Origin of the sequence: endosymbiont of unidentified scaly snail isolate Monju (assembly GCF_000801295.1) — a bacterium.
Lineage (GTDB): Bacteria > Pseudomonadota > Gammaproteobacteria > Chromatiales > Chromatiaceae > MONJU.
On sequence record NZ_AP012978.1, the window covers coordinates 2,269,192 to 2,325,430 of the forward strand.

Genomic DNA, 56,239 nt, shown 5'->3' on the forward strand with positions numbered 1-56,239 from the left:
GATGGGGATGGGGATGGGGATGGGGATGGGGATGGGGATGGGGATGGGGATGGGGATTTATTTTTTACGCGAATAGAAGAAACTACTATGGAGCCACCTATAAATACAATTGACAGTGACATCAAGACAACTCTTGGCATTCATTATCGGCCGCAGTATTTAAGTGTAGCAACCATATCAAGGTATTCGCCCGGCCATAGACTTCTCTGGGATTCGCTCTTTTTGCGCAGCTAAATATTACGCACAATCAGCCTAGAGGGTGTCGTTTTGATAATTTCTCACAAATATAAATTTATATCCATAAAAACCGTAAAGACCGCCGGAACAAGCATCGAAGTCTTTTTGTCTCAATATTGCGGCGAGCAAGACTCGGTGACCCCAATTTGGCCGCATGTTAATCCGCACCACGCTAGAAATTATAGGGGGTTTTGGAACCCACGTCCAGAGATTATACAAAAACAAGGGCGCACCATTGGAGCTACAGCTCGCGACTTGTTGCGAAGGAACAAATTCTCCAATCACATTCCCGCAACCTTAGTAAAGAGTGTCAAGAAACACATGGAATTCCTACTACAAGTTTTGTGTTGAAAGAAACCCTTGGGACAAAACCCTATCTCATTACCATATGGTGAATGACCGCGCCGGCGGCATGCCTTTCGATGAGTAAATAGAAAAGAGGGAGTTTTGTGCAAACTGGCCGCTTTATTGTGATGCTAGCGAAACGGTATTGGTAGACAAGGTTATTAAATATGAATCACTCATAGACGAACTGAATTATGTTTTCAAACGATTGGGGATACCGTTTGATGGCTCACTTGGCGTAAGAGCAAAATCAGAACACCGAAAAGATGCAAAACCATATCAGGAAGTGTTCTCTATCGAGAAAAGAAAAGTTACCGAGGAAGCCTTTGCAAAAGAAATTGAAATGCATGGATATGTTTTCTGAAATACGATGCAAAACCCCATCTCCGCAAGATAATAATAGACCTGCCTGGCCGTCCAAAAACACTGGACGCATGTTTGGCTTTAGACAGAAAGCAATGGGAGGCATATAAGATACAAAAAGAAGCTGCCGAAACGTTAGTTAAGATAGGTGCGATAATAAGGTGATGGACACCCAAGCGATTTTTCTCGTAGGCTGGTTCAGGAGCGGCACCAGCATGTTGTGGAACCTCCTCAAAAGCACTGGGCTGTATCATTGCTATTACGAGCCCTTCCACGAACACCTGCCCCATCTTGCCTACACTCGATGCAAGCACCGGGTCGACCCCACTCATCTTGCAATTGGAAACTACTGGGACGAATACCAAATCGTCCCAAAAGAAGAATTCCTGAAGTACTGGAAGCCTTGGTTCGGGCAGGCGCGATGGCGCATGACGGAAAACGATCGCCCCCGGACATGGAAGCCTACATCAGACACCTCGCAGCACGATCGGAAAAACCGGCTGTCTTCAAGTTTGTCCGCGCCAGTTTTCGGCTGAGTTGGCTACGAAAAACCTTTCCCGAAGCCCGAATCATATGGATAAACAGGGACCCCCGAAAAGTATGGGACTCTATGCAGAAACGCGATACATCAATTGCCGCAGTTCCTGGCAATCCAGAAATTACGCAACAAGGGTTCTCGAACTACATCCTGCAGATGGCCATGGAAATGGGATTCTCGATAAGGGACGATCTCTATGGCACCTTCTATGACATGTGGGTTTCTTCGTTTATGGAAGCAAAAAACCAGGTTGATGACATATGGTGGTATGAGGACATACTAGCCGATTACCCCGGATGGGCCAAAACACACTTGGTGGACGCAGGGATCACCGAATCGATACCGCCTTACGAGGTGAAAAACCCAGGCACAATATACTATGCGAACACTGTTCCCCGGTACTTGGCATCGGAACTGAAACAGACCCTACCCAGCACATCGCCACCCAATCACGCCATACAGCGCATTCTCGACGAGGTTCCATCGAGAAACCGGGAAATTGTTCTGCTCCAGTCGAGAATACTCGACCTGGAGGCTGAATTGTGTCGAGAAAGAGAAAGACAATATTTGTCGACTAGAAACCCCCTTTACCTCCTTAAGGAAAAAGCAAAAAAGAGCTGGCTAAAGTTACAGAAGCGCTTCATAAAGCTATGAATATATACGTAGACTGCACCGACATCGCACTTCATGGTGGAAACACAGGTATCCAGCGTGTCGCACGTAATCTAGCTCAACATGCCGCTGCTGCGGAGGCAGCCTTGGAACTGCAGACTCAGCTTCTGGCCTATTTGCCAGCACTCGGTTTCGTCAAGCTAGAGGAACCATCACGTCAGTCGCTGCGAGCGAGCATCGGAACCCTGCGGCTGCTAGCCTACGAAAGTAGGACACCACGCCGTTTTCGTAGACTGTGCTCCACCCTCCTCGAACCGTTTGGGCTGGCTTCCTGGATCGAACGCAACTGGCAGGGGCCTAGTCGCCTGACACTCATCGCCCTGTTCCTGGTGCCGGTCTACCTGACCAGCGCCGTGTCTGCGGTAATCACACGCCTGCTTCCTATGCCAAAAGCAGCCATCCGAATGAAAAGCAGCGATATTCTGGTGATTCCTGGCACCTCGTGGTGGGGTCGGGAACTTGAGACACAGCTTCCTGAGCTTCACGCCCAAGGGATTCATCTCATCCCGTTGATCCATGATATGTTTCCGCTTACCCACGCCCACGTTGTTCGACATGACATCATCGATGATTTCAGACGCAACATTAATACCTTGCTGTCTATCAGCGCAATGGTTCTGACGAATTCCAATTTCACCGCTCGACAATTAGTCTCCTACATACAAAAAAAGGACTTCAATCCACGTCCGGAGGTGGAGTCTTTTCGTATGGGGATCGAGCTGGATCTGGTCGATACCCGACAATCTCCAAGGGCAGAACTGCATTCCGTCTTTTCCAGTGAGGCAGTTTTTCTCACCGTGGGCACGGTTGAACCGAGGAAGAACCTGCCCTTCCTACTCGACGCTTTCATGGAGCTTTGGAAATGGCATCCTGAAATCCCCTTGGTTGTGGTAGGAAAGTATGGCTGGAAATCCGAATCCACCCGCGCACGCATCAAATCGTTAATTGCCGCCGGCCGTCCTTTGTACTGGTTTCAGGATCTCAACGACAGCGAACTGGCATGGTGCTACCGGCATGCCAGGGCGCTGATCTACCCTTCACTAATCGAAGGATTTGGTTTGCCATTGCTGGAGGCCCTGCTGCACGGCTGCCCCGTGCTCGCCAGCGACATACCCGTGTTCCGCGAGATCGGTGGCGAGCACTGCCGTTACTTTCCGCTGGACGACCCCACCCCCTTGAGTGCCCTGATCGAGGAATACGCCGCTAACCCTCCATCGCGCCCCCGGGTGGAATGGCCGAACTGGCAGGAGAGTGCCGTCGAGTTCTTCGGCAAGATCCGTGATCATTTCCAAGCCCGGTAATACCTGCATGAGAATCGCGCTGGTCACCCACGCCTTTCCTCCGCAGGGGATTTCCGGGATCGGGAGGTACGTCGAAGACCTGGCCGAGGGGCTCGCAGGCATGGAACACGACGTCGTCGTGGCCGTCTCGAAAAGTGGCGACGACAGGACGGAGAGACGATCCGGCCACGTCGTTTCCTGGATACCCGACATCCCGGAGTCCGGAACTTTCCCTTTCCTGCGGTTGCTACGCCTCTCCTCCAGAATTCACGAGCGGTTGCGTGCATTCCACGGTGACCGGCCATTCGATGTCGTCGAGGCGCCCAACACCTGGGCAGGGGGCCTGCTCCCTTTCAGGCTTGGTCTTCCAGGCAAGCCCTTGCGTGTCACGCGGCTGTCCACCCCTCGCGCCTGGTTTCAACGCACCACGCCGTGGCTTCCACGCCTGACCGAGTGGCTCGAGTACTTCCAGGTGGCCTCTTCTGATCTGGTGATATCGAACACACGAGAGAACCTCGAATTATCGCGAGCCCTGTATCCACTGGAGGGGCGGCAGACAGATATCGTCTACCACGGCATTCCGGATCCAGGCCCCCCACCGCCCCCACGCACTTCGACCAACGAGCCCTCCGTGCTGTATGTCGGGAGAATGGAGCACAGAAAGGGCTTCGACGTGCTTGTCGGCGCATGGCCTTCGGTCTTCGAAGAATTCCCCCAAGCCAAACTGCATGTCGTCGGAGAAGACCTCCCCGGGCCGGGAGGCGCCCCTTCCTACTTCGAATGGTCTATCCGCTCCCTGACAGCAGCTCAGCGGGAACGCATCCACTTCCATGGAGAAACAGACGATATGACTAGAAATCGGCTGTTCACCGAAAGCGACATCGTCGTGGTACCTTCCCGTTACGAGTCCTTCGGCCTCGTGCTGCTCGAGGCCATGATCAGGGAGAAACCGGTTGTCGCCAGCGCAACAGGGGGGATGAAGGAAATCGTTGAGCATGCCAAGACGGGGCTGCTTGTCACACCGGAGTCGTCAGAGGAATTGGCCGCCGGCATTATCTCGCTGCTATCCGACGCACCACTCCGTTTACGCATGGGTGCACAGGCAAGATCCAGGGTCTTGGAGAGATATACGGTAGACCAGATGGCGACCGCGTCCGTCGAGGCCTACAGGCAAGCGATTGCGCTCGGCAAATGAAAGATAGGGGACAACTGCACTTTCTCGTCGTCGGCGCTGGCTTCGCCGGCACCGCCATCGCCCGCCGCCTGGCCGACACCGGCATGCGGGTGCGGGTCATCGACCGGCGCGAACATATCGGCGGCAATGCCTTCGACGAGTTCGACGAGCAGGGCTTGCTGGTCCATCGCTATGGCCCGCACATCTTCCACACCAATTCCGATGAGGTAGTGACCTTCCTCTCACGCTTTACCGATTGGCTGCCCTACGAGCACCAAGTGCTATCACAGGTCGACGGGCGCCTGCTGCCCTTCCCCATCAACCGGCACACCATCAATCAGCTCTACGGACTGGAACTCGACGAGGCCGGGGTGCGAGCTTTTCTCGAGCGGGTGAGAGAACCACAGGAACGGATCACCAATAGCGAGCAACTGGTGCTGGACGCCGTGGGCCAGGATCTTTACGAGAAGTTCTTCCGCGGCTACACCCGCAAGCAGTGGGGCATGGAACCCGCGGAACTGAAGGCCGGGGTGGCTGCACGCATTCCTGTGCGCACCGACACCGACGACCGCTACTTCACCGACCGTTTCCAGGCCATGCCGAAGGATGGCTACACGCGGATGTTCGAACGCATGCTGGACCACCCGAACATCACCTTGGAGCTCGGCACCGATTTCTTCTCGGTCCGCGACCGCCTGCATGCGCGACACACCGTCTACACCGGGCCGATCGACGCCTACTTCGGTCATTGTTTCGGGCGGCTACCCTACCGCTCGTTGCATTTCGAGCACACGCACATAGACGATCGCGAATGGCTACAGCCGGTGGCCACGATCAACTACCCTGACGAAGCGGTACCCTGGACCCGGATCACCGAATTCAAGCACATGACCGGGCAGCAACACCCTGGGACATCCATCGTGCGCGAGTACCCCCGAGCCGAGGGCGAACCCTATTATCCGGTGCCCAGCGAGACCAGCGAGACCCTGTACCGACGCTACCGGGATCTGGCCGAAAGGGAAACGGGAGTGACCTTTCTCGGTCGTCTGGCCCAGTACCGCTACTACAACATGGACCAGGTTGTCGCGAGTGCGCTCAAGACTGCGAGGATGCTGCTCGGTGAACCCTGAACCCCGACTCACGCGCCAACCCCGAGGACGGGTGATCGCGGTGATGGTCGCCTGGAACGGGCGCCCTTTTCTCGAGACGGCGATCCCCTCAGTGCTCGAGGCATTGGGTGAGCACGGGGAACTGCTGGTGGTAGAGAACGGATCGACCGACGGCAGCTTCGACTTCCTGCGCGCACGCTTCCCTGATGTTGCGGTGCTGCAGACCGGGGAAAATCTGGGTGGCGCCGGCGGTTTCTCTGCCGGCATGCGCGTGGCTCTGGAAGATCCCGAATGCCACCATGTCTGGCTGCTGGATAACGACATCCTCGTCGAACCCGGCGCCCTGGAACCCCTGCTGGATGCGTTGTCCTCCGCGCCCGACATCGCTGCGGCCGGTTCCCAGCTCTGCCTCTACGACCGCCCGGACACCGTGCAGGAACTGGGCAGCCGCTACACACCCTGGCTGGGCGCACTCGAACAACAGCACGCGGGCCGGTCCCGGTTGCCCGCCGATGCCTCACCACGGGAGGTCGATTATCTCGCTGCCTGCTCACTGCTGATCCGCAGCGACATCCTGCGCCAGCATGGCCTGTTTCACGAGGCGCTGTTCGTGTTCTACGACGACGTCGAATGGTCGCTGCGCGTGCGCCGCGCTGGTCATCGGCTGCTGGCAGTGCCTGCCTCGGTGGTACGCCACTGCTACGGCGGCGACAGGCCCACGGTGCCCTGGCGCGAGTACTACCGCAAGCGCAACCGCTGCATCTGCCTGCGCCTGGAACCACCACGACGCGGCCGCCTGCTGGCATTGTATTTCTACTTGGTCTATGTGAGCGCCCTGGCCCACTATCTCGCACGGCAGGGCGACCCGGTACTGGCGGGCATCTACCGCCAGGCACTGGACGACTTCGACAATGGCCGCCTGGGCCGGCGGGACATCGTGCGCCCGGCTACCGCCCCCCTCCCTTGCCCGAAGAGGCCTGCCGAACCTGGGCGGATCCTTCGCTGTCGTCGGGCGATGCCGAGGCCGCCTGGCAGGCACTGCAGCAAGCCGCAGCTCAACGCAAGCAGAGCCTCCATCGACTTGGCCCCGACCAGCCCGACGGTGCGGAGATTGCCCTGGTCGGCGAACGCTACAGTTGGGCAGCAACCCACAGTAACCAACTGCTCCGATATCGCTGCGGCGGACGTTGGACCCACATCACCCACCCCCGTCGCGAATGGCTGTTCTCTCGGCTGCGCCTGGCAGCGGCCCTGATGCAGGCCATTCCTGCCGTACTTCCGCGCTGGCTGCGCGCCCTGCACCGCGACCCTCCACCCATCCCTCTGCCCTGAATCCTCCCATGCGCATCCTGTTTCTCAGCAAGCGCCGTTACATGAGCAAGGACGTCATCGACGATCGCTACGGACGGCTGTACGAGCTGCCGGCAAACCTGGCACGGCAAGGCCACTCGGTGCTGGGCCTGTGCACCGCCTACCGACGCCTGGGCGACCGCCGCATCCATCACCACGGGGAACAGGGCGACCTGAACTGGCAGCCTTTCGACCTCCTGCCACACGGGGCGAGTTACGCCTGGCGCCTGCCCGCACTGGGCCGTACCTTTGCGCCCGACCTGGTGTTCAGCGCCTCGGATGCGCTGCAGGTGGTGCTGGGCAACCACCTGGCCCGGCGCCTCGACGTCCCCCACGCTGTGGATCTCTACGACAATTTCGAGAGCTTCGGCCTAACCCGCCTGCCCGGCCTGCGCCGGGCCTTTCGCCGCGCCCTGCAGCGCGCCTCTGCCATCTCTTGCGTGAGCGAACCCCTCCAAAAGAAACTGGCTTGCGAACTACCCGAGGTGCCCCTGCTCACCCTGGAAAGCACAATCGATCCCGACGCCCACCGGCCCTTCGACAGGGGCAAGGCCCGCGAGCATCTTGGACTGCCGGCGGACGCCTGGCTGATGGGCACTGCCGGGGCCCTGCACCACAACCGCGACATCGGGCTACTGTATGCGGCCTTCGAGCGGCTGGCCACACGCCACCCGGACCTGCACCTGGCGCTGGCCGGCCCGGTGGACCCCGCCTGCCCGCTGCCACAGCATCCGCGCGTCCACTATCTGAACCAGCTGCCCCACGCGCAGGTGCCCCTCTTCCACAGTGCTCTGGACCTGGCACTGATCTGCATGTGCGACAGCGAATTCGGCCGCTACGCCTTTCCCCAGAAGACTTACGAGATCCTCGCCTGCGGCACCCCCCTGCTGGCCGCAAGTGTCGACGCGCCGCGAAGCCTGCTGGCGGACTGGCCACGCTGCCTCTACCGACCCGGCGATCTGGACCAGCTGATCACCCGGATCGAGGAACAGCGACAACAGCCCTGCACACCCTCACTCGCCATCCCGAGCTGGGCCGATCAGGCGAAACGTCTGGAATCCTTCTGGAGAGAACACCTCGAACTGCCAGAGTGAAAGCGGGGACGGCTCAGCTCCCCTGCAGAGCACGTGCCAGCCGCTCGCCGAAGTTTGGCCGGGCAAACTGCTCCGCATGAGCGTGCATCGCCAAAAGGGACAGAGGTGCTTCAAGATTGTCGACCACCGCAGCGGCGAAGGCATCGGTATCGCCGGGCGGCACCAGCCACCCCGACACCCCATCAGCCACCGCATCCACCACCCCTCCCGTCGCATAAGCCACGGTCGGCAGACCATGCGCTGCCGCCTCTACCGCTACCATGCCGAAACCTTCGGGATCACCCGGAATGCTGCGCACCGGAAAGACATGCACATCCGCAGCCAGGTAGGCCTCGCGCAAGCGCTCCCATTCGGTGAATTCCCCGAGAAAACGGACCTTGCCCGCCACACCGGCCTTCTCGGCCACCGAGCGAATCTGCTCTACCGACTGCACGCCAGCATACAGGGCCTGGGCGGGTTCTCCACCGATGATCGCCAGTTGCGCCTCGGGTACCTGGCGGACGATCTCCGGAAACACATCGCGCACGAACTCGAGCATGCCCTTGCGGGTGGTCAGGCGCCCGACCGAGAGCAGCAAGGGGCCATCACCCAGGTCATGACATTGCCGGAAAGTGCGCCGGGCGGTTTCGCGTTCTTCGGCGGTGATCGCTTCCGGCAAGGTCACGCCCGGCGGGATGATCTCGATACGCATGGGAGCGACGCCTGCCGCCTCGGCCAGGGCCGCCGTGGCGCGACTGTTGGCGATGACCCGGTCCATCCGCCGCAGAAACGGGATCCACAGCAAGCGATAGAGCCAATGCCGTGCCACCACATCCAGACCATGCACATAGACGGCCGCACGCGCTCCGGACAATCGCGCGGTCATCCAGGCAAGGGGCGCGGTCAGGCCACTGCCGGCCAGGACCACGTCGGGGCGCAGGCCGCGTGCCTGCCGGATACCGGACACCAGGGCGCCGAGCAAGAAACGCCACAGGGGACGGCCCGGCACTTCGTGGACGACCACCCCGGTTGGCGCCCGCGCTGCCGATCCTTCCGGGGCCACCACGGTCACGGTACCGTGCCGAGCCAGCTCGTCAGCCACATGCCAGTTGAGACGCTCCATACCACCAAGCAGTGGCGGAAAATTGCGGGTGATCAGCAATCCCTTCAAATGCCTATCTCTCGTCGCACAGAAACCGTCCAGCCTCAGGCCGGCACGATCCTCACGTTCGGAAAGATACAACAAAACCGGCTCCCCTCCCCGACCTGGCTCTCGATTTCGATGACAGCGTCGTGTCGCAGCAATACATGGCGCACGATGGACAGACCCAGGCCGGTGCCACCGCGTTCGCGTGAGCGGCTCTTGTCCACGCGATAGAAGCGCTCCGTGAGACGATCCAGGTGCTCCGGCGGGATACCAGGCCCCTGGTCGAGCACGCAGAAGCGCGCGCCATCGTCATCAACTTCCCAGTACAGGTCGACCGGGGTGCCGGGCGGGGTGTGCAGAATGGCATTGAACAGCAGATTGCCGAAGGCCGAGGCCAGCTCGCTCTCGCTGCCCAGCAGGCCGGCGCGTGATTGCAGGTGCAGGGTGACAGGATGCTGGTCTCCGTTCAGTCGACGGGCATCCTCGACCAGGTGTTCGAGCAGCGCGGGCACATCCACCGGCTCGCGTGGCGGGCGGTCGTCTTCCAGTTCCAGACGCGAGAGCATCAGCAGGTCGGCGACCAATTGCTGCATGCGTTCGGCCTGGCGCAGCGAAGCAGCCAGGGCATCGTGCACCTCGCCGGGCAGGTCTTCCTCGGCGAGCATCTCCAGGTAGCCGACGACCACGGTGAGCGGGGTACGCAACTCGTGCGAGACATTGGCGATAAAGTCGCGGCGTACCGTCTGCACGCGCTTGAGCTCGGTCACGTCATGCGCGGTAAGCAACAGCTGATCCTTGGCGAAGGGAGCAACCCGCAACTCCAGTTCGCGTTCGCCCGCCGCCCCGATACGGCGCTCCAGTGGCGAAGCATCGGCCCCCTGGCGCAACCAGTCGGCCAGCGCCGGATCATCCAGCAGTTCGGGCAGAGGACGGCCGACAACCGGCTCGCCGGCATCCAGTCCCAGCAGTTCGCGCGCTGCCGAGTTGAACCACTGCACACGCAGGCGCTGGTCGAGGATGACCGCAGCATCCGGCATGGTCTCGAGAGTATCGTGAAAACGGTGCAACAGGCGGCTCAGACGTTTCTTGCGCTGACGCGCACGCAAACGCACTCGTTCGATGTGCTCGGCCACCGATCGCCAGACCCCGCGCAGGTCCTCGCCGCCACCACCGACAAGCCATTCCTCGAGCAGCCAGACCTGGTACAGCTGCCACAGCACCAGGCCGCCGAGGCCGACCAGCAGGGCCAGCGCCCAGGCCTGACTCGCCCAACCGAACAGGCCAACCAGGGCGGCAACCGCCAGCAGCCTCAGGAGCTCGGCGCGAAACTGCTCATGCACCGGCAGATACCAGCCGGTAGCCCGCACCGCGCACCGTTTCGATGCATCCGTCCAGGCCGAACGGGGCCAACGCCTTGCGTAGCCGGCGCACGCTCACGTCCACGGTGCGCTCCTCGAGCGCGACATCGTCGCCCCATACCCGGTCGAGCAACTGACCCCGGCTATACACCCGGTTCGGGTTTTGCAGCAGAAAACGCAACAGGCGAAACTCGGTCGGCCCCAGCGGCACTGGGCTTCCCTCACACTCTACCTGCCGGGTAGCGGGGTCGAGCACCAGCTCGCCCAGCCGCAACCGGCCGTCCAGGTCACGGCGCAGCACGGCGCGGATGCGCGCGATCAATTCGGGTGGGGAAAAGGGCTTGACCACGTAGTCGTCGGCGCCGGCCTCCAGCCCCTGTACCCGCTGAGCCTCCTCGGCCAGCGCGGTGAGCAGGATCACCGGGATGTCGCTCAACCCCTCGTGCTGCCGGATATGCCGCAGCAAGGCGATGCCACTGCGTTCGGGCAACATCCAGTCGAGCAGCACCAGGTCGGGCCGGCGCACCGCCAGCAGGTGCTCGGCCTCGGCCACGCTGCCAGCCTCCAGCATCTCCATGCCGGCGCGCGACAGCGCAAAGCGCACCATGTCGCGGATGGGGGCCTCGTCCTCGACGAACAGAATGGTGGTCATTGATGGCGTATGTCTTCTCCGGTCACCAGGTAGATGACGTGCTCGGCGATATTGTCGATGTGACGCTTGCCCCGGTCCAGGGATTTCAGCACCAGCATGAAGTTCACCGCCTCGGCCACATCCTGCCGATTATCGAACACGCACTCAACAAGGTACTTCAAACGATTTCGCAAATCGATCTGCTCGGGCAGCTCACCAGCCACTATGACCTCGGACTGCCTGGCGTCGTCCTCCTCATAAGCGCGAAGTGCCGTATCCAGCAGCATGATCAGATGCCCCATCAGGTGCTGCACCTCGCTGCGGGGAGAGTGCCCGTCGCAACCGCTTTCCGGCAGCGACTCCTGGCACAGCACCCGTGCAATCTGGGTCATCTCGTCGCCGAGGCGCTCTAACTCGGTGACGATACGCGAGGTCGCCACCACATAGCGAAGGTCCCTGCCGACGGGCGCGCGCCGTGCCAGCAGGCTGACGATGAAGCTGTCCACTTTCACTTCCTGCAAGTCGATGGGACGATCCCCCTCGATGACCTGCCGCGCCTGTTCGGTGGAATCGTGTCCCAGCGCCAGCTGCAGTCGCTCCATCTGGCCACGCACCAGGCCAGCCATCTTGAGCACCCGCTTGCGCAGTTTGCGCATATCCTTGTCGAAGCCTCTTAGGATATGGCCGTTCGATACCGTGCCGTTCATCCTGATCTCCTTACCCAAAGCGGCCCGTGATGTAGGCCTCGGTCAGTTTGTGTGCCGGGTTGGTGAAGATCCGTTCGGTCTTGTCCACCTCGACCAGGCGTCCCATGTGAAAATAGGCGGTACGTTGCGAGACACGTGCCGCCTGCTGCATCGAATGGGTGACGATGATGATGGTGTAGCGCTCGCGCAGCTCGTCGATCAGCTCCTCCACCCGTGCAGTGGCGATCGGATCCAGCGCCGAGCAGGGCTCGTCCATCAGGATCACCTCGGGATGAATGGCAATAGCGCGAGCGATACACAATCGCTGCTGCTGGCCACCGGACAGGCCCGTGCCCGGCGCATCCAGGCGGTCTTTCACCTCGTCCCACAGGCCGGCGCGACGCAGCGAGTTTTCCACCAGCTCGTCCAGGTCGGCCCGACTCGCCGCCAGGCCATGCAGCCGCGGGCCGTAGGCGATGTTCTCGTAGATCGACTTGGGAAAGGGGTTGGGCTTCTGGAACACCATGTCCACCCGCGCGCGCAGCGGCACCACGTCCATCTCTGGCGCATGAATGTCCTCGTCATCGAGGTGGATCTCGCCTTCCACGCGACAGCCCTCGATGGTGTCGTTCATGCGGTTGAAGCAACGCAGGAAGGTCGACTTGCCACACCCCGAGGGGCCGATGAAGGCGGTCACCTGGTGTTTGCCGATATCGATCGACACATCCTTGATCGCCTGTTTTTCACCATAGAACACGTTGACATTGCGTGCGCGCAGGCTGACCTTGCGCTCGAGGAAGGGGGTACCCAGGGTGCTCTCGACGACCTCTGGCTGCGCGGCATCACCCGCGGCCAGGGCCGCCTCCACCACCGACTGGAACAAGGCGCGTCGATCGGCAATCGCCATCTCGGATTCTCCTTACCAGCGTTTCTCGAAGCGGCGGCGCAACAGGATGGCCACCAGGTTCATCAGCACCAGGAACAGCAGCAACACCAGGATGGCCGCCGCGGTACGTTCCATAAAGGCGCGTTCGGGGCTGTCGGCCCACAGGTAGATCTGCACCGGCAGCACCGTGGCCGGATCGGTAATGCCCTGCGGCACATCGACGATGAAGGCCACCATGCCGATCATCAACAGGGGCGCGGTCTCGCCCAGCGCCTGCGCCATGCCGATGATGGTACCGGTGAGCATGCCCGGCAGGGCCTGCGGCAGCACGTGGTGAAACACCGTCTGCATGCGCGAGGCGCCGATGCCCAGTGCTGCCTCGCGGATCGAAGGCAGCACCGCCTTGAGCGCCGCGCGCCCGGTGATGATGATGGTCGGCAGCGTCATCAGGGTGAGCACCAGACCGCCGACCAGCGACGCCGAACGCGGCAGGTCGAGAAAGTTCAGAAACACCGCCAGCCCCAGCAGGCCGAACACGATCGACGGCACGGCCGCCAGGTTGTTGATGTTGACCTCGATAAAGTCGGTCCAGCGGTTGCGCGGCGCGAGCTCTTCCAGGTAGATGGCCGCCGCCACGCCCAGTGGCAATGACAACGCCAGGGTGACCAGCAGGGCGTAGAAGGAACCGGCGAGCGCCCCGCGGATGCCGGCCAGTTCCGGCTCGCGCGAGTCGCCATTGCGGAAGAATGTCCAGTTGAAGAAGGTGTCGATCGCCCCCTCCGCGCGCAGGGACTCCAGCCAGTGGCGCTGGCGCTCGCTCAAGCGGACACCACCCGCCTCACCATGCTTGAACCACTGATCGACCTCGTCGTCGGCGAGCAACCAGAAGGCACGCCACTGCCCCAGCAGTTCAGGGTCTGCCACCACCTGGTCGCGCAAGGCCCAGGCCGCGCCGCTGCTCACCAGCCGGTAGAGCTCACGCTTCTCGCGGCGCTTGCGCGCCTCGGGGAAACGTGCGCGCAGGGCCTGCTTGATCACCCCCGCATAGTCACCGGCGCTCAACGAATCCAGCGAACCGTTGCCCTGGGGATCGAGGCGTTCGGGGTCCAGCCTCAGCTCGAGGCGGATGTGTGTCTGCCAGAAGGCCGACTGCCCCAGGCTCACCAGGCTGACCAGCATGACGGCCAGAAACGACAGCCCCAGCACGATGGCACCGATACCGGCCAGGCGCAACAGGCGGTCGCGCCGGCGGCGACGTGCCAGACCCTGCAGCACCGCCTCGCGGATGGCGCGGCGCTTGACCAGCGGCTTGTTCTTTTTCTTACTCATAGGCTTCCCGATAACGGCGTACGACGTACAGCGCCAGCACGTTGAGCAACAGGGTGGCCAGGAACAGCACCAGCCCCAGGGCAAAGGCTGCCAGGGTCTTGGGGCTGTCGAATTCCTGGTCGCCGACCAGCAGGGTGACGATCTGCACCGTGATGGTGGTCACCGAGTCCAGCGGATTGGCAGTCAGGCGTGCGCCCACGCCAGCGGCCATCACCACGATCATGGTCTCGCCGATGGCACGCGAGGCCGCCAGCAACACGCCACCGACGATGCCCGGAAGCGCTGCAGGCACCACCACACGCAACACCGTTTCGGCCGGGGTCGCGCCCAGCGCCAGCGAACCATCACGCAGTGACTGCGGCACGGCGGTGATCACGTCATCCGAGAGGGGCGAGACGAAGGGGATGATCATCACCCCCATCACCAGGCCGGCGGCCAGCGCGCTCTCGGAAGAGACGGCCAGGCCCAGCGACTCGCCCAGGCCGCGCACCAGCGGGGCCACCACCAGGGCGGCGAAGAAGCCATACACCACGGTCGGGATGCCGGCCAGGATCTCGAGCAGCGGCTTGATCCAGGCTCGCGCCCGCGCACCCGCAAACTCGGCCAGCCAGATGGCCGAGAACAGGCCGACCGGCACCGCCACTGCCAGCGCGATGCCGGCGATCATGAGCGTGCCAGCAAACAGGGGCACCATGCCGAAAGCACCGCTGGCACCCACCTGGTCGACACGGATGGCGATCTGCGGGCTCCATTCCAGGCCGAACAGGAAATCGCCCAATGGCACCGTCTCGAAGAAACGCAAGGCCTCGAACAACACCGAGAGGACGATGCCCAGGGTGGTGAGGATGGCGATCGAAGCACTCGCCAGCAGCAGCACATGAACTACCCGTTCAACGCTGGTACGCGCCCGCAAACCCGGATGCACGCGCAACAGCCCCCACCCCAGGCCGCCGAGGCCGACCAGCAGCAACAGCACTGGCAGGGCCATGTTCGACCAGCCTGACAGGCTACGGTAACGCTCGACCGCCGCAGTCAGCGCCGGATCGGGCACGCCCGAGGCGATGTTGCCAGTCGCCAGATTGCGGATGTCGTTGAGCAACAGGCTGCGCTCCGCCTCGGACAGCGTGCGCATCGACTCGGGCAGCGACTGCATCACAAGGTGGCCAATCACTGCCTGGTCGAAAGCCAGCCACAACACCAGCAGCACCAGCGGCGGCAACCCTGCCAGCAGGGCTACCCGGTAGCCGTGATAACGCGGCAGCGAATGCAGGCGCCGGGCATCGCCATCCACCCGACCCAGCACGACGCGACGCCCCAGCCAGTAAGCGGCCAGGGCGTACGCCACCAACAATAAAAACAGCATCGACAGGCTCATCTCGTTCCCTCGCCGCGCCCCGGCATCCCGGAGCGCGGCCGCCGGTCACAACTCGAGCGGTGTCAGTTCGCGCGCCGCCTTGGCAAAAGCGCTGCGCTCGTCTTCCGGCATGGGGATCAACCCCTTGTCCACCAGGTAGCCGTCATCACCCCAGGCCTTTTCACTGGTGAATTCCGCCAGGTACTCGCGGATGCTGGGAATGCGCCCCACGTGCGCCTTCTTCACGTAGAAGAACAACGGACGCGAGACCGGATAGCTGCCATCGGCGATCAGCTCGAACTCGGGTGCCACGCCATCGACCAGCGAACCTTGCAACTGGTCGGCATTCTGTTCCAGGTAGCTGTAGCCGAAGATGCCCAGCGCCCGCGGATTGGCCACCAACTTCTTGACGATCAGGTTGTCGTTTTCACCAGCCTCGATGTAGGGACCGTCCTCACGAATGGCATGACAGATGGCCTTGTAACGCTTCTTGTCCTGATGCTTGAGCGCCTTGATCCAGGCGAACTGCTTGCAGCCACCCTCCATCGCCAGCTCGGCAAAGGCGTCGCGCGTCCCCGAGGTGGGCGGCGGTCCGAGCACCTCGATACCCACGTCCGGCAGACTGGGATTGACCTGCTTCCAGGTCCGGTAGGGATTGGGCACACTCTCCGGCGCGGCTGGATCAGGCACCTGGCGGGCCAGCGCCAGGAACAGGTCCTTGCGGCTCAGGTCGAAACGCGGCGCCTTGCGCGAATTGGCAATCGCGATACCGTCGTAGCCGATCTTGATCTCGACGATCTCCTTCACCCCGTTGGCCTGGCACTTGGCGAACTCCGATTTCTTGATGCGCCGCGAGGCATTGGTGATGTCTGGGTGATTCACCCCCACGCCGGCGCAGAACAGCTTCATGCCACCGCCCGAACCGGTGGACTCGATACGCGGCGTCTTGAAGCGCGTGGCGCGACCGAAGTGCTCCGCCACCACGGTGGCGAAGGGATAGACGGTAGAAGAACCCACGATGTGAATGGTGTCGCGGGAGGCCGCCTGGGTCTGGGCGCCCAGTACCAGGGCCAGTGCACTGCCGAACAGCATGCGTTTCATTTCAGTAATCCTCGTTGCGTCATTCATCTTGCGACGCACATGCTGGCAGCGCTTTGTTACGGGAATGTGACAAGCGAGGAGGGGTACAATCCGCGCATGCTGCATTTCGACCATCTCACCCTGCGCCGCGGCCCGCGCCTGCTGTTCGAGGACGCCACCTTCCAGATCCATCCCGGGCAGAAGGTCGGTCTCACCGGTGCCAACGGCACCGGCAAGTCCAGCCTGTTCGCGCTGATCCTCGGCGAATTGCAGGAAGACAACGGCCACCACAGCCTGCCCGCGGACTGGACCATCACCCACCTGGCCCAGGAGATCCCCGCGAGCACGCAGCCGGCGATCGACTACGTGCTCGACGGCGATGGCGAACTGCGCCGCCTGCAAGGCGCACTGGTCGAGGCCGAACAGCGCGGCGACGGCGAACGCATCGCCCACCTGCACGCCGAACTGGAACACATTGGCGGCTATCAGGCCGAAGCACGCGCCGCGCAACTGATGGCCGGGCTGGGCTTCGCTCCCGGTGACGAACGGCGGCCGCTGGCCGACTTCTCCGGCGGCTGGCGCATGCGCCTGAACCTGGCACGCACCCTGATGTGCCGCTCCGAGCTGCTGCTGCTCGACGAACCGACCAACCACCTCGACCTGGACGCGGTGATCTGGCTGGAAAGCTGGCTGAAGAGCTATCGCGGCACCCTGCTGCTGATCTCGCACGACCGCGAGTTTCTCGACAGCGTCTGCGACCACATCCTGCACATCGAGCACCAGCATGCCATCCTCTACCGCGGCAACTACAGCGCCTTCGAGCGCCTTCGAGCGCCTTCGAGCGCCTTCGAGCGCCTGCGCGCCGAACGGCTTGCCGGACAACAGGCGGCCTACGAAAAGCAGCAACGCGAGATCGCGCACATGCGCGCCTTCGTCGATCGCTTTCGCGCCAAGGCCAGCAAGGCCCGGCAGGCGCAGAGCCGCCTGAAGGCACTCGAACGCATGCAGCAGATCGCCCCGGCGCATGTCGATTCCCCCTTCCATTTCACCTTCCGCCCGCCGCGCCGGCTGCCGCACCCGCTGCTGCACCTCGAGAAATGCAGCGCGGGCTACAACGGTCGGGCCATCGTCGAACACGCCAGCCTGGTACTCGCCCCCGGCGACCGCCTCGGGCTGCTCGGCCCCAACGGCGCCGGCAAGTCGACCCTGATCAAGCTGCTCGCCGGCGAACTCACCCCGCTGGAGGGCGAGCGCGAGGTCGCGCAGGATCTCGCCATCGGCTACTTCGCCCAGCACCAGCTCGAACAGCTGCACCCCGAACACAGCCCGGTCGAGCACCTGCTGCAACAAGACCCGTCACTGGGCGAACAGGATGCACGCGACTACCTCGGCGGCTTTGGCTTCGTTGGCGACCAGGCCCTGGCCCCGGTCGGCCCCTTCTCCGGCGGCGAGAAATCTCGCCTGGTGCTCGCCCTGCTGGTGCAACAACGCCCCAACCTGCTGCTGCTCGACGAGCCCACCAACCACCTCGACCTCGAAATGCGCCAGGCCCTGGCCACCGCCCTGCAGGACTTCGAAGGCGCCATGGTCATCGTCTCCCACGACCGCCACCTGCTGCGCACCGCCTGCGACCGCCTCGCGCTGGTCAACGGCGGGCGACTCACCCCCTTCGACGGCGACCTCGACGACTACGCCGCCTGGCTGAGCGACCATCGGCGCAGCGCCGGCAATCCCGCTGCCCAGGCCGCCTCCTCGACCCCGAAACGCGAGACCGCCGAAGACCGCAAGGCGCGCAAACGCGCCGAGGCCGAACGCCGCGCCCGTCTGCAACCCCTCAAGAAACGCCTCGCCCGTTGCGAACAGGCGCTGGAAGACCTGCAAGACCAGCGCCGCGCGCTGGAAGAACAACTCGCCGCCCCCGACCTCTACGAAGCGGAGAACAAGAACCGCCTCACCGAGCTGCTGAAACAAAAGGCCGAACTCGACCAACAGATCGAAGACGCCGAACTCGAATGGCTGCGCGCGGCCGACGCCGTTGAAACCGCCGAGACCGAGGAGACCTCACAGTGAGTCACAGATACAAGGAACTACAGACATGCAGGAGATCCGTCCTCGGGCCAAACCGTTCGCGGCGAGGACGCCGCTCCCTCCCTGTAGGAGGCCCGTCCTCGGGCCGAACCTCACCGGGCCGAAGGTTCGCGGCAAGGACGCCGCTCCGGCGTATGGACAACGTCGCCGAACACCCACCCGGCGAGACGCCAGATCGGCCAGCAGATCTGATCGATCTCTGGGAGAAACAGATTCGTGCCTGACAGGATCGATAACGCATCACGCAACCGGCTGGCAAGGACGCGTGGTCAACTCGAATGACTTGCCATGCCTGGACTCAGGCAAGATACCGAACTTCCCCGTACCGGAGGAGAGCCATGTGGGACCAGCGCTACAGCGACGATGACTATTTTTACGGCACCGCGCCGAACGACTTTCTGGCTACCAACGCCGGGCGGATACCGAACGGTCCGGTACTGTGCCTGGCCGAAGGCGAGGGACGCAATGCCGTTCACCTGGCCGGCCTGGGCTACCAGGTTACCGCCGTTGACAGCTCGGCCGCGGGATTGCGCAAGGCCGAGCGACTGGCACGCGAACGCGGGGTGACGCTCGAGTGCGTGCATGCCGATCTGGCCGACTACGACCTGGGCACGGCGCGATGGGCCGGTATCGTATCCATCTTCGCGCACCTGCCACCGCCGCTGCGCCGCCAGGTGCATGCGGCGATCCCGCGGGCCTTGCGTCCCGGCGGGATACTGCTGCTGGAGGCCTATACACCAGCACAACTCGACCACGGCACCGGCGGCCCACCGGTGGCGGAACTGATGATGGACGCGGCAAGCCTGCGCGACGAGTTGCCGGGCCTGGTCTTCGATCACCTGGCAGAATGCGAGCGGGAGGTAGTCGAAGGCAAGGGCCACCGGGGCACCGGGGCCGTGGTGCAGGCCATCGCGAGGAAGCCGACCTGATGCCGCTGCGCATTTCCCAGAAAGTGGTGATTCCCGACGAGGAGATCGCGCTGAGCGGCATTCGCGCCCAGGGTGCGGGCGGGCAGAACGTGAACAAGGTTTCCAGCGCCATCCACCTGCGCTTCGATATCCGGCGCTCTTCGCTGCCCGATTTCTACAAGCAACGCTTGCTCGCGTTACACGACACCCGCATCTCGAAAGACGGGGTCGTCACGATCAAGGCACAACGTTTCCGCACCCAGGAGCGCAACCGCGAGGACGCCCTGGAGCGGCTGGCCGAGCTGATCCGCAGGGTCGGCCGGGTGCAGAAGCAACGTATCCCTACCCGACCGACGCGGGCGGCGAAGGAACGGCGGATCACGGAGAAGAAGCGCCGCAGCCAGCACAAGCGACTGCGCGGAAAGGTCAGAACCTTCGACTGAACTCGCCCGCCTGCGAACCGGGGCCGCCTAGTTCACCCCCTCCCCAGTCCTCTCCTCTCGAGGGAAGAGGGGGGCTTGGCGGCGGCGCCAAGGCAATTGCCGCAACCCTTGTCCCCATCTTCCTGGCACCCTTCGCGACCTCGGCGGCCTCACTCGATCATCTTCGCGATGAATCCACCGCGCACGGCCTCGCACCATCCCACGCCCCGGATGCTGGCCCGCGGTCTGCGTCCGGGCTAGGCGGTCGTTCAGCGCTCAAGGCCGCTGGTAGGTCCCCATCAGCACCGCCTCGTCCAGCACCTGCCCTTCCATGGCCTCGAGCAGTTCGGCCTTGGTGAGGGGGTCGGTGAAGGGCAGCACCACCTTCAGTGCATACAGCTTGAAGAAATAACGGTGGCGTCCGATGGGCGGGCAGGGCCCGCCGTAGCCGGTGCGTTTCCAGTCGTTGATGCCCTCTTTGGTGCCCGACGGCAGATCGGCCGGCGCCAGCCCCTCGGGCAGGCCGGTACTGTCCGCCGGCAGGTTGTAGAGCACCCAGTGCACCCAGGTCATTTTCGGTGCGGCCGGATCGGGCGCGTCGGGATCGTCCACGATCAGCGCCAGGCTGCGCGTGCCCTCGGGCACATCGTTCCAGGCGAGGGGCGGCGAGATGTCGTCACCGTCGCAAGTGTAGCGGGCGGGAATACTGCCACCGCGGGGAAACGCGGATGACGAGATCTCGAAGGCCATGGCAGGTACCTCCAGTACCAGGAACAGGGTCAGGATCAGGAAAACCGGGCGCATCATGTCCTCCAGCATTGGTGCCATCGGGAAGAAATGCAAGTCTGCGAGCCTGCAGAGACGCCGATCGACTCCCCCACTCACGGCGAAGACCAGGAGAAGAAACGGGAATGAAGCAACTGTCAGGGCTAGACTGCCTTCATGAGCTTACGCTACTTCGCCCTGCTGTCCTGCCTGCTGCTGCGCCCCACGGGCACCGCGGCCGCCCCGGTCGATACCGAGCTGCACCGGGTCGACTGGCAGGTCGTGGTCTCCGGGCTGGATCACCCCTGGTCGCTGGCCTTTCTGCCCGACGGGCGCCTGCTGATCACCGAGCGGGTCGGGCGCCTGCGCCTGGTAGAGGCGGACGGTCGCCTGCACCCGAAGCCCATCGCCGGCCTGCCACCCATCCACCCGTACGGCCAGGGCGGCCTGCTCGACGTGGCGCTGCCCCCCGACTTCGCCCGCAGCCGGCGAGTCTATTTCTCTTTCGCCGAGCGGGGGCCGCGCGGCCATGGCACGGCCGTGGCCTTCGGCGTGCTGCGAGGACACCGCCTGGAGAATGTGCGGGTGATCTTCCGCCAGCGGCCGAAAACCGCCGAGACCCGCCACTTTGGATCGCGGCTGGTATTCGATCGCCAGGGCCATCTGTTCATCACCCTGGGCGACCGCGGCAACCGCTCCTCGGCCCAGGACCTGCGCCGCCACGCCGGCTCGCTGATCCGCATCGACGACGGCGGCATACCGCCGGACAACCCCCTTGTGGGACGCTCCGATGCGCAGCCGGAGATCTGGAGCTATGGTCATCGCAACATGCAGGGGGCCGCACTGCACCCGCTCACCGGCAAGCTCTGGATCCACGAGCACGGTCCCCAGGGCGGCGACGAACTCAACATTCCGGAAGCGGGCAAGAACTACGGCTGGCCGGTGATCACCTACGGTCGCGAGTATTTCACCGATCTGCCCATCGGCGAGGGAACCCGCAAGCCGGGCATGGCGCAGCCCATCCACTACTGGGAGCGCTCCATCGCGCCTTCCGGCATGACCTTCTACACCGGTGACCGCTTCCCGCGATGGCGTGGCGACCTGTTCATCGGCTCGCTCAAGTTCCGCCTGCTGGTGCGCCTGCACCTGGACGACGATCGGGTGGTGCACGAGGAACGCATGCTGGCCGACCGGCTCGGGCGCATCCGCGACGTGCGCCAGGGCCCCGACGGCCTGATCTACCTGCTCACCGACGCCGACGACGGCAAACTGGTGCGCCTGCTGCCCGCCCAGTGAGGTCCAACAGGGCCGGCATCAAGGCTCCCCCGGCGTTCACAAAAAACCCCGGCGTGATGCCGGGGTGGTTGTGAGGACAAGACCCTCGGATGGATCAGAAGTCCATGCCCGCGTCCATGCCACCGGGCGCGGCGGCAGCCTCCTTCTTGGGCTCCTCGGCAACCATGGCCTCGGTGGTGCGCATCAGGCCGGCGATGGAGGCGGCATTCTGCAGGGCAGAACGGGTCACCTTGGCCGGGTCGATGATGCCCATCTCGAGCATGTCGCCGTACTCCTCGGTCTGGGCGTTGTAGCCCCAGGCGCCTTCCTTCTCGCGCACCGCCTGGACCGCCACGCTGGCCTCGCCACCGGCGTTGGCGACGATCTGGCGCAGCGGCTCTTCCATGGCGCGCAGGGCGATCTGCACACCGGTCTCCTGGTCGGTGTTGGCGGTGTCCACGCCCTTGTCACGCAGCGTGCTGGCGATGCGCACCAGGGTCACGCCACCCCCGAGCACGATGCCTTCCTCGACCGCCGCACGGGTGGCGTGCAGGGCGTCGTCCACCAGGTCCTTCTTCTCCTTCATCTCGACCTCGGTGGCAGCGCCGACCTTGACCACGGCCACGCCACCGGCCAGCTTGGCCACGCGCTCCTGGAGCTTCTCGCGATCGTAGTCCGAGGTCGTCTCCTCGATCTGGGCACGGATCTGCTCCACCCGGGCCTCGATCTCGTCCTTCTTGCCGGCGCCGTCCACGATGGTGGTGGTCTCCTTGGTGATCACCACGCGGGCGGCCTCGCCCAGGTCATGCAGCTTGGCCTTCTCGAGGCTCAGGCCGACCTCTTCGGAGATCACGGTACCACCAGTGAGGATGGCGATGTCCTGCAGCATGGCCTTGCGGCGATCGCCGAAGCCCGGCGCCTTGACCGCAGCGGCCTTGAGGGTGCCGCGCAGGTTGTTGACCACCAGGGTGGCCAGCGCCTCGCCTTCCACGTCCTCGGCGATGATCAGCAGCGGACGGCCGGCCTTGGCGGCCTCCTCGAGCACCGGCAGCAGGTCGCGGATGTTGGAGATCTTCTTGTCGTGCAGGAGGATGTAGGGCTTCTCCAGCTCGACGTGCATCTTCTCCTGGTTGTTGACGAAGTAGGGCGACAGGTAGCCGCGGTCGAACTGCATGCCCTCGACCACCTCGAGCTCGTTCTCCAGCGACTTGCCTTCCTCGACGGTGATCACGCCGTCGCGGCCGACCTTCTCCATGGCCTCGGCCAGGATCTCACCCACATCGGAGTTCCAGTTGGCCGAGACGGTAGCCACCTGGCGGATGCTGTTGCTGTCGTCGCAGGGCTTGGCGATGGACTTCAGCTCCTCGACGGCGGCCTTCACCGCAGCGTCGATACCACGCTTGAGGTCCATGGGGTTCATACCGGCGGCAATGGCCTTGTGGCCCTCGCGGATCATGGCCTGCGCCAGCACGGTAGCGGTGGTGGTGCCGTCACCGGCCACGTCCGCGGTCTTGGAGGCCACCTCCTTGAGCATCTGCGCGCCCATGTTCTCGAACTTGTCCTTGAGCTCGATCTCCTTGGCCACCGACACCCCGTCCTTGGTGATGCGCGGCGCGCCGAAGGACTTCTCGAGCACCACGTTGCGACCCTTGGGGCCAAGCGTCACCTTGACCGCGTCGGCCAGGGTGTTCACACCGGCGAGCATGCGCTCGCGGGCGTCCTCGTGAAACTTGACGATCTTCGCGCTCATGCTGCCTTCACCTCCTTATCCGCATCCTCGATCACGGCCATGATGTCGGACTCGCGCATCACCAGCAGCTCCTCGTCGCCCAGCTTGACCTCGGTACCGGAATACTTGCCGAACAGCACCCGGTCACCCACCTTCAGGTCCAGCGGACGGCGGCTGCCGTCTTCCAGGATGGCGCCGTCACCCACGGCGATCACCTCGCCCTGGATGGGCTTCTCCTGCGCGTTGTCGGGAATGATGATGCCTCCGGCCGTCTTGTTCTCGGCGTCGATGCGCCGCACGACGACCCGGTCATGCAAGGGACGAATGTTCATGAACTCGTACTCCTTCAGCTCTGGTGAACTGTGGTCACTAACCGAATCAACAGGAGTCGCGGGCCGATCGGCCCGTCGCAGCAGCCAGATGGGAACGCCCACACGGTTTTCAAGAGGGATTCAAGCGATACAAAACCACAAGGTTTTCGAAGGAATTTTCCAGTGTACTGGCCTATTTGAAAGGAGGGAGAAGTCACCAGGAGGCACGATGACCGACGAGACGCGCATCCGTACCGAGACATCCCTGCCCGAGTACTTCCGGCGTCGCCTGCACCGCCACGCCGAACGCCTGCGCCCCCCGCCCCACGAAGACACCCTCTGGTACCTGGGCGAACTGCTGCACCGCTTCCGCCGCAGCGAACACTTCTTCGAAATCCACGAAGGCCGCCTCGCCCAGCGCCCGCTGGCCCTGCTCTACGGCGAGGCCCAGGCTGCCACCAGCCAGCGCGAGCGCTGCCTGCTGCTGCAGCGGCTGGGCGATCTGGCGCTGTTCCTCGGGGCCTTTTTCCCCGACCGCTACGCGCGCTGGGGTATCCGCCGCGAGTACTTCATCGGCATGGGCAGCGCGGCCTATGACTACCTGGCCGACAGTGCCGCGTCGCACCGTCACATCTACCGCGAGCTCACCGCCAGCTTCGTGCGCATGCTCGAGCTGCTCGCCGCCGCCGGCTCGCGCCGCCGCAACACCGACCACGAGGAGATCCTGCGCCTGTACGCGCACTGGATGGCCACCGGCGACCCGCGCGCCGAGCAGCAACTGCGCGCTCTGGGCATCGCACTGTCCGATACCGACGGGGCACATTGATACTTGCAAACATTCGGCCCGGGGACGGGCCTCCTACGGCAGGAACGGCATCCTCGCTACGAACATTCGGCCCAGGGACAGGCCGACCCCCAGCACCCGCCGCGTGCGCCGCGCGTCGCCATGCACCAGATGCTGGTGCGCACGCAGGCCGAGCAGGTGCCCCACCCCGGCCGGCAGCAACAACAGCGCCGCCCAACCGGCGTGCAGTTCCACCCCCACTGCCAGGAAGGCTGTCATCTTGATGCACACCAGCAGGAACCAGAGTACGAACAGGGTGTCGCGATAGCGGGTCATGGGCACCCGGCGAATGGCCACCGCCGCGATCAGCGGCGCCCCGACCAGTGAGGCCCCGCTCACGTAGCCTCCGAGCACCAGCAACAGGCGGTCGAACCACGGGGCATCCAGCGCCACCTGGCGCTGCACGATCCAGCTCACCGCGTACGCGGCGCTGATCGCAAACACGAAGATCACCATCCATTCGGTCGGCAGGCTGAGCAGGCCGATCACCCCGGCCAGCTTGGGTACGATCATCCACCCCATCGACCAGCGCACGAAACCCCAGTCGATATGATGCAGGCGTCCACCGGCCGTGATCGAGGTGAAGAACAACAGGTGCAGACCGATGATCGGCAGCCACAGCAGGGGCTCATCCTCGACCAGCAGCAACAACGGCAAGCCCAGTGCCGCGCCGCCGAAGCCGATGCCGGTGCGCACGAAACCCGACCAGAGAAAGATCAGCACGATCGCGGCCCACTGACCGACGCTGAAGTCCATGCCCGCTCCTGTCAATGAAAAGGGCGCATTGTGCCACGGAGACATCGCGCAGAGACCATGCCTGACTTGCCGGGTGCGCAAGGCACAGCCCCCTCCCCGCTTGTGGGGAGAGCCGGGGAGGGGTTCACCCCGGCTCCCTGCCGTCGCGCAGGGCACGGAGACGCGCAATGCCCAGTTCGCGCATGCGCTCGCGGTTGCGGCGCGGGATGGCGTCGGGGTCTTCCAGCGAGGCCACCGCGCGGCCGATGCTGTCCTCGCGCAACAGGTGGAACACCGGCACCGGTGCGCGGTTGGTCCAGTGCGAGTGATCGTCCGCTGCCTCGTCGGCGAAGCGGTAGTCGGGATGAAAGCTGGCGATCTGCAACACGCCTTCCAGCCCGGCCTCGGCCAGGGCCTGTTCCAGCACCGCCAGCATGTCCAGGTAGTCGGCGAAATCGCCCAGCGCGTCGGGCACTGCCAGCAGGGTGGTCTCCAGCTCGGCCGGGTCGGTCGCCAGCAGGCGTTCGACCTCTTCGAGGAAGGCGCGGTAGATGCCGTCGTCGTCGGCCGCCTCGCACACCGCGATGCGCACCCGGCCGGTAGCCCAGGGCGCGCTGGCGAAGGGACAGAGGCGCTCGCCGATCACCAGCCGCTCGACCCAGCGGCGCAACTGTTCTTCGGCATCGCTCATTCGAGCACTTCTACCGGCATGCCGACGGCCAGCTCACCACTGCCGTCGTGCAGCAGATTCTGGCCGAAATAGATCCGGTTATCCTCGCCGCGCCGGTACTGCATCAGCGTCTCGAGTACCCGTCCACGCTTCTCGCCGGTCTCCGGGTCCAGCCCGGGGATGGGGCAACGCGAGCAGGGCTTGACCACGCGAAAGGTGAGCCCACCGATGCGGATGCGTCGCCAGCCATCCTCGGCATGCGGCGCACAGCCGGAGACCACCAGATTGGGACGGAAGCGGCGCATGTCCACCGGCTCGTCGAGGCGCTGGTTGAGCGCGTCCAGTGCGGCCTGCGAGATCAACAGCAGCGGAAAGCCATCGGCGAAACCCACCTGGTCGTCGGCCTGCGCATAACGCGGATCGACCGGCCGCCGGGCGTCTTCGGGGAAGTGCACCAGCCGGCAGGGCTGGCCGAGAAAATCACTCAGCCAGGCATCGGCTGCCGGGTCCATGCCCTGGGCCTCGAGACGATCGTTCCAGACCTGCACGGACAGACGTTCTCTGGTGCCGGCGCGGGCCACGCGCAGCGGCGGTCTTCCCGGGGCATCGAACACCAGGGCATCGTCCTCCAGCGCAACGCCGATCTGCGCCATGCGCGGCTGCTGGCGCTGGGTGAGAAAACGCCCGCTCTCGTCCACCAGCATCCACTCGCGGTCGTGAACGGGACCACGCGGACCGATCGCCAGACGCTCGCACCCCTGACCGCGCAGGGACTTGACCGGGTACCGCCACAGGCCACTGAGGCTGAAGATCTCACTCATCGCTTCGTCCTTCGGCGAAATACTAAGACAACCATAATCAAAGCCACGCTCAGCGGGCTTCTGGGCGTTCCACCACAAGGCACGCCGGCGCAGGCACAGTCACTCTATGTCAAGTCGGCGTAACGCAGTGGGTGGACGCCCAGAAGCCCGCCCGCGGGGAGCGGCCCGGATGTCCCGGCTCTGCGTTGCGGCTCTTGGCAAGGGCTTGCCATTCCCTGCGAGCCGCGCCTTGATCAGGAACATCCGGGCGGCTCTGAGTGAGGCTTTGATTATGGTTGCCTTAGTATGCCCATGATACGCCGCCTCGGCTATCATGCGGACCATGTACGAGATGCTGCCCTTTCCCGTCACCTTCCAGGTCGCCCGACTGCCGGCCATCGACTTCGGCCCCGGCGCCATCGAACGCCTGCCCGAAGCGATCACCCATTTCGGGCAACGCGCCCTGCTGGTCACCGGCAAGCACTCTTTTCAGGGCACCCCGGCCTGGTTCGCCCTGCAAAAGGCCCTGCACCAGCGCCATGTCCGTTGGTGGCACCAGGTAGTGGCCGACGAGCCCTCGCCCGAACTGGTGGACCAGGCGGTGGCCGAGCACCGTGCGTATGACATCGAGGTGGTGGTGGGCATCGGCGGAGGCAGCACGCTGGACGCGGCCAAGGCCATCGCCGGCCTGCTGCGCACCGGCACCTCGGTGATGGACCACCTCGAGGGGGTGGGCCGCGGCCTGCCCTGGCCAGGGCCGGCAGTGTCCTTCATCGCGGTGCCCACCACCGCGGGCACCGGATCGGAAGCCACCAAGAACGCGGTGCTCTCGCGGCGCGGCGCGGACGGCTTCAAGAAGTCCTTCCGCGACGAGGGCCTGGTGGCGCGACTGGCGCTGGTCGACCCCGAACTGCTGGCCTCCTGCCCACAGGACCTGGTCGCCGCCAACGGCATGGATGCTTTCACCCAACTGCTCGAGTCCTGGGTCTCGCTGCGTGCCAGCACCTTCACCGACGGACTCGCGGCCAACGGCCTGCAGGCCTTCCGCGACGGCTTCTGGGCCGTGTGGCAGGATCCGGCCGGCGCCCCCGTCGAGGCCCGCGCGCGCCTGGCCTGGGCCTCGCTGGCATCGGGCATCACCCTGGCACAGGCCGGACTGGGCTCGGTGCACGGACTGGCCTCGCCGCTCGGTGCCTTCTTCCCCATCCCGCACGGGGTGGTCTGCGGCACCCTGGTAGCCGAGGCCACGCGGGTCAACATCGAGGCCCTGCGCCGGCGCGATCCGAACAGCCCGGCACTGGCCCGCTATGCCGAGGCCGGAGTGGTACTGGGCAACCGCCTCTACGGCAGCCCACAGGCCGCACAGGACGGGCTGGTCGAACAACTGCGCGAATGGACCGAACGCCTGGCCCTGCCGCGCCTGTCGGCCTTTGGCATGCGCGAGGAAGACATCCCCCGGGTGGTCGCCCACTGCCGTGGCGGCAGCATGCAGACCAATCCCATCCACCTCGAAGACGAGGAAGTCGCCGAGATCCTGTACGCGCGGCTGTGAGCGCACCTTCGGTCCGGGGACGGGCCTCCCAGGTGCAGGAGCGGCGTTCTCGCCGCGAACATTCGGCCTGCCAGCTCCGCCTCAGAGACCGATCTCCACGCCCAGCCCGACACCGACCGATACCCCGCCGCTGCCGCCACCAATGCCCAGGGTCATGCCGGGCCGCCAGCCCGCACCCTGCTGTTCGGGAAGCCAGACCTCCAGGCGTTCGGCCTTCAGGAGCGGCGGGCCGTCACGCACCCCCAGATAACGGCCATGCACGGTGACCGCCCGCCCTGGCGGAAACTCCCGGGGTTCGAGAAAGCGTTGTATCTCCACGAGGAAACGACCTGTCGCCGGCAATGCCGGCAAGGGCCGAGCCCGGACATCGAGCGGGTAGGCCTCGATCTCGATCCGGGTGCGTTCACGCAGATTGCGCACCGCGCGAATCAGCCCGCCCCACACGAGCGGAGCCTGCCGTGGCACATGCGCCTCTCCGCTGGACAGTCCGGCCGGGGTGGGTTGTTTCAGCAGGGCGGAATCGGGTCGCGGACGCGGCGTGCTGCAGGCAGCCAGCACAAGCACCACGCCAAGAAACAGGACGCCGGGATGCCTCACCAGCAGAAGCTCCCGGGATACGGTCTCGGCCCCCTGGGCCAGAGCGGATCGCAGTAGAAGGGGTCACGATGCCAGGGCGGCTCCTGCGGTGGCTGCCATGGCGGCCAGCGATGCGAGGCCTCGGCCCGCACCACGGGGTGCGCATAGGGATAGTCGCCCACCATCAGTACCTGTACGCCATCGAGCCGGCCACGCACCGTCAGGCGCTGCCCGGGCCGCCACTCGGCAGGGTCGAGAAAACCCTCGAAGCGCGCAATGAAGCGTTTCGCCTCGCCACCCTCGGGCTGTGGCTCGGCGTTGTCGAACAGCGGACGACGCAGCACTACCAGTTCGGTGTGATCGTCCCGGTTGTGCACCGACAGGATCTCGCCCCCCCAGCGCACCACCTGCCCCCGCAGGGCCAACGCATCCTCCTGGGCCTGCGCTACCGTGAGCGCTTCCCCCGGTGCCTGCAAGGCAGACGGCACCGTGGTGGCACAGGCCACCAGGCCCAGGGACAACAACAGGATGACGAGTGCCTTCATGACACCAGTATAGTTCCCGTAAGCGTGAACCGGCCGGCCAATGCACGCCCCACGTATATCAGACACCCCTTATAATGGCGCTTTTCCTGCCCGTGACGACCATGGCCGATACCCTCGACTGCTGGATCTACAAGAGTCCGCGCAAGGACGAGATGTACCTCTATGTGCCCGCCGAAGACGACTTCGAGGCGGTACCCGCCGCCCTGTTGGAACGCTTCGGCCAGCCGGTGTTCGTGATGCAGCTCGCGCTCAGCCCCGAGCGCCCCCTGGCGCGCGAGGATGTAAAACAGGTGATGAGCAACCTGCGCGAGCAGGGCTTCCACCTGCAGATGCCACCGAAGCTGGAACCCTACCTGTACCACGGCAACGAGGACTGAGATGCGCCCCATCCTGCTGCTCAACATCACCGGCCCCGACCATCCGGGGCTCACCGCCGAACTCGCCGCCCAGCTGGCGCGGCATGGCGTGAACGTGCTGGACATCGGCCAGGCGGTGATCCACGACCGGCTCAACCTGGGCATGCTGCTCGAGGTACCCGAGACCGAGGACGCCGCCATGCGCCGGGCCCTGCAACACATCGGTGACCAGCATGGCCTGCACGCCGAGTTCACGACCATCGCCCCGGACGACTACGAGCACTGGGTCGCCGCCGAGGGCCGACCGCGCTTCATCGCCACCCTGCTGGGACGCAAGCTCGGTGCGGCCAATATCGCCCACCTGGCCCAGGTGGCGGCATTGCATGGCCTGAACATCGACGGCATCACCCGCCTGTCGGGCCGCTTTTCGCTGCGCGCCGACGAGCCGCGCAAGCGCGCCTGCGTGGAGTTCTCCCTGCGCGGCGAGGTGGCCGATGAAGAGGCCCTGCGCCACGACCTGCTGGCGATCACCCGTGACGACGAGGTGGACGTGGCCTTCCAGCGCGACGACCTCTACCGCCGGCAGCGCCGGCTGGTGGTGTTCGACATGGACTCCACCCTGATCCAGTGCGAAGTGATCGACGAGCTGGCGCGCGCCGCCGGCACCTACGAGGAAGTGGCCGCCATCACCGAGGCGGCGATGCGCGGCGAGATCCCCTTCGACGAGAGCTTCCGCCGCCGCCTGGCCACCCTGGAGGGGCTGGAGGTCTCGGTGCTCGAACGCATCGCTCGCGAGTTGCCCATCACCGAAGGTGCCGACCGCCTGATCACTACCCTGAAGCGACTCGGCTACAAGGTGGGCATCCTCTCCGGCGGCTTCACCTATTTCGCCGAACACCTCAAGCAGCGCTGGGGGCTGGACTGTGTCTCAGCCAACGAGCTGGACATCGAGGACGGCCGGCTCACCGGCCGGGTGAAGGGCGAGATCGTCAACGGCGAGAAGAAGGCCGAGCTGCTGCAGCGCATGGCCCAGGCCCACGGCATCGACATGCGCCAGACCGTCGCGGTCGGTGACGGCGCCAACGACCTGCCCATGCTGTCGATCGCCGGCCTCGGCATCGCCTTCCACGCCAAACCCGTGGTGCGCGAGCGCGCACGCCACTCCATCTCCACCCTGGGACTGGACGGCATCCTCTACCTGCTGGGGGTACGTGACCGGGAGGTACCCGCATGAAGACCCTGCTCAGCCTGCTCGCCATCGTCGCCCTGGTGCTCGGCCTGTCGTGGTGGTTCGCACCCGAGCCCGACCCCGAACTGCTCACCCCTCGCACCGACCTGCCCTGGCAGATTCGCGTCAACCACGACGGCAGCCTGCACGTGTTCGACCTGGACATCGGCCACTCCACGCTCGCCGAGGCGATCGCCAAGTTCGGCCCGCCGGAACGCGCAGCGGTGTTCCAGCGCAAGGCGGGAGGCTTCGACCTGGAGGTCTATTTCGGCAAGGTACACTTCGGTCCGCTCACCGCACGGGTGGTGGTCAAACTGGCCGCCCCCGAAGACATGCTGCGCGTCCTGGCCGAGCAGGCCGACAAGCGCGAGGCCTCGCCCACCGGCGACTGGAAGTTCCCGCTGCGCGACGAGGTACTGTCCGAACTGGCGAATCACCCGGTGACCGCCATCAGCTATGTGCCCGGCACCCGCGGGCTGGACCAGGCCTTCTTTCTCGAACGCTTCGGCGAGCCGGCCGCCTGGCTGCCGGAACCGAACAGCGAAACGGCACGCAGCTGGTTCTATCCCGATCGCGGCCTGTCCATCCTGATCGACGACAAGGGCCCGGAGGTACTGGAATACGTGCGCCCGGCGGACTTCCGGCTACCTGACGGCGCCCGTCCCTACAAGGGCTAGGCGGGCCTCCTGGCCGTAGGAGATCCTATGTCTGCATGCAACGATTTCTTGGCCGATATTCGGTTTCATTTCGCAAGATGGCAAAAGCGACCCTGGCGAGCTTTCTGCCGAGGATGACCAGGGCCTGGACCGGCGCCAGGCCGCGGTCGAGATACCGCTGGTAGAAATCTCGCCAGGCCGGCGTTCGACACGCGCGCATGGCAGCAAGGTAGAGCAGGCGTCGCAACTCGGCGTTGCCTTTCTTGGTGAGCTTTCGTCGCCCACGCATCTGACCGGAATCATGCACGCGCACATCCATACCCAGGAAGGCGATAAAGGCGTCGGAGGAGCGGAATGAGCCGCGCTGAAAGGCGGTGACCAGGGCGGCGGCGGTGAGGGGGCCAAATGCCCTCGATGGCCTGCACACGCAAGGCCCTGTCTTTCCAGGCAGCTTTCTCGAGCCATTTCTGGATCTGCTGATCGATCTTTCTTTCAAGTGTCTTGAAGTGATCGAAGAGCGCCTGAATCTGTGGCTTGAGGCCTGGCAGATCAGCCAGGCTTTGTCGCAGTTTGGTCTTGGCCTGGACGATGACGGCACGCCGGTTGAGCAATCCCAGCAAGGTGGTATAGGCCTTGGGAGGCGGGCTCCAAGGGCGCAGGCTGTCGCGCTCATTGACCAGGTAACGGCGCAGCAGGCGAGCATCGGAGGTGTCGTTCTTGGCCCGGATGCCCACGCTGTCCCGATAACGACTCAAGCGGAAACCATCAATGAGATAGATCGTATGGCGGGCCTTGAAGGCGAGTTCGCACACCAGGAGGTGAAAGGTGCTGGTGGCCTCGAGGGCGATTTCGACCGGACCCGGTGGCAGCGAATCGAGCCAGGCGGCAATGGACTGACGGTCATTGGAAATCGACTGGACGGGGCCGTTGCTGTCATCACAGATATCCAGGCCCTGTTTGCTGACATCGATACCGATCAGCAGGGGTTGCACAGGCATTGCCATGATGTTTCCTCCCGACTAGTGTAGAGAGCAGGATTTGTCGGGGTTCACCCAAGGCGCTGGCTTGCGAAAATTGTCGGTCCGTATTGGCCGATAGATCCCTTATTGGCGCTGGGGTGAGGGCGGGACGATTTCTCCTACTGTCTGTACTCAAGGTCAAAGGTCAGATGCGGCGTTCGTCCCTCCGCCCCGACAGGTCCTTTCTGACCCATCGAGAGGAAACATACAAGCGGCGTCCTCGCCGCGAACGCAATATCAGGACCTGGCTCAGCCGCGGCGCACGCGCTCGTCCATCACCGCCTTGGCGCGGGTCCAGGCTTCGGATCCAACCTCGCCGGCAACCATCAGCTCGATCAGCGCATAGGCCAATTGCCGCTGTTCGACATCCAGATCACGCAACTTGTCGAGCTTGAACAGGTAAGGTAGCCCGACTTCGGATACTCGAGGGTGCTGACCAGGGCATACAGGGTCAGCGCCGCCCGCACCATGCGGCTCGCGCTCGATCAGCTCCACCACCGCCTGCAGGGTCTGTTCGGCGTCCATCTTCGCCCTCCGAAAAAAAACGCCGAGCCTACACCTATTCCAGGATCTGCTCCATGGCACAGCCCACGGCGAACTGGCCCTCGGTCTCGTTCACCGGGGTGCAGCGCAGCACCTTGACCCGGGCCTTCATGGGCGGCGTGATGTCCGAGGGTGGGTTGATCTCGATGGCCAGCACGGTGCCAGCCGGCACTGCCGTTTCCAGCCACATCAGTACCCCACCGCCGCTGAGGTTCTTGACGATGGCACCGGCCCGCCCGGGCTGGCCCTCGACGGCGAAACTGGCCGGGCAGTCGATGTCCATGCGCGGATAACAGCGCTGTTCCTTGTAATCCAGCATGCCTCCTCCTCGTGTAGGTCACGGCGGCCGACAGGCCGCTGCCACCTGTGGCGGCGAGATCTCCGGGAACTTTAGGAAGCCACTTCGGCTGATCGCCAGTCGGCCAGCAGGCGCATGCAGGCGGCATTGAGCTCCCGCGCACGCGCCGCGCTGGCCGCCTCGTTGTAACAGCGCAACTCCGGGGCATTGCCGGAGGGGCGCAGGTGTACGATCTCGCCATTGGCGAAGGTCAGGCGCAGGCCGTCGGTGTGATCGATCGCGGCCAACTCGCCCAGCCTCAGCGGGGCCAGCTCGGTCTCGATGCGCTGGCGCCCGCCGGCGGCCAGGGCGGCGATGCGCGCCTGCGCCTGTTGCGTGGGGAAGGCCTTCAGGCGGTCGCTGGCGGTGAACCGCGCGGGCAGGTTGGCGGTCAGCGCAGACAGGGGGCGCCCCTGGCGACGCGCCAGCAGCAATACCGCGATGGCGGCGATCGCGGCGTCGCGGGTCGGCAGGGCGGGCAGCACCCGCCCCTCGCACTCGAAGTCGTGCCAGGTGAGAAAACCGCCGTTGGCCTCGTAACCCACCACCTGTCGCGCGCCCTCATCGGCCAGTTCGCGCATGCCCGCGATCACGAAGGGCGAGCCGATGCGCCACCAGCGCACCCAGCACGTCACCGCGCAGCCACTCGCCGCGCTCGTCACCGATCAGCGGGCGGTCGCCATCGCCATCGGCCGAGACGATGAGATCGAAATCACGCTCGGCGGCCCATTCGCGTGCCAGCGCCACGTCCTCGACACGGATCGCCTCGGTGTCCACCGGCACGAAGGTCTCGCTGCGCCCGACCACCGTGACCTCGGCGCCCAGTCCCTCGAGGATCTCGCGCAACGGCTCGGCAGCCACCGAGGAGTGGGCATACAGCAACGTCCGCGTGCCGTCCAGGCAGCCAGGCGGAAAGAAGTCGAGATAGCGGGCCAGATATTCACGGTAGGCGGCGCCATCCACCGGCGACAGTTCGAAGGGTTGTTGCGCCATGCCGTGTTCATCGAACAGGGTACGCGGCAGCATCACCTGCTGTTCGCGGATCGTGATTTCGTCGTCCTTGAGGATCTCGCCGTCGGGCCGGTAGAACTTGATGCCGTTGCGATCGTCGGGGATATGACTGCCGGTGACCACCAGGCTGGCTATACCACGACGCAAGCCCAGGTTGGCGACTGCGGGCGTGGGCAAGGGACCACCGTGGATGGCGCGATAACCCAGATCGGAGACAGCGCGCAGGCAGGCGGCCATGATGCGCGGCGTGCTGGGACGGAGGTCACCGCCGATCAGCACCTCGTCACCGGGATGGATGGCGCCCTGCTTTTCGAGGTGCTGGAGGAAGGCAGTGGTGTAGGCGTAACAGACCCGGTCGGTCATGCACGCGGCCAGCCCGCGCGCGCCACTGGTGCCGAAGCCGACCCCACTGCGCTGCATCAGGTCGGCAATGGCCACCTGCTCGTTCTTGTCGGCCATGTAGAAATTCCGTGAAACACTCCGACGGCATTCTAGCAGGACGAAAAAGGGGCGCGGAAACCCCACGCCCCACTACGCTACGCGAGCGGCGACCGCCCGGAGCCTTTCGGTGAAGCCCTCGATACGCGCCTTGCGCTTGTCGAACAGCCCCTGTTCGGTGGGGCCGCACCGATCTTCTGGTCCCTGCCCCCTGCAGATACCGACTTGACCAGCAAGGCCGTCACCAACCCCAGGGTCGTCCTATGCCTTTCGTTTCCCCTCGAATCTCACGCGACGACATCATCGTCCGCGTAGCCAGACAACGACGAAAAACGGCCTTCCACGCTATCAGCGACGCGCCCAGCGAACAGCGGTGTGGAGTAGAATGGCCTGCGTCACCCACGGACCAAGGGAAGCGCCCATGAACCCGCTCCACCGATTCGCCCTGTTGCTCGCCCTGCTCGGCTCCGCGGCGGTGGCCGGCGACGGTTTCCGTATCATGGACGAGGCCGAGATGGCCCGTCACAAGGCACAGCTGGACACCCTCCAGGGACAGGCTCGCGAGGACTATCGCAACCAGGTCTGGCAGGCGCTGCGCCAGCGCGCGCGCACACGGCTACCGGATGCCCGAGAGCCCGCCCTGGACCGCGCGCCAGCCCGCCCAGGCGGCGCAGGCAGAACCTGCCCCCCCGCCGCAGCAGACGGAGGCCCCCTCCCCCGGGAGCAGTCCAGCAGACAGCTCACAGGCAACGGCCGAGGCCACAATACAGCAACGGGTGGAGAAGCACCGGCGGCTGATCGAACAGGCTGCCGCTCAGGAAGCAACAGCACCGCCAGGCAATGCGCAAGCCAGTGCATCGGTCGCCACCCGGGAGTACCAACAACAGATGCGGGAGCGCTTCGAGCGTTTCATGGCGCAGCGACGCGCCCGCCAGGAGCAGGCCAGGCAGCAACGGGAACAGGCCCGTGCGCGACGCGAGGCCGCCCGCCGACAGCGCGAGCAACAGCGCCGGCAACCCACCTGGCCACCGGGCTATCCGCCGCAGCATCCCCCGGCCTGGGGCTACCCGCCTGCGCCGCCGACCGCGGCGCGACCTGGCTACTGGTACTGAGCCGGGGCGAGAGCAGTCGGGACGCATCCCGAGCCGCAGTCCCCCCTGACAAGGTCGAGATACCCGTTCCGGGTCTCAGCAACGGTGCGGGTTCAGGGAGCCAGGTCCATCAGGCGCTGGATGCGTGCCACGTAGGCGCGCGTCTCCGGCGGCGCGAAAGGGGCCACGTGCTCCCAGCGGCGGATCTTGTCGCGCTTCCTGCGCGCCCGGCTGTAGGACTTGAGGATACGACCGTAACCGGCGTTGTAGCTGGCAAAGGTGAATTTCAGGCGGTCACCGGTGTTCAGGTCCAGCTTGCGCTTCCACTTCCGGTAGAGCTGACGGTCGTAGAAGATCGCGGCCGCGATGTTCCAGCGCGGTTCGCTGATGTCCTGGATGAGCGGGTTCTTGCGGCGAATCTCGCGGTAGGTCGAGGGCAGGATCTGCATGATGCCGACAGCACCAGCCAGGCTGCGTGCCCGGGGATTCAGGCCGGACTCGGCGATGCCCTGCGCCTTGAACCAGCGCCAGTCCACGTGCGGTCCGAAATAGTGCTTGGTGTACTTGCGGAACAGACGGTCGTAAGTATCCGGCCAGTGGCGATGATCCACGTGCTTCTCGGTGCCGGCCCAGGCCAGCACCGGGATCAGCAACAGCCAGCCCCATGAACGCCACATGGCCGTGCGCTCAGTTGAGTCCCAGTCCGATCACCAGCCCCATGGCCGTGCCGATACCGATGAACATGCCCATGATCATCAACCCCACCGCCTGATTGCCTTTGGAGAGCTGTTCGGGAATCGAGAAGTTGACGATATGGCTGAATACCTTGCAGCCCAGCCACATGAACAGCAGGGTGAGAAGGCCACCCATGCAGGCATAAAGGATGTTCAGGACCAGCGGGTCGATGCCGTCGCTCATGTCGCCTCCGGAAAATTGCCTGATCGAGCCGACATGCTGAGACAACCCCAAGTAAAGCGACCCTCAGCGGGTCTCAGGGCGTCCACCGGGAGCGCTCTGAGCATTGCTTTACTTGGGGTTGTCTCAGTACCTTCCGCCCGAAAACCGACCTCGAGAATAGGTGTTCGCCCCGGTGCATTCAAGCCCGCGACCGAATCCCTGTCACCTATTTGAGGCCCCGTTCGCGCCGGATGCGCTCCCAGGCCTGCTTGATCTCGTGGGTTTTCTGCGCGGCCAGGCGCATCATCTCTTCCGGCAACCCTTTCGACACCAGCTTGTCGGGGTGATGCTGACTGAGCAAGCGGCGATAGGCCTTTTTCACTTCCGCATCACTGGCCTGCGGGTCCACGCCCAGGATCTCGTAGGCACGCGCCAGATCCGGTTCGCCGGTATCGGGTTGCGTGCGCCCGGCGCCCCCTTGCCAGGCCCCGCCTGCCGCGGCGCCGATCATGGCCTGCAAGCGCCGATAGTCCGCCTCGGGGACGCCCAGCAGGTGACAGATACGCAGCAGCAGGGCGTCCTCGGCGGTGTCCAGGTGGCCGTCGGCAAAGGCGGCCTGCAACTGGATCTCGAGGAACATCTGGATCAGGGTGGTGCGCCGGTGGCATTCACTGCGGAACTGGCGCACCACCTCCTCGAGCGGGAAATCGGGTTTCTTGCCCTCGTTGAACAGTCGGATGGCGGTCTTGCGCATCTCGGACGACAGGTCCATCTGTGCCATCACCGACTCGGCCAGGCGGATTTCCTCGGGTGAGACCCTGCCGTCGGCCTTGGCCACCGCCCCCATCACGCTGAAGGTCGCGGTGAAGAAGGCGGTCTGCACCCGCTCGCGCTCGCCGGCATCGAAACCCTGATCGGGCACACCGGCCAGGCCCTTGTCGAAATTGTGCCCCAGGGCCACCCCCAGCACGGCCCCCAGGGGACCGCCGAGCATGTAGCCCAGTGCACCGCCAACCAGCTTGCCCCACCAGCTCATGATCCCCCCTCAGCCCTTCAGATATTCCTCGTCGCGGAACGACCAGATCCATTGTGGCCGAAAACCGATCAGCACGGTGACGATGGCACCGTTGAGGAAGGCCTCGGGAAACAGCATCAGCGGCACCAGCGACACCACCCCGTCGCGCAACGCCGCCCAGGGATGCCCGGCGAGCAACAGCAGGATCACGGTGGCGGCCACCATCACCACCGACATCAGGGCGCCGCAGAAAAAGGCGTTGATAAACACGTAAACGAAGAAATGCTTGGGGAGGAAGGCACGCGCCAGCCCCAGTACCACCTGGGTCATGGAGGCCGGCACCACGACCAGAACCCAGAGCGTGGGCAATATCGACGCCCAATCGTGCACCCCTGCGCCGGCCAGCGCCAGTTGCGCCACCGCGCCGCCCAGCAGCGCCAGCGACCACCCCCAGGCCAGGGTGAGAAACACCATTCCCCCCAGATGCCAGACGATGCCCGGCTGAATGTCGGTACGCAACAGCCAGAGCACCATCAGGGTGACGATACCGCCGAAATAGGCCCCGGAGACCGACTCGCGTTGCAGGCGCGAAAAATCGGCCCAGCGCCAGGCCAGGCCATAGACCGGCACCAGCAACAGGCCCAACACCCACAGCAGGGTCGATGAAAAGAGTTGCGCGGACAATTCCATGAGCAGTTGCTGAATTGCCAATATTGAAAACGGCAGTGTAAACCACCATCCCGATCTGCGGAAACGGCGCGTGACCGGCGGCGGTCTCTTGATCAAGAAAGCCTTTCGCGTGCCGTCAAGCACACTAAAAGCAGTAATCCGGAGGTGCAGCATGATCACACAATACGACATGGGCACAGGCCAGCCGATCGAGTTCCCCGGACAGCGCAGGAACCGAGAGGCACCCATCACGCTGGATGCACGCATCACCCCGGCTGTAGCGCTGCAAGCCCGGGAGGAGGAGCCCGCGCAGCGGGGCCTGCCAGCCGACCTGCTCACGGCCGATGCCGGCAGTTTCGTGAGCACACAGTCCCCGGCGCTACCGCTCAGTCTGCGGCCAACTCCACCTGCACTCGTCCCTCGCGCACCGCGACCGGCAGGGCCTGCAGAGACTGGTTGACGCAGGGGCCGCGCAGGCAGAGGCCGTCACGCACCCGAAACAGGGCCCCGTGAATGGCGCACTGGATAAAGCTGTTGTCCATGTCGAGGAACTGGTGCGGCTGCCATTCCAGGGGGGCCCCGGTATGCGGGCAACGATTGCGGTAGGCGCGCACCTCTCCGTCCTTGCGGACCACGAAGAAGGCCTGGCCTTCGTGATCGAACCCCCGGGCCCCGGGGTCGGGGATGGCCTCCAGCGGGCCGGCATCGAACCAACGGCTCATGTCGCCAGCTCCAGCCCCGGCCGCCCGCACTGCTCGCCGGCCAGGCGCACTGCGCAGGCCAGCGCCAGATCCAGGTCATCGAACATGGCCAGGCCGTGCAGCATCCCGGCGTTGAACACGTCACCCGCTCCCAAGGTATCGACTACCTCCGGCGGCAAATGCGCCGGCAGGTACCGAACCTCCCCTTCGCCATCGCGCGCCCAGGCCCCGTGTTGCCCCCAGGTGCAGGTCGCCACCACCCCGCTGGGCAGCGAACGCAGGAATTCGGCAGGGTCGGCATGGCCATGGTGCCGCAGGTAATGGTGCGAGAACAGCAGCAGATCGGCCTGCCCGAACAGGGCCTCGATGCCCTCACGCGGCTTCTCGACCTCGAGCGAGACCGGTACCCCGGCCTCTCGCACCCGGCGAATCATCACCTGGAGCTGATCGACCGCCCGTCCCTCGAAATGCACGCGGTCGAAAGCGCCCGGATCGAGCGTCACGAAGGCTGCCGCCGAATACTCGGGCAGGTCGCGGTAGTGAACGATGGTACGACTGCCGCTCCCGGCGAGGGTGATGCAGGAAACGGGGAGATCATGGCCGGGAATACGGCAGGCCGACGCATGCGCCACCCCGTGACGATCGAAGGTCCGTTCGGCGAGCCGACTGGCCGGTCCCTCACCCAGGTTGCCTGTCCAGCTCACCTGGTGGCCCAGTTGCGCCAGCACCACTGCGGTATTGGCGGCATTGCCACCGGTACGCCAGGACTGTGCGCTGGCACGCACCTCATCGTCCTCGGCGGGGTAGCGTTCGACGTGACTGACGATATCGAGCGTGGCGATGCCCACGCACAGTATGCGGGCCATGGAAGTTCCGGTCGCGCTATTTTCCGAGCAGTTCGAACAGGCCGCCGATCAGTTCTCCGCGCCCGGCGAGGAAGGAAAGCCCCTCCAGCAACGCCAGGGTGGCGCCACTGCCGATGAGGATAGAGATCAGGCGCGAGCTCCAGGTTCCGTTCCATACCGTATCGATGTCCAGCGGCACCTTGCCGCCGCGCACCCGCTCGTCGCGCAGGTCCTCGACCTTGACCTGCTCGATCTCTTCCTGGAAACGCTTGAGCTCCTGCTGCAACTGGATTCGCGCCTTCTCGGCCTCTTCGGCATGGAACACGGCCTCCTCGGTCTCCACCGTCAGGCGGTCGAGCTCACGCCGCATGCGATCGAGCTCGGTATTGGCATCTTCGAGGGCGTCTTCGAGCAACTGCCGGCTCTCTTCGGCCGAGGCCAGGTCATGCTGGCGTTCTTCCAGCGCACGCCGCACGTCGTGCAGTTCCTGGCGCATGGCCTCAAGATCGGCAACACCCGATTGTTCCGAGCAGGAATCGTCGTCCAGGCGATCGATCTGCTCCCTTGCTGCGGCCAGTTGTTCACGCAGGTGGGCGATCTCGCGCTCGGACTCCTCGCGCAACACGGCCATTTCGCTCTTCAGGGCCTCAAGCTGTTCCAGCTCACCGAATTTTGCCTGGGTGATCCGTTCCACGTAGGTTTCCATCACGCTGCGCAGTTCCCGTACTTCGTCCTCGCGCGCCGCCAGCGCTTCGGCCAGGGACTGCCTTTCCTGCTCGAGCCCGGCCGCCGCATCGCGCAGCCTCGCCAATTCATCGCGCAAACTATCCTCGCTCCCGTCCTTTTGATCAAGCGCGGCCTGCGCCTCCTCGATCTGACGCTGCAATTGTGCAATCTGCGCCTCGCGCTCTTCATCCCGTTGCAAATCCTGCTGCGACCAGGAAAGACGTTCCTGCAGCGATTCGGCCTCTTCGGCAGAGACCATCAACGCCTCGTGCAACTCCCGCAGTTCGGCTTCCAGCGCGGCAACCTGCTCCCCCTGCTCATCGGTCTCCTCGGCCAGCCGCTGTTCCATTTCCTCCAGGCGGGCACGAAGCCGCCTGATCTCGGCCGCCGAACGTTCGATCTCCTCGTCGCGGTCCGAGAGGCGCTCTCTGGCCTGTTGCAGCTCCCGTTCCAGCATCTGGGCGAGCTCCTCTGCATAGGCCGTGCGTTCCTGCAAGGCGGCGGCACGTTCGTCGGTGGCCTCTGCCGCCTCGCGCCATTGGCCGGCTTCGGCCAGTTGCTGCTGCAAGGCCTCGGTTTCCTTCGTCTTCTGCGCCAGGGCCTCTTCCAGTTCCGCAACCCGATTCCCAACCTCGGCCTGCTCTGCCGCCATACCGGCCTGCTGCGCGAGCTGCGCGCGCAGGCTATCCAGTTCGGCTTGCAGGGACTCGACGGCAGCCGCCTTCTCTTCCTCTGCCTTTTCCAGTTCGGCACGCAGGCCTTCAGCGGCCCTTTCCCGTTCGGCGAGCGCCTGCTCCAACGTCGTCACCTGTAAGCGGGCCTGTTCGAGCACCTCGGGATCGATCGCCTGTTCGCAGGCCTCTTGCAGGGCCTGCTCCAGTTCGGCGACACGCGCTTCCGCCTGTTCGGCACGCCCTTGCCAGGCCAGCGCCTCGCCACGCAGTTGCGCAACTTCCTGCTCACGGGCCAGGACGGTGTCGTTCAACGCCTCGAGCTGCGCCTGCAAGGCAGCGTGCTGTTCGCGCTCTTCGGCCAGGGCCTGTTGCAGTTCGGCGGCCGCGGCCTCACTGGCCTCGAACTTCAACTGCCACTCGCGCAGCTCGCCGGCGATACGACCCTCTGCGTCGGCGGTCTCCTGCTGGGCGAGGCGCAGCTCCTCGAGCTCTACCTGGGCCTGCTCGAGGTCCAAGCGCAGGGTGGTGATCTCCTCCTTGAGCTCGCCGGTCTCGCGCGCATGCTGTTCACGCTCGGCCTCACGCTCCGCCATCACCGCATTGAGCCGCTCGCCGATCTCTTCGAGGGCCTCGCTGGCCGACTCGGCACGCTCGCGCTCGCCCACCAATTCACGCTCGACCTTTTCCAACCGGGCCTGGAGCTTCTGATCGAGCCCCTCGATCTCGCGCATGCGCTCAGCCAGCTCGGTGCGCTCGGACTCGAGCCTTTCCAGCGTCGAGGTCAGGGCCTCCATCTCCTCGTAGGCCTTCTGGCGCTCGGCCAGTGCGGCCTGGCGCTCCTGCTCGCTGGCCTGCAGGCGTGCGCGCGCCTGATCCACCACGACCTTCACCGCCTGGAGCTGTTCCTGCTTCTGCTGCTGGGCCCCCTGCACCGTGGCCTCGGCGACCTTCAGTCGCTGCTCCAGCTCGCGTGCGCGCTGCTCGGCCTCGAGCACCCGGCGGCGCAACTCGGAGCTCTCCTGCAACTGCTCGTCGGATGAAGAACGCGGCACATCGGGAGCCGGCGGCAGGTTTTCCACGGGTTGCTCGGCACGCAGGCGATCGAGGCCACCCTCCAGTATCGAGACCTCGAAGCCCTGGTCGATCATCAGGAAGGCGGCCACCCCGGCACGACCGCCGCTGTTGCTGTAGAGCACGTAATGGCGGTCCGGCGCCAGGCTGGAGAGCTGATAACGCAAGGACTCCACGGGCACATTGATGCTGCCGGGGAAGTGGTCGGCCTCGTACTCCTCGGGAGCACGCAGGTCCACCCAGACCGCGCCCTGGTCGACCTTGCGTACCGCCTCGTCGAAATCGATGCGGGTGGACAGCGGGGTGCGGATCAGTTCGATGAACTGCTGCTTGGCCAGGCGCAGCACCTGACCGTTACTGAGCATGCTGACCGTGGAGTTGCGCGGCCGATCGGAGAGAAGCGCTTCTTCGCCAAAGGCATCGCCCGGCCCCAGCCGCGCCAGTTCTACCGACTCGCCCCCCTCCTGCTCACGGCGCACCACGGCCTGGCCCTGGATGAGCATGTAGAAGTAATCGCCCGGGTCCCCCTGGCGGATGATGTCCTGCCCCTTGGACACCTCCACCTGCTCGACACTCATCATCACGCGCTGGATGTTGGATGCCGGCAGCTGCTGCAACACCCGGCAGCGCAGGAGCAGGCTCATCCAGTCGTCGGCGTCGCCCTCCTCGAGTTCATCGACCTGATAATCGACGCTGTGGGTGCGTGCCAGCAGTTCGCTGATGCGGCGGCTGTCGAGACGGGCCACGCGAATCCGCCCGGCGGCCCGGGCCGTCATCTTGCGCGGCAGCACGTGGGCCACCGGGAAGCGGGCATGTTCGGACCCGGCCTCGAGCATGTCGGCGACCTTCTCGCCGGTGAGCAGGGCCACCTTGCCCTCGAGCAGGTAGAAACTGACGTGATCGGTGTCTCCCTGCCGGAACAGCAGCTCCCCCTTGCCCAGTTCTTCCACCACCAGGTCGTCGAGCAGCTCGTTGAAGATCTCGTCCGGCAGGGTGTGCAGGGGCACGACGTTGCGCAGGATGGCGATATCGCGGTTGGTGTACTTGCCGGGCTTCAGGGGATTCACGGATGCCATCAGGCAACAGCTCCAGAGTTCGGGTTCATCCGGGATTATCGGCCGCGAGCAACGCCTTCTTGAGGGAGCCGGTCACAGGTTCCGGCCCCAGCCAGATCGCCAGCAGGGCCGCATTGAAATCGTCGCCGGGAACCAGCCCCTGTACCTCGCCGTTGATGCTCACCCGGGTGCCCTCGCCGGGCAGATGTTCCAGCCAGACCTCGTCACCCTCGCGCAGCGTCCTGAACATCGCCTTGAACTGTTCGATTCTCGGCACCAGTGCCTGATAGCGCGCCGTATCCAGGTTGGCGCGAAAGCCATCTTCCCAGGCAGCGTTCAACTTGTCGCGGGAGACCTCGTCGTAGACGAAGTGCATGACCACCCGGTTGGGCGGCGGATCGGCCAGCAAGACCTCGGCACGCGATTCCGGTGCGGGAAGGTACAGGCCGGCCACGTAGATCTTGAAAATGAACTTGTAACGGATGCCCGCACCGTTCAGGCGCAAGGGCTGGACAATGCCGTCCACGCGCACTTCGGCCGGCAGCGTGACGCCGGCCAGTTCGACCGCCGCAACCGGCACGGTGGCGCCGGACAGCAGCATGGCCGCCAGCAGGATCCAGCGCATCGTTCCTCCTCCTCGAAAATAACGGTGCACAAACATCAGCCACCTCTGCCCTCTAATGTACTAGTTCATTTGTTGGGCAAGCGCGACACGTTACCCCGTAATCAAGGGGATTTTTGCGAACCTCTCAACAAAAAAGCCGCCCGGCATTGTTCAGCACCATTTTTTTCTGTGCTATGTTTCGAACGCTTTTCCACCAAACAGCAGGAGTCGAAACATGGCAGTCAAGAAAAAGGCCGCTAAGAAAAAGGCGGTCAAGAAGGCAGCTGCAGCTGCACCCGCGAAGAAGATCAAGGCCATCACCAAGAAGATGACCAAGACCCAGATCGTCACCCATATCGCCGAGTCCACCGGCCTGTCGAAGAAACAGGTGGCCGAGGTATTCTCCGAACTGGGCGACCTGATCACCGCGCACATGAAGCGCCGCGGCTCCGGCGAGTTCACCATCCCCGACACCGGCGTCAAGATCCGCCGCGTGAAAAAGCCTGCGCGCAAGGCCCGCATGGGCCGCAACCCGGCCACTGGCGAGCCGATGAAGATCCCGGCCAAGCCGGCATCCACCACGGTGCGGGTCACCGCGCTGAAGGCGCTCAAGGAAACGATCAACAGCTGATCGTCTTCTTCATGACGCACCAGGGAACGCCGCCCCGCGCGGCGTTCTTTCGTTTTACGGCTGGCGCAACAACAGTCGGCCGTCTCGCTGCACCAGTTCCACGTGCTTGAGAAAACTCATCCCCAGCAGCACATCGGCCTCTGCAGCCATCGAGGGCATCACCACCGCGCTCACGTCATGCAGTTCGATCGCCCCGAGGCGCACCGAGGCGAGTCGGGTGCGCCATACCGGGACCACACCGTTGGCGGTCTGACTGTACCCCCCCGGCCGCAGGCGTAATCCCCAGCGCCGCGCCAGCGCCTCGGGAATGGCCACCGTGGTGGCCCCGGTATCGAGCAGAAAGGTCGCGGGATGACCATCGATGAACCCGTCGGCCACGTAATGCCCTTGCGCATTGCGCAACAGCACCACCTCGCGCACCCCGCCGATGCCCGGCTCGGTGGACAGATCGCGGTTGGGGTTGTCGCGCCGATCGAGCTGCTGCTGGTACAGCCAGGCACCGAACAGCAGGGCCGCCGCCCAGGCGAGCAGCACCATGCCCCGCGCCAGCCTGTCGTTGTCATTTCCCGACTTCTGATCCATGCTGAGCCTGTTGTCCCATTGTGCTTGCCATCATGTCCGACCATCCCGTGCTCGTCCATGTCCACGACCCCATGTGCAGCTGGTGCTGGGGCTTTCGTCCCGCCTTCGAACGCCTGCTCACCCTGTTGCCACCGTCGATCCAACTGCGCCAGCTGCTCGGCGGCCTGGCCCCCGACAGCGACGAGCCCATGCCCGAGGCCATGCGCCGCTATCTTCAGGACACCTGGCGACGCATCCAGCAGCGCATCCCTGGCACCGAATTCAATTTCGACTTCTGGAAACGCTGCCAGCCCCGTCGCAGCACCTGGCCGGCCTGCCGCGCGGTGATCGCCGCGCGCAACCTGGACCCAGCGGCCGAAGCGCCCATGATCCAGGCTATCCAGAATGCCTACTACCGCGAAGCACGCAATCCTTCGGACGACGACACCCTGATCGCACTGGCCAGCGAGATCGGCCTGCCCCGCGAGCGCTTCGTCACACAGCTCAACGCAACGGCCACGCAACAGGCACTGGAAGCCGAGATTGCCGAGGCCCGGCAACTGGGCGCGGACAGCTTTCCGACGCTGATCCTGCAACTGCCCGATGGCGGGCGCTGGCGCATCCCCGTCGACTACACCGCCCCCGGGGCCATGCACGCCTTGATCGTCGAACTGGTCGCCGACCGATACTAGGACAACCCCAATCAAAGCTGCGGGCGGACTTCTGAGCGTGGCTTTGATTGGGGTTGTCTCAGGAAAGCCTGATCAAGTCGAGGGGCCGTCACCCCGGCCAGGCACGCGCCGCGTGCGTGAGCCGGGATCCATGTTGTCCAGCAATCGGTTGTGATTCGTGGATCCCGGATAAATGCTTCGGATTTTCCGGGATGACGACGTGATCAGAGGCTGTCTAGGTAAGCCTATCAGCGACTACTGTTGGTGTTCGGCGCCTCACCTGAGGCATGATGCAAACGACCAACACGAGGACCCCATCATGCGTAGCTTCCTGTGTCTCCTGGCCCTGCTGTGTGCCGGCACTGCCAGCGCCCTGTCACCGCCGACCACCCCGCCAGCCACATCGGCCGCCACCACACCTGCTCCGGCCGCCAGGCCGCTCAATCCCGCGCAGCGCCTGCGTCTCGGCGTACAGAGCCTGATGGCCTTCATGAACCGGGAACCGCGCCCGGCCCCCTCGGCTATCGCCCGCTTTCTGGATACCGAGATCGCGCCGCTGTTCGACTTCGACGCCATGGCCCGTGCCGCAGCTGGACGCGTCTACCTGGCGCTCACCCCGAAACAACGTACCGCCATGGCCGAGGAGATCAAGCGCCTGTTCCTCACCCGTCTCACCCAGGGCCTGACCCTGTACCGGGGACAGCAGGTCCGCTTCCTGCCAGCGCGCTTCTCTCCGGACGGCAGCGAAGCGGTGATCGGCATGGCCATTCTCAACCCCGACCGCTACCCGGCGCGCATCGACTTCCGCCTGGCACGTGAACCGGGCAAGGGTTGGCGCATCATCGACATCGCCGCCAACGGCAGCAGCGCAGTCGTGTATTACCGACAGATGCTGGCGCGCGAGATGGCGCGGCGCACCTGGGCGAGACGCCCTCCCGCGGCCCCGCCCGGTTTCCATCGAGGATCGCCCCCGTATTGAAGCGGCCGGGCATTCGCGGCGAGGACGCTGCCCCTGCTCTGCAGGAGGCCCGTCCCCGGGCCGAACCGTTCGCGGCGGGGACGCCGCCCTCACAGGCTCCACCGTGAAGCGTCGGCAGCGGCTCAGCTGGTGATGCGCCGGTAGATGTCGGACACCTTCAGCGGCAGCTGGGCGATGTCGTCGAGCACCGTGTAGTTGGCCGCGCCGTACATGTGCGGCAAGTAGTCGGGCCCTTCACGGTCGATGGTGATGCAGTAGGCGTGCACGCCCTCGCGGCGCGCCTCGAACAAGGCCTGGCGGGTTGTCCTCGATACCGTATTCGCCGCGGTATTCCAGATCGTAGTCGTCGGGCTTGCCGTCCGAGAGGGTCACCAGCAGCTTGGCCCGGGCATCGACCTCGCCCAGCTTGCGCACCAGGTGACGGATGGGCGCCCCCATGCGCGTGTAGTCCTTGGGCTGGATGTTGCACACCCGGCCGATCACGGTGTCGTTCCAGGGTTCGTCGAAGTCCTTGATGCGGTAGGCGTCGCAACGCTTGCGCGTCCACCCCGAAAAGCCATAGATGGCATAGCGGTCGCCCAGGATCTCCAGCGATTCGGCGAGCAGGATCAGGGCCTCGCGCTCCGCCTCGTTGATCCAGCCGCGGGTCGAGCCCGACATGTCCACCATGAACATCACCGCGATGTTGCGCTCCTCGCGGTGCTGCCGGGTGAACACCCGGTCGGACATCTCCAGGCCCTGGTGGATGTCACCCCAGGCCTCGACCAGGGCGTCGATGTCGATATCGTCTCCATGGCGCTGGCGCTTGAGCAGCTTGTCCTCGCCGCGCAGGATCTCGAAGGTACGGCGCAACGAGCGCACATGCCCCGCGTATTTCTCCAGCGTGGCATGGTAGAAGCCGGTGTCGGCCGGTTCGACCTCGATCTCGCGCAACACGCACCAGTCCTTCTTGTAGGCCTGCCGCGCGTGGTCCCACTCGTTGTAGAAGAAGGCGCCTTCCTCGTGATAGGTACCGGACCAGACATCCAGGCCGTCATTCTCCTCTTCCTTGAACAGATCGGGATCGTATTCGCCGTCACCGGCGGGGGTGAGGTATTCGGGCGGGATTTCGCCGAGATCCAGCATCACCGAGGTGAGGCGTTCGCGCACCGCCTCGGGCACCGGCACCGGGGCGTCCTGCAGGGCAATCTCGAAGGGCAGCAGCTCGTCCTCGCTGGCCTCTTCCCGCTCCTTCAGCTCGAAGGTGGGCAACGCCTCGCGCGGGGTCTCGGGCTCACCGAGGATCTCGTCGGCGACCACGCGCAGCATCTGTCGCAGCCAGTCGCGGTCGCGTGCCAGGCGCTCCATCCGCGCCGCCCAGGCGGCCTCGGGGCGCAATTGCCCCTGGTAACAGAGCGGCGCGGGCAGCGGGCCGTCGTAGAGTCGTTCCATCCAGGCCAGGCTGTCTTCCACGCCGGCGCCCGGCACGCCGAGCGCCTGTTCTGCCTCGCGCCACTCGGCGGGCAGGGGCGCATCGCCCAGGGTCTCGGACAGGCGGCGCATGGTGCGATAAAGCCCCGGCAGCTCGCGCGCGATGAAGGCGTTCAGCCGCAGGACCTCGAGACGGTGGAACAGGGCCTGAGCGCGCGCCGGGTCGGGCAGGGCCGCGAAACGGGGCGCCAGCTCGGTGTTCAGCGTGCCGCAACGGGTCTGCGCCCAGAGCTGGGCGACGTGCGCCTTGTAGAGCTGGAAGTTGTCCTCGGGGTTGTCGAAATGGGCCATGATCTCGGGCAGGTAAAGCACCTCGCCATCGGTCCAGGCCGCCTCGTCGCGCTCGATCTTGAGCTGCCGGCCGTCCAGCCCCTGTACGAAGTGGCCCAGCACACCCACCGAGGACTCGAACAGGGCGCCGGCCGCACGCTGATGACCCAGGGCGAGAAAGCCGTCGAGATCGCGGATCACCGACATGGCCGCGTGCAGGCCGCTGCGGTCGTAGCTGTCCATGGCGTGCAGGCACCAGCTGGCGATCAGCTTGGCCGCGTGCACCAGCAGGCGGGTGGAGGCGCCTTCGTCGAGCCCCTGGCCTTTCAGGTTGCGGGTCATGTGCGCAAACTTCACCAGCCGCTCGGCGAGCTCCCGATCCACCCCCGATTCGCGCTGGACGATACGCGCCTCCAGCTCGGCCAAGGGATAATCGAACTCCAGCGCCACGAAACGCTGGCGGGTGGACTGCTTGAGCTCCTTGAGCACCGACTGATAGCCGGGGTTGTAGGACATGGCCAGGCAGAACTCGGGCGGTGCCTGCAACAGCTCGCCCAGCTTCTCCATCGGCAGCTCACGGCGGTCGTCGGCCAGCGGGTGGATCACCACGGTGGTATCCTTGCGCGCCTCCACCACCTCGTCGAGATAGCAGATGGCCCCGGCGCGCACCGCTGCGGCCAGCGGGCCGTCCACCCAAACCGTCTCGCCACCGCGCACCAGGAAACGGCCGACCAGGTCGGAGGCGGTCAGGTCGTCGTGACAGGACACGGTGATCAGCGGCCGCTCGAGCCGCCAGGCCATATGCTCCATGAAGCGGGTCTTGCCGCAGCCGGTCGGCCCCTTGAGCAACACCGGCAGGCCGTGCCGCCAGGCCGCCTCGAACACCGCGATCTCCTCGCCGACCGGCTCGTAGTAGGGTTCTTCGGTGATGTAGTGCTCTTCGGGCCGCAATACCCGCACCTGCTCGCTCACGCGCCGCTCCTCCTCTGGATTGACCGTCGCCATCATCGACCGCTGTCGACCGCGCCGCAACCCGGCAGGCGGTGCTGGAAATGGGAGGTGTGCCGAGAGATGGATTCGCTCGGGGTGGCGGGCATCTGCAATCAAGAACGCGCATCAGAAGCGTTCCGGACGCCAGTCGACCCATTTGGGACCCGCCATTGTGGACTCGGAGTAATAAAGCCGAATTTTCTACTCTGACTCCAGAAGCCGCCCCGAATCCCGCCGGGCGGCCCGGTGCCTGAAACTGCTTCCCGGCAAACATACGCCACATCTATTAGCACATCGGAAAATTCGATTGTTTCACGCATGGTCGCGAGCCGCCGGGGAGAGTATCTTTAGCGATCCCTGAAAGACCGTAGGGAAACGTGCCGTGCGCCGTGTCCCGCCGGATCTGGCCGGCTGCCCGCCGGACCGAGTTTCTGAGTATCCGCGACGGAGGAATATCCATGACGGAAGTCGTAGCCACCAACGAGACCATTCTCGTCGTCGGTGGCGGCATCAGCGGCATGACGGCCGCGCTCGAAGCCGCCGAGACCGGGAAACGGGTCGTACTGGTCGAGAAGCGCCCCTTCCTGGGCGGCCGGGTCAGCCAGCTGTACAAGTATTTCCCCAAGCTGTGTCATCCGACCTGCGGCCAGGAGATCAACCAGCGGCGCATCAAGATGAACCCCAACATCACGGTGCTGACCATGGCCGAGGTGACCGGACTCGAGGGCGAGCCGGGCGCCTATACCGCCACGGTGAAGCTGACGCCGCGCTATGTGAACGACAACTGCACCGCCTGCGGCGAATGCGCCAAGGCGGTGGAGGCCGAGTTCGACAACGAGTTCGACTACGGCATGAGCAAGCGCAAGGGCGCCTATCTTCCGCACGTCATGGCGCACCCCATGCAGTACGTACTCGACCCGCGCATCATCGGCACCGATGACGCCCAGAAGGCAAAGGATGCCTGCAAGTACGACGCCATCGACCTGGACATGGAAGAGCGCGAGATCCAGTTCCCCTGCGGCGCGGTGATCTGGGCCACCGGCTGGAAGCCCTACGACGCGGCGAAGATCCAGCCCTACGGCTACGACCGCTTCGAGAACGTGATCACCAACGTCGAGTTCGAACGCATGGCCGACCCCAAGGGGCCGACCGGCGGCAAGATCATCCGCCCCTCCGACGGCAAGGAGGCGAAGAACATCGCCTTCATCCAGTGCGCGGGCTCGCGTGACCGCAATCACCTGTTCCACTGCTCGCGCATCTGCTGCATGGCCTCGCTGAAGCAGACCCACTACGTGGTAGATGCCTACGAGGACGCACAGGTCACCATCTACTACATCGACATCCGCGCCATCGACCGCTTCGAGGACTTCTATCAGAACGTCCGCGCGATGGACAACGTGATCTTCGTGAAGTCCAAGGTGGCCAACATCATCACCGACAAGGACGGCAATCCGATCTGCCGCGGGGTGGACACCGAGGGCTATCACCGTTACGAGAACACCCACGACCTGGTGGTGCTGGCCACGGGCATGGAGCCGTCGGTGAGCAAGTCCGACTTCCCCGTGGACATCGTGATCAACCGGGAGAGCTTCATCGAGCCGGATCCGGCCAACGGCGGTGTGTTCGCCGCCGGTTCGGCTTCCGACGCACTCGATGTAAACCGCGCAGTTCAGCACGCGACCGGCGCCGCACTGAAGGCCATTCAGGTGGTGAACCGGGTTGCAGGAGCGGAGGGTTAATCCATGTCAGACGAAAAGAAATTTGCCGCCTTCATCTGCACCGGCTGTGGCATCGGCGACCGCCTGGATGTCAAGCAGCTCGAGATGACCGCCACCCGTGACGGCAAGATGCAGTCGTGCCAGACGCACGAGATGCTCTGCAGCAAGGAAGGCGTGGCGATGATCCAGAACGCCATCGACAACGACGGCGCCAACCACATCATGATCGCGGCCTGCTCGCGTCGCGCCAAGGTCGAGGCCTTCCACTTCCCGACCGTGGCCATGAGCCGCGCCAACCTGCGCGAGGGCGTCATCTGGGCCCGCCCCGAGGGCGACGAACACCAGGAGACCACCCAGGAGATGGCCGACGACTACATCCGCATGGCCTGTGCCGAGGTGCGCTTCATGGAGGTCCCGGAACCCTCCGGCGAGCAGGGCTGCGTGGAGGACCTCCTGATCGTCGGCGGCGGCGTGAGCGGCATGACCGCCGCGCTGGAGGCGGCTGCGGCCGGCTTCCACTGCCACATCGTCGAGAAGGAAGGTCAGCTCGGCGGCTGGGCCGCCAGGTGGCACAAGCGCATCCCCTTCCGCGCCGCGCCCGAGGGCACGCCCAACACCCTGACCGCGCACCTGCCGGAGCCGGTGGACAACGACGTAGCCGACCTGATCGCCCAGGTCGAGGCCAACGACAAGATCACCGTACACCTCAACGCACGGGTGACCCGCACCTCGGGTGCGCCGGGCCGCTTCTCGGCAGACATCACCACCGAGTCCGGACAGACGGTCACCGAGAACTACGGCGCCATCATCCAGGCCTCGGGCTGGAAGCCGTTCGACATCGACAGCCTGCCCGAGTACGGCCACCAACACCCGGACGTGGTCACCAACGTCGAGCTGGAGCAGATGGCTCGCGAGGCCGGCGACGGCCCAATCAAGCGTCCGTCCGACGGCAAGGAGGTCAAATCGGTGGCCTTCGTGCAGAACTCCGGCCAGGCCTCCGACAAGGAAGGCCACCTGCCCTATCACTCGGGCATCGGTGACCTGGTGTCGATCAAGCAGGCCCTGTACTTCAAGGCACAGAACGGCGAGGACTGCGACACCACCATCCTGTACAACAACCTGCGCACCCCCGGTGCGGCCGGCGAGGACTTCTACCGTTCCGGCCAGCAGAAGATGGTGATCTTCACCAAGGGTGAAGTGAACGAGGTCACCAGCGGCGGCAACGGCGCCACCGTCAAGTTCAAGGACAGGATCCTCGACGAGGACGTGGAACTGGCCGTGGACCTGGTGGTACTGGACATCGGCATGGTGCCCAACTCCGGCCCCGATCCCTATGCGGCCAACGAGTCGCTCGAGGGCATGTCCGACGAGGACCAGCAAGCAGCCAAGGAAGAAATGGCCTCGGAGACCGCGGTCACCGTGGAATCCATCCTCAACCTGGACTACCGCCAGGGCACCGACCTGCCGCAGCTGAAGTGGGGCTTCACCGATTCGCACTTCATCTGCTTCCCCTACGAAACCCGCCGCACCGGCATCTACGCCTGCGGCCCGGTGCGCCGTCCCATGGACATCAAGCAGGCGCAGGATGACGCCACCGGCGCGGCCATGAAGGCCATCCAGGCGGCAGTCCATGCCGCCAGCGGCGAAGCGGTGCACCCGCGCGTCGGCGACCTCTCCTACCCGCGCTTCCGCAAGGAAGGCTGCACCCAGTGCAAGCGCTGCACCGTGGAATGCCCCTTCGGCGCCATCAACGAGGACGAGGAGCGTTACCCGCAGTTCAACGAGTCGCGCTGCCGCCGTTGCGGCACCTGCATGGGTGCCTGCCCGGTGCGCGTGATCTCGTTCGCCAACTACTCCATCGACACCGTCGGCCAGCAGCTAAAGAACGTCGACATCCCCGACGAATTCGAGGAGAAGCCGCGGATCCTGGTGCTGGCCTGCGAGAACGACGCCTACCCGGCACTCGACCAGGCGGCCATGAGCGGCCAGGAGATCAGCCCCTGGGCGCGCGTGATCCCCGTGCGCTGCCTGGGTTCGGTCTCGCTGTCCTGGATCACCGACTCCATGAACAGTGGCTATGACGGCGTCATCATGATGGGCTGCAAGCGCGGCGACGACTACCAGTGTCACTTCGTGCGCGGCTCGACCATGGCGGCAGAGCGCATGCGCAAGGTCGGCGACACCCTGCAGACCCTCAACCTCGAGCCCGACCGTGTCGCAGTGCACGAGGTGGCCATCACCGACATCGAGCGCGCACCGCGCCTGATCAAGGAGATGGAAGAGGTGATCGAGCGGGTGGGCCTGAGCCCGTTCAAGTTCTGACCTTGAGGGAGACGTAACCGATGAGCGATATGAACACAGCAATGGTCGAGAAGTATCGCAACGACTTCCTCAAGGAAGTCGAGGCTAACGTGGAAGAAGGCCACTGGGTGAAGATGTGCATGCAATGTGGCGTGTGCTCGGGCTCCTGCCCGCTCGGCCCCCACTGGGCACACCCGCCGCAGGAAATCTTCATGATGATCCGCGCCGGCAAGCGCGACGAGGTCCTCAGCTCCGATTCGATGTGGATGTGCACCTCCTGCTACAACTGCGTCGTGCGCTGCCCGCGCGAGCTGCCCATCACCCACATCATGCACGGCCTGGCCACCTATGCGAAGCGCCTGGGTCTGGCCCCCAAGAACCAGCCGACCTCGCAGTTCTCGGAGATCTTCTGGAACAACATGATGAAGCGCGGCCGGGTCAACGAGCTCAAGCTCGGCCTGTCCCTGTATTTCAAGGACGGCTTCAGCCAGGGCATCAAGAACGCCCTGGCCAACCAGAAGCTCGGCATGAACATGATGAAGGCCAAGCGCATGAGCCCGGCCGAGTTCTTCGGCGGCCATGGTGTCAAGGACATCTCCGGCCTGCAGAAGATGATCAAGAAGGCCGAAGAGATCGAATTGGCAAAGCTCAACGCCAACAAGTAATGGAGCATCAGCATGGCTAAGTACGAATATTCCTATTACCCCGGCTGCTCCTCGCAGGACGGCGCGTCTTCGTCGAACCTGAAGCGCTCCATCGACACCATGTGCGAAGAGCTGGATGTCAAACTCAACGAAATCCCGGACTGGAACTGCTGCTCGGCCTCCATCGGCTACGGCAGCGGCGGCGTACTGCCGCGCATGGCCCTGTCGGCACGCAACATCGCCCTGTCCGAGGAACACAACCCTGGCCAGGACATCGTCGCCACCTGCGCCGCCTGCTGGCTGGCCACCAAGGAGGCATCGGAACGCTTCAAGGACGACGAGAACTTCTTCCAGGAGGCCAACACGGTGCTCGCCGAGGCCAACCTGAAGATGACCAACCAGACCCCGATCCGCCACATGTGCGAGGTGCTGATCGAGGACATCGGCTACGACAAGCTGGCCGAGGGCGTGAAGAAGCCGCTCGAGGGCGTGAAGATCGCGGGTTACGTCGGCTGCCAGACCAACCGTCCCTTCGGCATCGACGGCGAGTCCTTCGAAAACCCCATGTACCTGGACAAGATGGTCGAGTCGCTGGGCGGGGACGCCATCACCACCTACGAGAAGAAGGTGCAGTGTTGCGGCGGCGCCCTGGCCTTCTCCGAGCCGGAGAAATCGCAGGAGATGATCAAGGGCATCATCGAGGCCGCCTACGACAACGGCGCCGACATGATCGTCACCCCCTGCCCACTGTGCCAGGCCAACGTGGAGATCTACCAGGACCAGATCAACGAGCGTTTCGGCACCAAGTTCGAGATGCCGGTGGTCTATTACAGCCAGCTGATCAGCGTGGCCTACGGCCGCTCGGCCGAGGACGCCGCCCTCGACGGACAGATCATCAAGGCCAAAAAGCTCGAGGACATTGCCGGCAAGTAAGGCAAGCGCCCTCCGGCACACGACAAGCCCGCTTCGGCGGGCTTTTTCGTGTCCTTACAGCGGAAGGCAAGGAATAAACCTCCGCCATATTGCATCTACTCAAAGGTTCGCGGGAAAATCCCAGGGCCAAACGACCATCGAGAGTCGGGCCTGCCCACACCATGAGGATGAGAGAATGCGGCATTACATCACGATCTTGCTGTGTCTGCTGCTGGCCACAGCCGCCACGGCAGAGACAGTCACACTTGACTGGGCCGGCTGCGGCATCACCAAGAAGGCCTTCATGGCCGAACTCGCCCGCGC

At 64.7% G+C, this 56,239-nt stretch carries 56 protein-coding genes and 2 pseudogenes (2 of these 58 running past the window's edge); 26 read left to right on the forward strand and 32 right to left on the reverse strand.

What is annotated here, in order from left to right:
• From EBS_RS14345 to EBS_RS10975, 8 genes are all read left to right on the forward strand, one after another.
• On the forward strand, positions 1–76 hold the final stretch of the coding sequence (locus EBS_RS14345; RefSeq protein WP_171816243.1) for a hypothetical protein. The gene continues 158 nt to the left of window position 1, outside the view; 76 of the gene's 234 nt are visible here — the last part of the coding sequence; its start codon lies beyond the left edge, outside the window; it ends in the stop codon at positions 74–76.
• Between the two features lie 651 nt (positions 77–727).
• Entirely contained in the window at positions 728–946 is a 219-nt protein-coding gene (locus tag EBS_RS14660) for a hypothetical protein (RefSeq protein ID WP_231892807.1), read from the forward strand.
• A gap of 453 nt (positions 947–1,399) precedes the next feature.
• The gene (locus EBS_RS14080) at positions 1,400–2,137 is read left to right on the forward strand and encodes a sulfotransferase (RefSeq protein ID WP_231892808.1); all 738 of its coding nucleotides are present in this window, start codon (positions 1,400–1,402) and stop codon (positions 2,135–2,137) included.
• Between the two features lie 104 nt (positions 2,138–2,241).
• A complete protein-coding gene (locus EBS_RS10955) occupies positions 2,242–3,456 on the forward strand; it encodes a glycosyltransferase family 4 protein (protein WP_043108701.1) in 1,215 nt (404 codons plus the stop codon).
• A gap of 7 nt (positions 3,457–3,463) precedes the next feature.
• Complete coding sequence (locus EBS_RS10960) at positions 3,464–4,630, forward strand: glycosyltransferase family 4 protein (protein WP_043108703.1); 1,167 nt, start codon at positions 3,464–3,466, stop codon at positions 4,628–4,630.
• Positions 4,627–5,739 (forward strand): UDP-galactopyranose mutase, encoded by a 1,113-nt coding sequence (gene glf, locus EBS_RS10965; protein WP_043108705.1) that lies wholly within the window; start codon positions 4,627–4,629, stop codon positions 5,737–5,739. The genes EBS_RS10960 and glf overlap by 4 nt, the downstream gene beginning before the upstream one ends.
• On the forward strand, positions 5,729–6,973 hold the full coding sequence (locus EBS_RS13165) for a glycosyltransferase family 2 protein (RefSeq protein ID WP_148307746.1): 1,245 nt from the start codon (positions 5,729–5,731) through the stop codon (positions 6,971–6,973). Before glf ends, EBS_RS13165 begins: the two co-directional genes overlap by 11 nt.
• A gap of 85 nt (positions 6,974–7,058) precedes the next feature.
• On the forward strand, positions 7,059–8,162 hold the full coding sequence (locus tag EBS_RS10975) for a glycosyltransferase (RefSeq protein ID WP_052199540.1): 1,104 nt from the start codon (positions 7,059–7,061) through the stop codon (positions 8,160–8,162).
• Between the two features lie 13 nt (positions 8,163–8,175).
• On the opposite strand, the gene EBS_RS10980 is transcribed toward EBS_RS10975, so the two are convergent.
• Genes EBS_RS10980 through EBS_RS11015 form a run of 8 tightly spaced genes read right to left on the reverse strand, consistent with a single transcriptional unit; the run spans position 8,176 to position 16,633 of the window.
• Positions 8,176–9,312, reverse strand: coding sequence for a glycosyltransferase family 4 protein (locus tag EBS_RS10980; RefSeq protein ID WP_043108706.1), 1,137 nt, complete (start codon positions 9,310–9,312; stop codon positions 8,176–8,178).
• A 35-nt stretch (positions 9,313–9,347) separates the two neighbouring features.
• A complete protein-coding gene (gene phoR / locus EBS_RS10985) occupies positions 9,348–10,628 on the reverse strand; it encodes a phosphate regulon sensor histidine kinase PhoR (protein WP_052199541.1) in 1,281 nt (426 codons plus the stop codon).
• A complete protein-coding gene (locus tag EBS_RS10990) occupies positions 10,621–11,298 on the reverse strand; it encodes a response regulator (RefSeq protein ID WP_043108708.1) in 678 nt (225 codons plus the stop codon). Before EBS_RS10990 ends, phoR begins: the two co-directional genes overlap by 8 nt.
• On the reverse strand, positions 11,295–11,984 hold the full coding sequence (phoU, locus tag EBS_RS10995) for a phosphate signaling complex protein PhoU (protein WP_081999944.1): 690 nt from the start codon (positions 11,982–11,984) through the stop codon (positions 11,295–11,297). The genes EBS_RS10990 and phoU overlap by 4 nt, the downstream gene beginning before the upstream one ends.
• A gap of 10 nt (positions 11,985–11,994) precedes the next feature.
• Complete coding sequence (pstB, locus tag EBS_RS11000) at positions 11,995–12,870, reverse strand: phosphate ABC transporter ATP-binding protein PstB (RefSeq protein WP_081999945.1); 876 nt, start codon at positions 12,868–12,870, stop codon at positions 11,995–11,997.
• Positions 12,871–12,882: 12 nt separating this feature from the next.
• Positions 12,883–14,178, reverse strand: coding sequence for a phosphate ABC transporter permease PstA (gene pstA / locus EBS_RS11005; protein WP_043108710.1), 1,296 nt, complete (start codon positions 14,176–14,178; stop codon positions 12,883–12,885).
• On the reverse strand, positions 14,171–15,553 hold the full coding sequence (pstC, locus tag EBS_RS11010) for a phosphate ABC transporter permease subunit PstC (RefSeq protein WP_043108712.1): 1,383 nt from the start codon (positions 15,551–15,553) through the stop codon (positions 14,171–14,173). Before pstC ends, pstA begins: the two co-directional genes overlap by 8 nt.
• 45 nt (positions 15,554–15,598) lie before the next feature.
• Positions 15,599–16,633 (reverse strand): PstS family phosphate ABC transporter substrate-binding protein, encoded by a 1,035-nt coding sequence (locus EBS_RS11015; protein WP_052199542.1) that lies wholly within the window; start codon positions 16,631–16,633, stop codon positions 15,599–15,601.
• Positions 16,634–16,729: 96 nt separating this feature from the next.
• Here EBS_RS11015 and abc-f point away from each other — a divergent pair, with 96 nt between their 5' ends.
• From abc-f to arfB, 3 genes are all read left to right on the forward strand, one after another.
• Positions 16,730–18,682 carry a ribosomal protection-like ABC-F family protein gene (abc-f, locus tag EBS_RS11020; RefSeq protein ID WP_043108714.1) on the forward strand — a complete coding sequence of 651 codons (1,953 nt, stop codon included), beginning with the start codon at positions 16,730–16,732 and terminating at the stop codon, positions 18,680–18,682.
• Positions 18,683–19,038: 356 nt separating this feature from the next.
• Positions 19,039–19,629 carry a class I SAM-dependent methyltransferase gene (locus tag EBS_RS11025; RefSeq protein WP_043108715.1) on the forward strand — a complete coding sequence of 197 codons (591 nt, stop codon included), beginning with the start codon at positions 19,039–19,041 and terminating at the stop codon, positions 19,627–19,629.
• Positions 19,629–20,051 carry an alternative ribosome rescue aminoacyl-tRNA hydrolase ArfB gene (gene arfB / locus EBS_RS11030; protein ID WP_043108716.1) on the forward strand — a complete coding sequence of 141 codons (423 nt, stop codon included), beginning with the start codon at positions 19,629–19,631 and terminating at the stop codon, positions 20,049–20,051. Before EBS_RS11025 ends, arfB begins: the two co-directional genes overlap by 1 nt.
• Positions 20,052–20,306: 255 nt before the next feature.
• Here arfB and EBS_RS11035 read toward each other — a convergent pair whose 3' ends face one another.
• Positions 20,307–20,780, reverse strand: coding sequence for a YbhB/YbcL family Raf kinase inhibitor-like protein (locus EBS_RS11035; protein ID WP_043109753.1), 474 nt, complete (start codon positions 20,778–20,780; stop codon positions 20,307–20,309).
• A gap of 192 nt (positions 20,781–20,972) precedes the next feature.
• Between EBS_RS11035 and EBS_RS11040 the strand changes: the two genes are divergently transcribed.
• Positions 20,973–22,091 carry a PQQ-dependent sugar dehydrogenase gene (locus tag EBS_RS11040; RefSeq protein ID WP_043108717.1) on the forward strand — a complete coding sequence of 373 codons (1,119 nt, stop codon included), beginning with the start codon at positions 20,973–20,975 and terminating at the stop codon, positions 22,089–22,091.
• Positions 22,092–22,185: 94 nt separating this feature from the next.
• Here the strand turns inward: EBS_RS11040 and groL are convergent, their stop codons facing one another.
• Positions 22,186–23,820, reverse strand: a complete 1,635-nt coding sequence (groL, locus tag EBS_RS11045) for a chaperonin GroEL (RefSeq protein ID WP_043108719.1) — start codon at positions 23,818–23,820, stop codon at positions 22,186–22,188.
• Positions 23,817–24,131 carry a co-chaperone GroES gene (gene groES / locus EBS_RS11050; protein WP_043108720.1) on the reverse strand — a complete coding sequence of 105 codons (315 nt, stop codon included), beginning with the start codon at positions 24,129–24,131 and terminating at the stop codon, positions 23,817–23,819. The genes groL and groES overlap by 4 nt, the downstream gene beginning before the upstream one ends.
• Before the next feature lie 208 nt (positions 24,132–24,339).
• Between groES and EBS_RS11055 the strand changes: the two genes are divergently transcribed.
• The gene (locus tag EBS_RS11055) at positions 24,340–24,936 is read left to right on the forward strand and encodes a hypothetical protein (protein ID WP_043108722.1); all 597 of its coding nucleotides are present in this window, start codon (positions 24,340–24,342) and stop codon (positions 24,934–24,936) included.
• 33 nt (positions 24,937–24,969) lie between these two features.
• Here EBS_RS11055 and EBS_RS11060 read toward each other — a convergent pair whose 3' ends face one another.
• The 3 genes from EBS_RS11060 to EBS_RS11070 form a co-directional block, all read right to left on the reverse strand.
• Complete coding sequence (locus EBS_RS11060) at positions 24,970–25,710, reverse strand: TSUP family transporter (protein ID WP_043108724.1); 741 nt, start codon at positions 25,708–25,710, stop codon at positions 24,970–24,972.
• A gap of 124 nt (positions 25,711–25,834) precedes the next feature.
• Positions 25,835–26,380: a DUF1415 domain-containing protein gene (locus EBS_RS11065; protein WP_043108725.1), complete on the reverse strand. Its 546-nt coding sequence runs from the start codon at positions 26,378–26,380 to the stop codon at positions 25,835–25,837.
• Positions 26,377–27,180, reverse strand: a complete 804-nt coding sequence (locus EBS_RS11070) for an MOSC domain-containing protein (protein ID WP_043108726.1) — start codon at positions 27,178–27,180, stop codon at positions 26,377–26,379. The genes EBS_RS11065 and EBS_RS11070 overlap by 4 nt, the downstream gene beginning before the upstream one ends.
• 331 nt (positions 27,181–27,511) lie before the next feature.
• Between EBS_RS11070 and EBS_RS11075 the strand changes: the two genes are divergently transcribed.
• Positions 27,512–28,711 carry an iron-containing alcohol dehydrogenase gene (locus tag EBS_RS11075; protein ID WP_043109755.1) on the forward strand — a complete coding sequence of 400 codons (1,200 nt, stop codon included), beginning with the start codon at positions 27,512–27,514 and terminating at the stop codon, positions 28,709–28,711.
• A gap of 81 nt (positions 28,712–28,792) precedes the next feature.
• On the opposite strand, the gene EBS_RS11080 is transcribed toward EBS_RS11075, so the two are convergent.
• A complete protein-coding gene (locus EBS_RS11080) occupies positions 28,793–29,308 on the reverse strand; it encodes a Slp family lipoprotein (RefSeq protein WP_052199543.1) in 516 nt (171 codons plus the stop codon).
• Positions 29,305–29,832, reverse strand: coding sequence for a Slp/YeaY family lipoprotein (locus tag EBS_RS11085; protein WP_043108727.1), 528 nt, complete (start codon positions 29,830–29,832; stop codon positions 29,305–29,307). Before EBS_RS11085 ends, EBS_RS11080 begins: the two co-directional genes overlap by 4 nt.
• Positions 29,833–29,933: 101 nt before the next feature.
• Between EBS_RS11085 and EBS_RS11090 the strand changes: the two genes are divergently transcribed.
• The 3 genes from EBS_RS11090 to EBS_RS11100 are packed head-to-tail and all read left to right on the forward strand — an operon-like array spanning position 29,934 to position 32,093.
• Positions 29,934–30,209, forward strand: coding sequence for a YcgL domain-containing protein (locus EBS_RS11090; protein WP_043109758.1), 276 nt, complete (start codon positions 29,934–29,936; stop codon positions 30,207–30,209).
• A gap of 1 nt (position 30,210) precedes the next feature.
• Positions 30,211–31,422, forward strand: coding sequence for a phosphoserine phosphatase SerB (serB, locus tag EBS_RS11095; RefSeq protein ID WP_043108729.1), 1,212 nt, complete (start codon positions 30,211–30,213; stop codon positions 31,420–31,422).
• Positions 31,419–32,093, forward strand: coding sequence for a hypothetical protein (locus EBS_RS11100; RefSeq protein ID WP_043108731.1), 675 nt, complete (start codon positions 31,419–31,421; stop codon positions 32,091–32,093). Before serB ends, EBS_RS11100 begins: the two co-directional genes overlap by 4 nt.
• A gap of 25 nt (positions 32,094–32,118) precedes the next feature.
• On the opposite strand, the pseudogene EBS_RS11105 reads toward EBS_RS11100, so the two are convergent.
• From EBS_RS11105 to EBS_RS14905, 5 genes and pseudogenes are all read right to left on the reverse strand, one after another.
• Positions 32,119–33,070 (reverse strand): annotated as a pseudogene (locus tag EBS_RS11105) (IS110 family RNA-guided transposase).
• Positions 33,071–33,340: 270 nt separating this feature from the next.
• Positions 33,341–33,616 carry a hypothetical protein gene (locus EBS_RS11110; RefSeq protein WP_043108732.1) on the reverse strand — a complete coding sequence of 92 codons (276 nt, stop codon included), beginning with the start codon at positions 33,614–33,616 and terminating at the stop codon, positions 33,341–33,343.
• Positions 33,617–33,650: 34 nt separating this feature from the next.
• On the reverse strand, positions 33,651–33,953 hold the full coding sequence (locus EBS_RS11115) for a PilZ domain-containing protein (RefSeq protein ID WP_043108733.1): 303 nt from the start codon (positions 33,951–33,953) through the stop codon (positions 33,651–33,653).
• Positions 33,954–34,024: 71 nt separating this feature from the next.
• The gene (locus EBS_RS14900; RefSeq protein ID WP_331711231.1) at positions 34,025–34,594 is read right to left on the reverse strand and encodes a phosphohexomutase domain-containing protein; all 570 of its coding nucleotides are present in this window, start codon (positions 34,592–34,594) and stop codon (positions 34,025–34,027) included.
• Complete coding sequence (locus EBS_RS14905) at positions 34,533–35,441, reverse strand: phosphohexomutase domain-containing protein (RefSeq protein WP_331711232.1); 909 nt, start codon at positions 35,439–35,441, stop codon at positions 34,533–34,535. Before EBS_RS14905 ends, EBS_RS14900 begins: the two co-directional genes overlap by 62 nt.
• Positions 35,442–36,196: 755 nt before the next feature.
• Between EBS_RS14905 and EBS_RS13170 the strand changes: the two genes are divergently transcribed.
• Entirely contained in the window at positions 36,197–36,532 is a 336-nt protein-coding gene (locus tag EBS_RS13170; RefSeq protein WP_148307747.1) for a hypothetical protein, read from the forward strand.
• A 92-nt stretch (positions 36,533–36,624) separates the two neighbouring features.
• Here the strand turns inward: EBS_RS13170 and EBS_RS11130 are convergent, their stop codons facing one another.
• From EBS_RS11130 to EBS_RS11165, 8 genes are all read right to left on the reverse strand, one after another.
• Positions 36,625–37,188, reverse strand: a complete 564-nt coding sequence (locus EBS_RS11130) for a transglycosylase SLT domain-containing protein (protein ID WP_043108736.1) — start codon at positions 37,186–37,188, stop codon at positions 36,625–36,627.
• A gap of 10 nt (positions 37,189–37,198) precedes the next feature.
• The gene (locus EBS_RS11135; protein WP_052199545.1) at positions 37,199–37,429 is read right to left on the reverse strand and encodes a DUF350 domain-containing protein; all 231 of its coding nucleotides are present in this window, start codon (positions 37,427–37,429) and stop codon (positions 37,199–37,201) included.
• Between the two features lie 205 nt (positions 37,430–37,634).
• A complete protein-coding gene (djlA, locus tag EBS_RS11140; protein ID WP_043108737.1) occupies positions 37,635–38,444 on the reverse strand; it encodes a co-chaperone DjlA in 810 nt (269 codons plus the stop codon).
• 9 nt (positions 38,445–38,453) lie between these two features.
• Positions 38,454–39,113 carry a hypothetical protein gene (locus tag EBS_RS14090; protein WP_043108739.1) on the reverse strand — a complete coding sequence of 220 codons (660 nt, stop codon included), beginning with the start codon at positions 39,111–39,113 and terminating at the stop codon, positions 38,454–38,456.
• A gap of 365 nt (positions 39,114–39,478) precedes the next feature.
• On the reverse strand, positions 39,479–39,814 hold the full coding sequence (locus EBS_RS11150) for a Rieske (2Fe-2S) protein (protein ID WP_043108740.1): 336 nt from the start codon (positions 39,812–39,814) through the stop codon (positions 39,479–39,481).
• Positions 39,811–40,659 (reverse strand): PfkB family carbohydrate kinase, encoded by an 849-nt coding sequence (locus EBS_RS11155; protein WP_043108742.1) that lies wholly within the window; start codon positions 40,657–40,659, stop codon positions 39,811–39,813. The genes EBS_RS11150 and EBS_RS11155 overlap by 4 nt, the downstream gene beginning before the upstream one ends.
• A 16-nt stretch (positions 40,660–40,675) precedes the next feature.
• Complete coding sequence (locus EBS_RS11160) at positions 40,676–44,185, reverse strand: cyclic nucleotide-binding domain-containing protein (protein WP_043108743.1); 3,510 nt, start codon at positions 44,183–44,185, stop codon at positions 40,676–40,678.
• 25 nt (positions 44,186–44,210) lie between these two features.
• Entirely contained in the window at positions 44,211–44,789 is a 579-nt protein-coding gene (locus EBS_RS11165; protein WP_043108744.1) for a chalcone isomerase family protein, read from the reverse strand.
• A gap of 214 nt (positions 44,790–45,003) precedes the next feature.
• On the opposite strand from EBS_RS11165, the gene EBS_RS11170 reads away from it, so the two are divergent.
• Positions 45,004–45,399, forward strand: a complete 396-nt coding sequence (locus EBS_RS11170) for an HU family DNA-binding protein (protein ID WP_043108745.1) — start codon at positions 45,004–45,006, stop codon at positions 45,397–45,399.
• 54 nt (positions 45,400–45,453) lie between these two features.
• On the opposite strand, the gene EBS_RS11175 is transcribed toward EBS_RS11170, so the two are convergent.
• Positions 45,454–45,981, reverse strand: a complete 528-nt coding sequence (locus tag EBS_RS11175; protein WP_043108747.1) for a retropepsin-like aspartic protease family protein — start codon at positions 45,979–45,981, stop codon at positions 45,454–45,456.
• A gap of 32 nt (positions 45,982–46,013) precedes the next feature.
• On the opposite strand from EBS_RS11175, the gene EBS_RS11180 reads away from it, so the two are divergent.
• Together EBS_RS11180 and EBS_RS11185 are read left to right on the forward strand one after the other, a co-directional pair.
• Complete coding sequence (locus tag EBS_RS11180; protein WP_043109762.1) at positions 46,014–46,652, forward strand: DsbA family protein; 639 nt, start codon at positions 46,014–46,016, stop codon at positions 46,650–46,652.
• A gap of 298 nt (positions 46,653–46,950) precedes the next feature.
• Positions 46,951–47,610: an MlaC/ttg2D family ABC transporter substrate-binding protein gene (locus EBS_RS11185; protein WP_043108748.1), complete on the forward strand. Its 660-nt coding sequence runs from the start codon at positions 46,951–46,953 to the stop codon at positions 47,608–47,610.
• A 122-nt stretch (positions 47,611–47,732) separates the two neighbouring features.
• Here the strand turns inward: EBS_RS11185 and EBS_RS14350 are convergent, their stop codons facing one another.
• Positions 47,733–47,876, reverse strand: a complete 144-nt coding sequence (locus EBS_RS14350) for a hypothetical protein (protein WP_171816245.1) — start codon at positions 47,874–47,876, stop codon at positions 47,733–47,735.
• 1,735 nt (positions 47,877–49,611) lie between these two features.
• Positions 49,612–50,355, reverse strand: a pseudogene (locus EBS_RS11195) (AAA family ATPase); the annotation flags it as partial.
• A 443-nt stretch (positions 50,356–50,798) separates the two neighbouring features.
• Between EBS_RS11195 and EBS_RS11200 the strand changes: the two are divergent.
• The 5 genes from EBS_RS11200 to EBS_RS11220 all read left to right on the forward strand — a co-directional run.
• Positions 50,799–52,079 carry a CoB--CoM heterodisulfide reductase iron-sulfur subunit A family protein gene (locus EBS_RS11200; RefSeq protein ID WP_043108749.1) on the forward strand — a complete coding sequence of 427 codons (1,281 nt, stop codon included), beginning with the start codon at positions 50,799–50,801 and terminating at the stop codon, positions 52,077–52,079.
• 3 nt (positions 52,080–52,082) lie between these two features.
• Positions 52,083–54,380, forward strand: a complete 2,298-nt coding sequence (locus tag EBS_RS11205; protein WP_043108750.1) for a hydrogenase iron-sulfur subunit — start codon at positions 52,083–52,085, stop codon at positions 54,378–54,380.
• Between the two features lie 20 nt (positions 54,381–54,400).
• Positions 54,401–55,024, forward strand: coding sequence for a 4Fe-4S dicluster domain-containing protein (locus EBS_RS11210; RefSeq protein ID WP_081999950.1), 624 nt, complete (start codon positions 54,401–54,403; stop codon positions 55,022–55,024).
• Between the two features lie 12 nt (positions 55,025–55,036).
• Complete coding sequence (locus EBS_RS11215) at positions 55,037–55,936, forward strand: CoB--CoM heterodisulfide reductase iron-sulfur subunit B family protein (protein WP_043108752.1); 900 nt, start codon at positions 55,037–55,039, stop codon at positions 55,934–55,936.
• Between the two features lie 175 nt (positions 55,937–56,111).
• Positions 56,112–56,239 carry the 5' end (the start) of a substrate-binding domain-containing protein gene (locus EBS_RS11220; protein WP_231892810.1) on the forward strand. It continues 460 nt past the right edge of the window, so 128 of the gene's 588 nt are visible here — the first part of the coding sequence; its start codon is at positions 56,112–56,114; its stop codon lies off the right edge, out of view.

What these genes read in the sequence shown, in the direction of transcription:
- EBS_RS11075 (WP_043109755.1), top strand. Translation starts at nt 27,512, where the DNA reads ATGCTGCCCTTTCCCGTCACCTTCCAGGTCGCCCGACTGCCGGCCATC.
- abc-f (WP_043108714.1), top strand. Translation starts at nt 16,730, where the DNA reads ATGCTGCATTTCGACCATCTCACCCTGCGCCGCGGCCCGCGCCTGCTG.
- EBS_RS10975 (WP_052199540.1), top strand. Translation starts at nt 7,059, where the DNA reads ATGCGCATCCTGTTTCTCAGCAAGCGCCGTTACATGAGCAAGGACGTC.
- EBS_RS11035 (WP_043109753.1), bottom strand. Translation starts at nt 20,780, where the DNA reads ATGGCCTTCGAGATCTCGTCATCCGCGTTTCCCCGCGGTGGCAGTATT.
- EBS_RS11150 (WP_043108740.1), bottom strand. Translation starts at nt 39,814, where the DNA reads ATGAGCCGTTGGTTCGATGCCGGCCCGCTGGAGGCCATCCCCGACCCC.
- groES (WP_043108720.1), bottom strand. Translation starts at nt 24,131, where the DNA reads ATGAACATTCGTCCCTTGCATGACCGGGTCGTCGTGCGGCGCATCGAC.
- EBS_RS14905 (WP_331711232.1), bottom strand. Translation starts at nt 35,441, where the DNA reads ATGGCCGACAAGAACGAGCAGGTGGCCATTGCCGACCTGATGCAGCGC.
- EBS_RS11090 (WP_043109758.1), top strand. Translation starts at nt 29,934, where the DNA reads ATGGCCGATACCCTCGACTGCTGGATCTACAAGAGTCCGCGCAAGGAC.
- EBS_RS11115 (WP_043108733.1), bottom strand. Translation starts at nt 33,953, where the DNA reads ATGCTGGATTACAAGGAACAGCGCTGTTATCCGCGCATGGACATCGAC.
- EBS_RS14080 (WP_231892808.1), top strand. Translation starts at nt 1,400, where the DNA reads ATGGAAGCCTACATCAGACACCTCGCAGCACGATCGGAAAAACCGGCT.
- EBS_RS10960 (WP_043108703.1), top strand. Translation starts at nt 3,464, where the DNA reads ATGAGAATCGCGCTGGTCACCCACGCCTTTCCTCCGCAGGGGATTTCC.
- EBS_RS11165 (WP_043108744.1), bottom strand. Translation starts at nt 44,789, where the DNA reads ATGCGCTGGATCCTGCTGGCGGCCATGCTGCTGTCCGGCGCCACCGTG.
- EBS_RS11205 (WP_043108750.1), top strand. Translation starts at nt 52,083, where the DNA reads ATGTCAGACGAAAAGAAATTTGCCGCCTTCATCTGCACCGGCTGTGGC.
- EBS_RS14090 (WP_043108739.1), bottom strand. Translation starts at nt 39,113, where the DNA reads ATGGAATTGTCCGCGCAACTCTTTTCATCGACCCTGCTGTGGGTGTTG.
- EBS_RS11200 (WP_043108749.1), top strand. Translation starts at nt 50,799, where the DNA reads ATGACGGAAGTCGTAGCCACCAACGAGACCATTCTCGTCGTCGGTGGC.
- serB (WP_043108729.1), top strand. Translation starts at nt 30,211, where the DNA reads ATGCGCCCCATCCTGCTGCTCAACATCACCGGCCCCGACCATCCGGGG.
- EBS_RS11180 (WP_043109762.1), top strand. Translation starts at nt 46,014, where the DNA reads ATGTCCGACCATCCCGTGCTCGTCCATGTCCACGACCCCATGTGCAGC.
- EBS_RS11065 (WP_043108725.1), bottom strand. Translation starts at nt 26,380, where the DNA reads ATGAGCGATGCCGAAGAACAGTTGCGCCGCTGGGTCGAGCGGCTGGTG.
- groL (WP_043108719.1), bottom strand. Translation starts at nt 23,820, where the DNA reads ATGAGCGCGAAGATCGTCAAGTTTCACGAGGACGCCCGCGAGCGCATG.
- EBS_RS11025 (WP_043108715.1), top strand. Translation starts at nt 19,039, where the DNA reads ATGTGGGACCAGCGCTACAGCGACGATGACTATTTTTACGGCACCGCG.
- EBS_RS11100 (WP_043108731.1), top strand. Translation starts at nt 31,419, where the DNA reads ATGAAGACCCTGCTCAGCCTGCTCGCCATCGTCGCCCTGGTGCTCGGC.
- EBS_RS11110 (WP_043108732.1), bottom strand. Translation starts at nt 33,616, where the DNA reads ATGGACGCCGAACAGACCCTGCAGGCGGTGGTGGAGCTGATCGAGCGC.
- EBS_RS11015 (WP_052199542.1), bottom strand. Translation starts at nt 16,633, where the DNA reads ATGAAACGCATGCTGTTCGGCAGTGCACTGGCCCTGGTACTGGGCGCC.
- EBS_RS11160 (WP_043108743.1), bottom strand. Translation starts at nt 44,185, where the DNA reads ATGGCATCCGTGAATCCCCTGAAGCCCGGCAAGTACACCAACCGCGAT.
- djlA (WP_043108737.1), bottom strand. Translation starts at nt 38,444, where the DNA reads ATGAGCTGGTGGGGCAAGCTGGTTGGCGGTGCACTGGGCTACATGCTC.
- pstC (WP_043108712.1), bottom strand. Translation starts at nt 15,553, where the DNA reads ATGAGCCTGTCGATGCTGTTTTTATTGTTGGTGGCGTACGCCCTGGCC.
- EBS_RS11070 (WP_043108726.1), bottom strand. Translation starts at nt 27,180, where the DNA reads ATGAGTGAGATCTTCAGCCTCAGTGGCCTGTGGCGGTACCCGGTCAAG.
- EBS_RS11175 (WP_043108747.1), bottom strand. Translation starts at nt 45,981, where the DNA reads ATGGATCAGAAGTCGGGAAATGACAACGACAGGCTGGCGCGGGGCATG.
- EBS_RS11040 (WP_043108717.1), top strand. Translation starts at nt 20,973, where the DNA reads ATGAGCTTACGCTACTTCGCCCTGCTGTCCTGCCTGCTGCTGCGCCCC.
- EBS_RS11130 (WP_043108736.1), bottom strand. Translation starts at nt 37,188, where the DNA reads ATGTGGCGTTCATGGGGCTGGCTGTTGCTGATCCCGGTGCTGGCCTGG.
- pstB (WP_081999945.1), bottom strand. Translation starts at nt 12,870, where the DNA reads ATGGCGATTGCCGATCGACGCGCCTTGTTCCAGTCGGTGGTGGAGGCG.
- phoU (WP_081999944.1), bottom strand. Translation starts at nt 11,984, where the DNA reads ATGAACGGCACGGTATCGAACGGCCATATCCTAAGAGGCTTCGACAAG.
- EBS_RS10990 (WP_043108708.1), bottom strand. Translation starts at nt 11,298, where the DNA reads ATGACCACCATTCTGTTCGTCGAGGACGAGGCCCCCATCCGCGACATG.
- arfB (WP_043108716.1), top strand. Translation starts at nt 19,629, where the DNA reads ATGCCGCTGCGCATTTCCCAGAAAGTGGTGATTCCCGACGAGGAGATC.
- pstA (WP_043108710.1), bottom strand. Translation starts at nt 14,178, where the DNA reads ATGAGTAAGAAAAAGAACAAGCCGCTGGTCAAGCGCCGCGCCATCCGC.
- glf (WP_043108705.1), top strand. Translation starts at nt 4,627, where the DNA reads ATGAAAGATAGGGGACAACTGCACTTTCTCGTCGTCGGCGCTGGCTTC.
- EBS_RS11185 (WP_043108748.1), top strand. Translation starts at nt 46,951, where the DNA reads ATGCGTAGCTTCCTGTGTCTCCTGGCCCTGCTGTGTGCCGGCACTGCC.
- EBS_RS11135 (WP_052199545.1), bottom strand. Translation starts at nt 37,429, where the DNA reads ATGAGCGACGGCATCGACCCGCTGGTCCTGAACATCCTTTATGCCTGC.
- EBS_RS11060 (WP_043108724.1), bottom strand. Translation starts at nt 25,710, where the DNA reads ATGGACTTCAGCGTCGGTCAGTGGGCCGCGATCGTGCTGATCTTTCTC.
- EBS_RS11055 (WP_043108722.1), top strand. Translation starts at nt 24,340, where the DNA reads ATGACCGACGAGACGCGCATCCGTACCGAGACATCCCTGCCCGAGTAC.
- EBS_RS11155 (WP_043108742.1), bottom strand. Translation starts at nt 40,659, where the DNA reads ATGGCCCGCATACTGTGCGTGGGCATCGCCACGCTCGATATCGTCAGT.
- EBS_RS11085 (WP_043108727.1), bottom strand. Translation starts at nt 29,832, where the DNA reads ATGAAGGCACTCGTCATCCTGTTGTTGTCCCTGGGCCTGGTGGCCTGT.
- EBS_RS11170 (WP_043108745.1), top strand. Translation starts at nt 45,004, where the DNA reads ATGGCAGTCAAGAAAAAGGCCGCTAAGAAAAAGGCGGTCAAGAAGGCA.
- EBS_RS11210 (WP_081999950.1), top strand. Translation starts at nt 54,401, where the DNA reads ATGAGCGATATGAACACAGCAATGGTCGAGAAGTATCGCAACGACTTC.
- EBS_RS11215 (WP_043108752.1), top strand. Translation starts at nt 55,037, where the DNA reads ATGGCTAAGTACGAATATTCCTATTACCCCGGCTGCTCCTCGCAGGAC.